The organism is Shewanella ulleungensis (assembly GCF_014648315.1).
GTDB classification, from domain to species: Bacteria; Pseudomonadota; Gammaproteobacteria; order Enterobacterales; family Shewanellaceae; genus Shewanella; species Shewanella ulleungensis.
In genome coordinates this window covers 346,029-403,699 of sequence record NZ_BMQW01000004.1, presented here as the reverse complement: position 1 = coordinate 403,699, position 57,671 = coordinate 346,029, and the positions used below count along the sequence as shown (strand labels likewise).

Here is a 57,671-nt window from a genome sequence, read left to right as displayed (position 1 = left end):
GGTGCAGTCACTCCATTTTGCTCATGTTCGAGCATTCCGGTCTTTCTCGGTTTTACCTCTGCGGGGATCCCTGTGGGGATCACCATGGCATTTCTTATTACCTCGCCATTAATTAACGAAGTGGCTATTTTGCTACTCGTCAGTCTTCTCGGTTGGAAGTTTACCGTTATTTATGTGGCAGTTGGTATGTCGGTTGGCATACTGGCAGGGGCATTTTTAGATGCGATTCATGCAGAACGTTGGCTGCAATCTTTTGCAGCTAAGGCGCTTGAAAAAGGCCAGGCACAAGCTAATCAGACTAGCAGCGACATAACGCAAACAACCATGACGTTTGCTCAGCGTCATCAATTTGCCAAAGATGAGACATTAGACATATTTGGCCGAGTGTGGAAGTGGGTTATTATTGGGGTAGGACTTGGCGCAGCCTTGCACGGCTTTGTTCCTGACGGTTGGATTGAAACCCATTTAGGCAATGGGCAATGGTGGTCAGTGCCAGCCGCTGTATTGATTGGTATACCTTTGTACTCTAATGCGACAGGCGTTATACCTGTGATGGAAAGCTTGATTATGAATGGTTTACCTATTGGGACTACATTGGCATTTTGTATGGCCACGGTTGCTGCAAGTTTCCCTGAATTCATTTTACTGAAACAAGTAATGCAATGGCGTTTACTGATCATCGTGTTTAGTATTTTACTGATTTCATTTACCTTAATTGGATGGATATTTAATTTTATCAGTCCGATGCTGTAATCTTATTTCGGTTTGTTGTGGGTGATGTGTCTCTTTTTACCGAAGCGCTTAGCTGCTATGCTTGGCGGTGAATAAAATTCTAGTAATGAGAGCCTAATGGACCAATCAGCTTTTTTAGATGCGATGAACATTACTCGCTGGCGTAGTGCTGATAAGCCTAGTAAACCTTATCTTGTGTTGCATGATCTTGATGCCGATCTTTCTGATGAGACATTAATGGTTGATGTATTGCGGTTATTGGGCGTAGAGATTGAACAATGTGAGTTTGATTGCGAGATGGTCAAAGGCCCTCAAGTTGTATGGGACATGCGTAAAGTGAAAGTTAGGCCGAGAGTTGCGTGGATTGTCAGTGCGCCGTTAAGCGACTTACCTGTAAACCCGCAAGAAAAACGCCAACTTTGGCTGCAAATTAGCCAGCACCTTGATAAGCAACAAATAGATAAGGATGAGCCTAATGCACAACACTGAAGCTTATTCTATTTCTGTGCTAAGCCTTGATGATGTTGCAGCAATGGCAAACATTGAAAACCAAGCACATAGTCATCCTTGGACTGAAGCTGGCCTAGCAGACTGTTTTAGCCCCTTATATCGTGCTATTGGGGTGATGCAGCAAGGTGAACTGCTGGGGTTTGCGATTGTTCAGCAAATTATTGATGAAGCCACTTTGCTTGATATTTGTGTGGCGCCAGCTCATCAAGGGCAAGGTCTAGGTTTATTGCTCATTCGACATATTCTTAACACGGCTAAGCACGCTGATGCAGTGGTGATGATGTTGGAGGTGCGTGAGTCTAATTTGGCAGCGAAGGGCCTATATGAAAAAGTCGGCTTTAATGAGTCTGGCAGACGCAAAAATTATTATCAAACCATTGATGGCAATGAAGATGCTATTTTGATGGATAAAACCTTATAAGCTTAACGTGTCCTGCACTGGACAATAAAAAACAGCGCATTAGCGCTGTTTTTTATTGTACTCGGTAATAGGTTATTTAACCTCTTTACCTTGAGCTTGTAAATCTGCATGGTAGCTTGAACGCACCAAAGGTCCGCAAGCTGCATGAGTAAAACCAATTTCATCAGCAAGAGCCTTTAACTCATCAAACTCAGCGGGTGGCACATACCGCTCTACCGGTAAGTGGAATTTAGATGGCTGCAAGTATTGGCCGAGTGTAAGCATTTCTACGTTGTGTGCACGTAGATCATGTAATACTTGTGCGATTTCTTCGTTAGTTTCACCCAGACCCATCATCAAGCCCGACTTAGTCGGTACATTTGGATGGCGCTCTTTAAAGCGTTTGAGTAAATCCAACGACCACTGATAGTTAGCTCCTGGACGAGCTTTGCGATAATGCGCAGGTGCGGTTTCTAAGTTGTGATTAAACACATCTGGTGGCTCAGTAGCCAATATATCTAGCGCCGCGTCAATTCGACCACGGAAATCAGGCACTAGAATTTCGATTTTTATTTCTGGGTTCAATAAGCGGATTTCGCGGATACAATCAGCAAAATGTTGCGCGCCACCATCACGTAGATCATCACGGTCAACAGAAGTGATAACCACATACTTCAGTTTCATATCTCTGATGGTTTCAGCTAACTTTACTGGTTCTTGTGCATCTGGTTTTAATGGACGGCCATGAGCAACGTCACAAAATGGACAACGACGAGTACAAATAGCACCTAAAATCATAAAGGTGGCAGTGCCATGATTAAAACATTCTGCAAGGTTAGGGCACGATGCTTCTTCACATACAGAGTGTAAGCCATTTTTACGTAAGGCTGATTTAATATCCAGAATGCGCTGATTTGAAGCAGGTAACTTTACACGTAACCAATCAGGTTTACGTAACATGGTTTCGCGCTCAGATGGCACCACTTTGACAGGGATTCGCGCGACTTTTTCAGCATCACGCAATTTAACACCTGGTTGTAATCTTTCAGGCCTATTCATTATTCTGCTAATCCTTGATGATGTACAAGTTGTTGATAGCCCATAATTTGGCTAAAGGTTTGGATTAATTTATCACCGGCTTCTAGCACGGTTTGCGGTCCACCTAAGGCTTTACATTGCACCATTTCTAAACCGGCATAACCACACGGATTAATACGTTGAAACGGGGCTAAATCCATGTCGACATTGAGTGCTAAACCATGGAATGAACAACCTTTACGAATGCGCAGCCCTAAAGAAGCGACTTTTCTTTCGTTTATATACACGCCTGGTGCGTCGGCTTTAGCATAAGCCTCGATATCGTATTGGCCTAGCATATCAACAATACTCTGCTCGATATGGTTAACCAATTGGCGTACGCCTATTTTATTACGTTTGATATCTATAAGTGGATATACCACTAGCTGGCCTGGGCCGTGATAGGTGACTTGACCGCCACGGTCTACCTGAATAACGGGGATGTCGCCTGGGTTAAGGATATGCTCGCTTTTACCTGCTTGGCCTTGAGTAAATACTGGCGAGTGTTCAACAATCCATAATTCATCTTGGCTGTTTGAGTCTCGGGTATCAGTATATTCCTGCATAGCATGCCAAATAGACTCGTAGTCTTGCATACCTAAATGGCGAACGTGCAGTGTATTTGCTTGCAAGGGCAACGTCTCCCCTAAATAAATGGTGTGATTAATTCCTGAGTATTATACTCAAGTTTTACGCAAATGCTGACTCTATTTGAGTTACAGTACGCGTTTTACACCGTCAATGGCGGCAAGATCAATATACGCTTTTTCGATATGCTCTTTACTTGTGACAGTAATACGGATTGTGACCGAATAGTAACTGCCTTTGCTTGATGCTTTTACTGTTGGAACATAATCACCAGGAGCAAGTTGTTGTGCAACTGCTACAACGCGGTCAGCAAGCGTGTCATCGGCATCACCAATCACTTTGAATGGGCATGAATTCGGAAATTCCATTACTTGGTCAAAAGTTGTATCTAACATTGGCTACTCAATTGGGTTGGCTATGACTTAAATATGGTGGCGATTATACCCGATTCAAGTCTTATCGACCTGAAAAAATTAAAGTCGCATAAATGCGACTTTAATTAGTTGATTCAAAGACGGTTTACAAAACCGATTTATTCGAACCAGCTAGAAAACATTTGCTTAAAGTAGTCCATTAGCTTGCTAAACCAGCTGCCTTCTTCAACAGCGTTTAATGTGACTAAAGGATATTGAGCAATATCTTGACCGTCCAGTTGGAAATATACACGTCCTACAGTTTCGCCTTTAGCTAGCGGAGCGGTTAATTCTTTTGTTAATTCAAAGTTAGCTTGTAAATCTTTCGCTTTGCCACGGTTGATGGTTATTGGTGTATCAGTAATTACACCTAAATCAACGGTTTCTCTGTCGCCATACCAAATCTTTTGGGTAACAAAGGTATCACCTGCTTTGTAAGGCGTAATGGTTTCAAAAAAGCGGAAACCATAATTAAGCAGCTTTTTACTTTCTGCTTTACGTGCAGACTCACTTGCTGTGCCCATTACAACAGTAATTAAACGCATACCTTCGCTGGTACCAGATGATACTAAATTATAACCTGCGCCAGATGTATGGCCGGTTTTAATCCCGTCAACATTTAAGCTTTTATCCCACAATAAGCCGTTACGGTTGTACTGTTTAATACCGTTGTAAGTAAACGATTTTTCAGAATATACACGGTACTCTTCCGGTACATCACGAATAAGTGCTGCGCCTAATAATGCCATGTCGTATGCGGTGGTTTTATGATTGTCTGAATCTAAACCGTGTGAGTTTTCAAAATAACTGTCTTTCATGCCCAATTGCTTGGCCCATGAGTTCATTAGATCAACGAACGCACCTTCGGTACCCGCGATGTGTTCTGCCATTGCCACACACGCATCGTTGCCTGATTGAATAATAATGCCGCGGTTTAAGTCGTGTACTTTGACTGTTTTACCCACTTCAATAAACATCTTCGATGAGTCAGGGAAGTTTTTTGACCAGGCATTTTTGGTGATAATGACATCATCATCTAAGGATATATTACCTTCACGTACTTCATGGCCAATAACATAGCTGGTCATCATTTTTGTTAAGCTGGCTGGATTTAAGCTTTCGTAGGCGTTTTCTTCTGCGATAACACGGCCAGAATTATAATCCATTAGCACATAAGCTTTTGCTGCAACGCTTGGCGCATCAGGGGTTACCATCGGAGCGCGATTTGGTGTTGGGCGAGGATCCGGTTGCGGGGTAGCAGCAAGAGAAGAAAAAGACACGACAGATGCAAAAAGCATTGAAGTGAGTTGAGCGGTCTTAAAAGTCATCATGAATTAGGTACGTCTCTAGTTAGTCGAAGAAAAGACAAAAAATTAATTTTAATAATTGTTAATGATTATACATGAGTAGACAACCATTTCGCATTAAGGTTCTTTCATTCTAGGTGAATCATCACCTTGTTAAGGCACGATAAAGCTTTGTGGATAACCTTCAGCTTGCAGTTTATCGAGTAACTTATTAGTTAAATGGATTTGCTTAATTGGCCCAAGTTGTAATCTGTGAATGCCATTAGACGAACTCACCCGTGAGGACACTGAATATTTATTCTCAAGCTGCCTTGCAAGCATGTTCACTCGTAATTTGTCTTTTGAGGCGGCGACTTGAATAAAATGGTTGTCGTTATCTTTTAAGTCACTGATCACTCGTTGCTCAGGCGATGGCACATAAACGGTCTCGATAGCCACTCGTGCTGTGCCTTTTGCTAGCATCCCTAGGTGATAAGCTCCAGCGTATGATAGGTCGATAACGCGACCGTGGTGAAAAGGGCCTCTATCGTTTACTCGGACAATAATTTGCTTATTGTTGTCTAAATTAGTGACTTTAACATAGCTAGGTAACGGTAAGTTTTTGTGTGCCGCCGACATGGTGTACATATCATAGGTTTCACCATTTGAAGTTAAATGGCCGTGAAATTTTGAACCATACCAAGAGGCATGGCCTTGTTCTTTAAAGCCTTTGCCTGTGTCGAGTACCTTATAACTTTTACCTAATACAGTGTAATCACGATTACCTTGGCGGCTGTAAGGTTCATATTTAGGTTGGGCATTTTTAACCAGGCTCACATCTGGTGCATCATCAGGGTAGCGGTCGTCGGCCATTTGGTAACGACTTTTACTGCCAGTTTTTTTAGTTGGGCTGCTACTGTCATTAGATGAACAGCCAAAAAGAAAGGCGCTACAACACGCAGCTAACAAAATATAGCGAAAAGAACTTAGCATGTTGATTTACCTAGCGTTGATAGTGAGCATTAAGCTGTTGGCTAAACTGATAAACTGCCATGGCATAAAGTGGGCTTCTGTTATATCGAGTTATGACATAAAAGTTTTTAAGCCCTAGCCAATATTCAACATTTTCTGGTTGGTCTAACTTTACTAATAATGCTTGTTGCGATGCATCAATATCTTGGTTATTGGCTAAACTCAGGCTTGGGCTGAGAATGTCAGACACCTTGTAATGAAGTTTCTCTTTGGTCCAGACTTTGGCTTTTGGCGCTTGGTTTGAGGTGTGGTTAAGTAATAACGCCACAGGTTGACCTTTTTGCCAGCCATGTTGATGAAAATAATTTGCCACACTGCCAATGGCATCGGCCTTGCTGGTTAATAAATCTCTTCTGCCATCACCATCAAAATCTACAGCATAATGACGGTAACTTGAAGGGATAAACTGACCGTAACCCATTGCTCCAGCATAAGAGCCTTTTAAGGTGCTATTATCGAGTTTCTCTTCTTTGATTAATGCCATTAAATTAGCGTATTCGCTACGAAAGAATGTTGCGCGAGGCGGGTAATAAAAGCCTAATGTGTACAGCGCATCTTGTACACGGTGGTTGCCCATGTAGCCGCCATAAAAGGTTTCAATTCCAATAATGGCGACAATAATTTGTGGGTCTACGTTAAACTTTTCAGCAGCTTTGCTAATGATCGCGTCGTTTTCTTTCCAAAATGCTAAGCCTTTTGCTAAGCGCTTATCGGTAAGAAAAATGGGATAATACTGATGCCAGGGTTTGGCTTCCCATGGTTTTGTCATGGCGTCTATGATGCTTTGATCAAATGTAGACGTTGCCAAAAACTGTTCTACTTCAGCTTGATTAGCACCTTTACTGACCTGTTCTTTAACAAACGCAGTTTTCAGTGTTTCCGGATTACTGTTCGTCGCAGCATTAGCATGTAAAGAAATACTGCAAAGTAATGTTAGGCTGGCGATTTGTACTGTTATTTTTGCCATGTTTACTGTAGTTCCTATCTGTCGACAAATCGTCTATGTGTTTGAATGCTCATTAAAATACCAAACCCAGTCATTAACGTTAGCATGGATGTTCCGCCATAACTAATCAATGGGAGTGGAACGCCAACTACGGGTAGAATACCCGATACCATACCAATATTAACAAAAACGTATACAAAAAATGTCAAAGTAATGCTGCCCGCTAAAAGCCGTGCAAAGCTAGTTTGTGCTTGCGAGGCAATAATCAGGCCTCGACCAATAACAAATAAATACATTGAGAGTAAAAGTAAGCTACCAATCAGGCCAAACTCTTCACCAATAACCGCAAAAATAAAGTCGGTGTGACGTTCTGGCAAGAACTCTAATTGCGACTGTGTGCCATTGAGCCAACCTTTACCCCATAGACCACCTGAGCCAATACCAATTTTAGATTGGATTATATGATAACCCGCCCCGAGGGGATCTTGCTCTGGATTAAATAAGGTTAATACCCGAGTTCGTTGGTAGTCGTGCATTAAGAAAAACCACAGTACGGGCAAAAATAACAACACCGCAGTGACAGCACCACCGACAATGAGCCAACTCATACCGGACATAAACAGTACAAAAACACCCGATGCAGCGACTAAAATTGACGTCCCTAAGTCGGGTTGTTTAGCAATAAGTAAAGTTGGGATCAGTAATATCACCACGCCGCCAGCGAGATAGCGCTTTTTAGGCGGTAATGGAAATTTACTGATATACCAAGCCATGGTGATCGGGAAGGCAAGTTTGATGAGTTCTGAAGGTTGGAACTCCATAAACCCTAGATTTAACCAGCGTTGTGCACCTTTATTGATTGTGCCAAATAATTCAACGCCGACCAATAGCACTACCCCCGCCAAATATATCGGTAAGGCCCAACGGCGTAATATTTCAGGGTTAATTTGCGCAAAACAAAACATGACCCCAAGCGATAAGGTCATACGCACTAATTGGCGTTCCATCATTGCAGGGTCTTCGCCACTGGCTGAATAAATCACAAATAAGCCGAATAGCATGAGCACTAAAATGCCACTGAGAAGCGGCACATCTATGTGTATCTTTTGCCAAAATGACTGTTGATGTGGATGATTATTCAAGGTTTGATTGCCCATTCGTCACGTAAAATATACTCATCGAGTAATGCCCTTGCTAATGGGCCCGCGTTTGCGCCACCCCAGCCAGCATTTTCTAATACCACGGCTAATACTATGCGTGGGTTTTCGTAGGGTGCATAAGCAATAATTAATGCGTTATCGCGTAAGTGTTCTGCGATGGTATCTGCATTGTATTTTTGGTCTTTGGCAACACTGAACACCTGAGCTGTACCGGTTTTCATTGCCGCGGTATAAGTGGCATCAGTAAAGCGTGATTTGTCTGCAGTTTGACGCATTGCTTCATTGATAATGTCCCAATTACGCTCATTTTTTAGTTCAATTGGTGCTTGCTCATCAATTGGAGTGTCAATTTTTACTGTATTGTTTTTAAATGACTTTAATAAGTGTGGGGTAAAACGCTTACCTTTATTAGCCATAATAGCTGCGGCGTTAGCTAATTGCAGTGGTGTGGATGTCCAGTAGCCTTGACCAATACCGACCGAAATCGTGTCGCCATTATACCAAGGCTGATTGTAACGCATGCGCTTCCAGTCCCGTGATGGCATAACACCGTCAGATTCTTCAAATATATCAATGCCGGTACTTTTACCGAAGCCAAACGGTTCCATGAACGTAGCCATTTTATCAATGCCAACTTTATAAACTAAGTCGTAGAAGAAAATATCGCATGAATCTACAATGGCGTGATACACATCGACCCAACCATGGCCCCATTTTTTCCAGTCGCGCCATTTACGCTCAACACCGGGCATTTGCCAGTAACCTGGATCCCATACTCTTGTGCGTTCGTTAATAATTTTCTCTTCTAGCCCGAGCAAAGCTACATGCGGTTTAATGGTTGATGCGGGGGAATATTGTCCTTGGGTCGAGCGGTTTATCAATGGGCGTGACTTGTCATTTAATAAGTCAGCATAGGCTTTACCGCTAATGCCATGTACAAATGGATTAGGGTCGTACGATGGGCTAGATACCATGGCTAATACACCGCCATCACGAGGATCTATTGCCACAACAGACCCACGGCGTCCGGCTAATAGTTCCATGGCTTTTTGTTGTAACTTTAAGTCCAAGGTTAAGTAAATATCTTGCCCTGGAAGTGGTGGAGTAACTTTTAATGTGCGGATCACTCGGCCACGGTTATTAACCTCTTCTTCAAGATGACCAGGGATCCCATGGAGTAAACCTTCATAGTATTTTTCAATGCCTTGTTTACCAATATCTTTGGTAGCAGCGTAGTTTTTCCATTGTTGGCTTTTTTCAAGCTGCGCTTTATCGCGGGTGTTAATTTTGCCGACGTATCCAAGCACATGAGTCATAAGCTCGTTATAAGGATAATGACGTTTTAAACCAGCCTCGACATAAAGTCCTGGAAATTTATATTGGTTAACACTGAATGTGGCAACTTGTTCTTCAGTTAATTTATTTTTTATGGTCAACGGCTTAAAACGGCGATGAAACTTTAGCGATTCGGTGATGTTTTCACGTTCATCTGGAGTTAACTCAATCAGTTTGTGCAATTCATTAAGCGTTGCATCAACGTCGGAGACTTTTTCTGGGATTAGCTCAAGAGAGTAATAAGGTTGATTTTCGGCGAGTAATACACCGTGACGATCATAAATTAAACCACGGCTGGGAGCCGTTGGCACAACACGGATTCGGTTGTCATTTGAACGTGTTTCATAGTCTTTATAAGACACTACCTGCAAATGATAAAGATTGGAAAACAACACGCAAAGCAGAGCAAAAACACAAATAAACGTAAAGAATGCTCGGCGTTTAAATAGCGCTGCTTCTGCGGCGTGATCATGCATGGTAATGCGCTTTTTTGGCGGCACTTATGCTATCCCCGTCGTTATCAAATGGAAGGTTGAATAAAAAAAGATCACTGTATCAGCTGATGTGTATGAAAAAAAGCATTGCATGATAATCATTATCGATAAGCTTAATTATCTATGCCACAGACTTATTCTCTGTGATAAGGATGGTTGTTGTTAATACTCCAAGCCCGGTAGAGACTTTCTGCCACTATAATCCGCACCAAAGGATGAGGTAGGGTGAGAGCAGATAAACACCAGCTTTGGTTGGCCGCCTCTTTACAAGCAGGTGAGAGTCCTTCTGGGCCACCAATCAGCAAGCTGACATCTCTACCATCTAATTGCCATTTTGTCATTTGCTCTGCAAGTTCTGGTGTAACCCAGTTTTTGCCGGGTAAATCTAAGCTGACAATATGGTTACCTTTGGCTACTGCCGCTAGCATTAGTTCGCCTTCTTTATGTAGAATTCGGGCGATATCTGCATTTTTTCCGCGTTTCCCCGCAGGAATTTCGATAAGTTCCAAAGCCATGTCTCTTGGAAAACGGCGTTGATATTCTTCGAAACCTCGGGTCACCCAGTCAGGCATTTTGGTGCCAACGGCAATAAGCTGTAACTTCATTAGGCGCTGTGTTCAGACCACAGTTTTTCAAGCTCGTAGTAAGCACGAGTTTGTTCTTGCATAACATGCAAAATAACTGAACCTAAATCAACCAGTACCCATTCGCTGCTGTCACGACCTTCAACACCAAGAGGCTGCTCACCAGCGTCTTTAGCTGACACAACAACATGTTCTGCAATTGAACGAACGTGAGTTTTTGATGTACCAGTACAGATAATCATTGTGTCTGTGATGGTTGACTGTTTAGACACGTCTAAAACAGTAATATTTTTTGCTTTTAAATCATCGATTTTATCGATAACGAAATCTTTTAGCTCGGTGCCTTGCACGCGATGTACCTCATTAGTAAAAATTAACGGAGTATTATACTCAAATTCACTGTGAATGCGCAATTAAGCTTATTTAATCCGCGGCAAATTAATCTTTTGAGTTATCGATAAAGCTGGTGCTGTTCAATATAGTTGCGAGTTGATGGATGCAATACGGATTGAGTGTCGGCGTGTTGCTGTAATCGTTGGCGGATCTCGGTTGATGAAATATCAATGAGCTGACTGTTTACACTGAATATTTTTCCGTGTTTAGCTTTGCTCGATCGACTTACATCGTTGATTGTCGCTTGCCGAAATAGCAGTTCTTTAGCCATTTCGCTATGGGTATCCATAGTCCATCCAGGGCGCTGACATAATGCGATGTGACACAATGAAAATAGCGATTGCCATTGATACCACAGCGGCAACTGGATAAATGAGTCCATTCCCATGATAAAAAAGAACTCATATTCTGGATACTGTTGGGTCAGTAATGTCAGGGTGGTGACACTATAGGAGGTGCTGTCTCGATTGATTTCGATATCGCACAATTTAAACTCTGGGTAGTGCTGGCACACAAGCTTGACCATTTCAAGGCGATGAAAGCTGCTGACCATAGTATTATTTTTATGCGGTGGAATATGGTTTGGCATTAACCATACTTGGTCTAAATTGAGTTGTTGTTTGACGTCTAAGGCTGGATTGATATGTCCTAGGTGAATGGGGTCGAAGGTGCCGCCCAATATACCAATTCGCATGTGTAGTCCTTTCTTGTAGGGTAAATCTAGTCAGTTAACTCGATGTGAGCCAATCGATTATGGGCGCGCGGGTCAAACAAAATACAAAAATGGCTAATACCAATCCAGTCTTCGATGCCTTTTTGTTTCAGGTTTAACTCAAGTTTTGAGGCAAAAGCTAGCATATGCTCGATATGTTCAAGGTCTAAACGTGTCAGTGCTGCTTGATATAGCGGTTTACGCTTGTCCCAAATTCGATATTTGCCCCACAATTGATTCAGTTGTTCACCATTATGTTGGGCAAGCTTAAGGGTGAGCAGCAAATTTATCTCTTTAAATAATGCCCACATTAAAATCGGCATAGCAGTGCCTTCAGCTTGTAACTGCACCAGCATGTGTTGCGCCTGTTTTTGATGATTTGCCAGTATGGCATCACACAGTTGAAACACGCTAAAACGTGATTGGTCTTCAAAGTATTCGCTGAGTTGTTCAGGAGTAATATTTTGCTTCGGGCTAAGTAGTTGAAGTAATTGCATTGCTTGTTCAGCTGCGAGTAAATTACCCTCAAATAAAGTAAACAACATGGCTTTAGCGTCGTGATGGACCGTGAGCTCATAATGGGTAATTCGCGAGTCTAACCAACGCTCAAACTGTTTACCCTCCGGTGTGGTGCAGGGTAAATAGAGTCCTTTGGCGTCGAGCGACTTAAACCATTTACTATTGGTTTGTTCTGCACTGGCTTTTGGACCTTGCACAATCAATAGCATATCTGGATTAGGATGTTGTAATAGTGTTTGAAATGCCGCGGCACCGTCGGTGCCTGGCTTACCTTGAGGTAACGTTAATTCTATTATTCGCCTGCTAGCAAATAAACTCATTGCTTGCCATTCTTGGGTTAAGTCACCCCAATTGAATCCCGTTTCTTGGCTTAGCTGTACACGCTCTTCAAAGCCTTGCTTTTTAGCGGCAGCTAAAATTTGCTGCTTACTGTTTTCAATCAACCAAGGGTCATCACCAAACAATAAAAAACAATCAGGTAAGTTTTTTAAGTGTTGTTTTAGTTGATCGGGGTACACGCGCATTATTGCGCTCCAATTGATGCCAAGGTTTGAATAATATAGTCTGCTGCTTGTACTCGCATTTCTTTTAACAACAACTCCATTTCGCGACTTTTTGCCAATGCGGTGCGTGGATCGTCTTGATAATCACGGCGAATTTCGGTGTCAAACTCTTGTGGCTCTTTTCCCGGTAGCGTGACCGAGTAATGGACTAGATAAATGAGTTCGTATTCTGCTACGTTACCGGTTGGATAAAGTGACAAGGTGGCACGTTCTAATGTGTCAGTGATTAATCGCAAGGTGGGTGTTTTTTCTGAGGCATCAACGAGGCTAATACGGTTGATACGTAATCTGTCGCGTACCAAACGGGTTAATTCACTGTATTCATCGCTGCTACTTAAATGTAACTCGGCTAATTCTGCTGGAATAGAGTAACTCCGTTGCAGTTTAAAACCGCAGCCGGTACTCGTCAGTAGTACCATTGTCATTATGGCTAAACAGATATTTTTTGCTAGCATAGTGAGGGCGGTATCCTTGTTATGAACATGATTAGCATGAGTAACTTACCGCAGTTCTGCACGATAAGTTACTGTTCTGCTATGAGATTATGTTTGCGAGAGTAATAAGCTCTCACAAGGTGTTAAGCTCGTTGTTAACGAATTTATCGTTAGCAACCGAGATCAGACACTCAGATTAATGAGTGCCTGGTTAACGACGTTGGCTAGCAATGATTAGTTAGCCACGATACTTAACAGTTTTCCTGGTACGTAAATCACTTTACGTATGCTTAAGCCTTCAGTGTGCTTTTGTACATGTTCGTCACTCATGCCTAATGCTTCAACATCTTCTTTAGATGCATCGGCAGCTACGGTGATTTTTGCACGAACCTTTCCGTTAACTTGAACCACAATCAGTTTACTATCTTCAACTAATGCAGACTCGTCAACTTCTGGCCAGCGGCTGTCTTCGATGTTGCTTTGGTTCCCGAGTTCTTTCCACACGGTAAAGGCAATATGAGGAACGATTGGGTAAAGAAGACGTGTCACAGCAGAAAGCGCTTCAGCAAGTAAGGCGCGATCTTGTGCGCTTTCTTGTGGTGCTTTTAGTAAGTGATTCATTAATTCCATTACTGACGCAACGGCGGTGTTAAACATTTGACGACGCGCAATGTCATCACTGACTTTTGCGATCGTTTTGTGTAACTCACGGCGCAGTGCTTTTTGGTCAGCGTTTAATTTGCTGGCATCAAGTGCTTCTGTTGTGCCTGCGGCAACATGGTCGCTAGCTAGTTTCCAGAAACGCTTAATAAAGCGGTGTGCCCCCTCAACGCCAGATTCTTGCCACTCGAGTGTCAGTTCTGGAGGTGATGCAAACATCATGAATAAACGGACAGTGTCAGCACCGTATTTTTCGACCATCACTTGTGGGTCAATACCGTTATTCTTTGACTTAGACATTTTGCTCATACCGGTGTAAACCAGTTCATTGCCTTTGCTGTCTACCGCTTTAAGAATGCGGCCTTTATCGTCTTTTTCTTCTACGGTCACTTCTAAAGGTGACACCCAAACGCGGGCACCTTTTTCATTGGTGTAGTAGTAAGCGTCTGCCAGTACCATGCCTTGAGTTAATAACTGTTTAGCTGGTTCGTTACTATTAACTAACCCAGCGTCACGTAATAACTTGTGGAAGAAACGGAAGTACAGCAAATGCATACACGCGTGTTCGATACCGCCTATATATTGATCTACTGGCAACCAGTAGTTCGCTTTAGCAGGATCTAACATTTCATCTGCGTGCGGGCTACAGTAGCGTGCGTAATACCAAGATGATTCCATAAAGGTATCGAAGGTATCTGTTTCGCGCAGTGCTGGTTGACCGTTAACAGTGGTTTCTGCCCATGTTTTGTCGGCTTTAATTGGACTTTGAATACCGTCCATTATCACATCTTCTGGCAGAATAACGGGCAGTTGATCTTCAGGTGTTGGAATGACGGTACCGTCGGCAAGAGTTACCATCGGGATAGGTGCACCCCAGTAACGTTGACGAGAAACACCCCAATCACGTAGGCGGTAATTGACCTGGCGTTTGCCTTTACCTTCAGCGGTCAAGCGCGCGTCAATGGCGTCAAATGCCGCTTGAAACTCTAAACCGTCTAATTCTGGGAATGTGTCACCAGAGTTAAATACCACACCTTTGTCTGTGAAGGCTTCTTTGCTAACGTCTAACTCGCCTTCAAGAGGCTTAATTACCGCTTCAATGGCTAAGTTGTATTTTTTCGCAAATTCATAATCGCGTTGATCATGTGCAGGAACCGACATCACTGCACCGGTGCCGTAGTTCATCAACACAAAGTTAGCGACCCAAATTGGTACTAGTTTACCGGTAATGGGATGAACGGCGTTTAAGCCAGTTGCAACGCCTTTTTTCTCCATTGATGCCATCGCGGCTTCAGTGGTGTCAGCGTTTTTACATTCTTCTAAAAACTCAGCTAATTGCGGATTGTTTTCAGCAGCTTGTATTGCAAGTGGGTGACCTGCTGCAATCGCAACATAGGTGACGCCCATTAATGTATCTGGACGAGTGGTATAAATATCAAAGCTTGCGTTACTGTCAGCTACGGCAAAGGTCATTTCGATACCTTCACTACGGCCAATCCAGTTACGTTGCATCGCTTTAACCTGTTCTGGCCAACCATCTAACGTATCGATATCGTTAAGCAATTCTTCAGCGTAGTCGGTGATTTTAATAAACCACTGTGGGATCTCTTTTTGCACGACTTCAGTGTCACAGCGCCAGCAGCAACCATCCTGTACTTGCTCATTAGCCAGTACAGTTTCATCGTTTGGACACCAGTTTACCGATGACGTTTTTTTGTAAACTAAACCTTTTGCATACAACTGAGTGAAAAACCATTGCTCCCAACGATAATACTCAGGCGTACAGGTGGCAATTTCACGGCTCCAATCATAACCAAAACCTAATAACTTAAGTTGGTTCTTCATGTAGTCGATGTTTTCGTAAGTCCACGGTGCTGGAGAGGTCTTATTATTGATCGCGGCATTTTCTGCTGGCAGACCAAATGAGTCCCAACCAATCGGTTGCAAAACATTTTTACCTTGCAAACGTTGATATCGTGCTACAACATCACCTATGGTGTAGTTACGAACGTGGCCCATGTGAAGACGGCCTGAAGGATACGGAAACATGGAAAGACAATAGAATTTCTCTTTGCTTTCATCTTCAGTGACTTCAAAGGTTTTATGTTCTTGCCAGTGCTTTTGCACTAAGGCTTCAATTTCTGAGGGATTATATTGCTCTTGCATCAATCTATTTCCGGCCATGCCGCCCATTGTTTGATCTAACGCTCAACAGCGCGATTTATAACTGCATAGAATAAACCAGAAGTGATCTATTAAAAAGGTGCGTATTAAGGAGTATTACTTATGAGTGGAAAAAGTTCAGCACTATTAGCCTTATATCAATCACTATTCGAACAAGTGAAAACTAAGTTTGATGAAGATAACTCATTGACTGCTAAAAGTTTGTTTAAGTCAGTAACTCAAGGAAAAGCATATCTAAAACTAAAATCAAATGCCGATGAAGAAGAGTTAGCCTTGGTAGAAGAATTTTTAAAGCGAGACATTGCAGAGTTCTTAAGTGAGAAAAATGCCGATAATTTAAGTTTTAGCCCGATGGTCATCGGGATTGAAAATACATTATGGCAATGGCTCAGTGAAATTACAGACCGAAGCCAAGTGGAATGGCATGAGTTATTGCAAGATTTTAAGCATCATGGTGTGTACAAATCAGGGGAAATCATTAATCAAGGTAAGTTGACATGCAATAAGTGTGGTCACGAAATGCAAATCGATTTTCCTGGAGTAATCCCCGATTGTCCTAAATGTGATTACGATGAGTTTTCACGTGAACCGCTCACACCGTAATAATCAATTATTAGCCTAAAACTCGACTCGGTAACGGCAATGTTGTGAGCTGTTGTTACCGATCATTTCATCATACGCCGTTTGGATTTGTATCATGGCGTAATGTATCCCTTGCTGTTTAAGCAACATTTCCGCTTGTGTAATTGAATTAAGGCTCATTAATTTACCTGTTTTATCTCGAGCACTTTTAAAGTTACCTTGCTCATCTTCTATTCCAAGTAAATAATGATTTGAATCGGCATAACTGATAATGGTTGGGTGTAGCGCTTGCTGGTTAATGGCTGACTTTATTTCTGATAGTTGCATAATAACCTCCAGTTGCTGTGTATGACCTATTACGATGTTCAGATGGATATAGTTCAATATTTAATCGGTGATTGATGAGGAGAAAAAAATTAACTGAAAAAAATAGGCTACCTCAATGAGATAACCTATTTATGGTAAATATTTATGTTGGCTACTTACGCAGGTAATTAGCCATGCCCATCAATAACATTAAGCCACATAAGATGAGCAAAGGTAATTGGCCTATTTTTCTAAACCAGGTTTCACCTTTGTAAAGCGCGACATTAGTAACCAGCACGCCGGTTTCAAATTGCGGAAGAGCGTCGGTAATTCGACCGTGGGGGTCAACAACAGCAGTGACGCCATTGTTGGTGCCTCGTAATAGTGGTTTACCCATTTCGATAGCACGCATCTGGGCTATTTCCATGTGCTGTAGTGGCCCATTTGATGCACCAAACCAGGCGTCATTCGATACTGTGAGTAGCATATCCGTTTGGTTTGTCACGCTTGCCCTAACTTGTTCAGGAAAGACAATTTCGTAGCAAATTGCCGGGGCAATATGGTAACCCACAGCAGTGAGGTTTTTTTGAGTGTAGTCACCTCGTTGAAACGATGACATCGGTAAATTAAAAAACGGGGCGATGGGGCGAAGTAAGTCACCCAAAGGCACAAATTCACCAATAGGCAGTAAATGATGTTTTTTAAACTCGTTTGTGCCGTTGCCCTGATAATCAGCACTTGGTTGCTGCTTTTGATTATGGTTACCTAACACAATTAGCGAGTTATAAAAATCTTGTTGCTGGTGGCTAATAATACCGGTAATGATCGCTGTGTTATTAATGTTGGCTACTTGGTTGGCATTAGCCAAAAAGTCTTCAACCATGGCTTCTGGTGCTGGAATCGCCGCCTCTGGCCAAATGACAATATCAACGCTTGATGTGTCATCAAACTGAGCGCGAGTGAGATCCATGTATTTCAACATCGTTGGCCACAGTGCATCGGGTTCCCATTTCATGCTTTGGGGAATATTACCTTGCACTAAGGCGACTTTAACTGTTTTACCACTGGCTGATATTGGGTTGAGTTGCGGTGCTGCCCACGCGCTTAAAACCAGGATCGGGATGATAATTAATACAGGTAATATACGCTTTTGCGTGAGTAGCATTAATGCCCCGGCGACTAGGGCAACAATAAAACTTAGCCCAAGAGCACCAATAAAGCTGGCCAGTTCACTCAACGGTCCAAGCGTTTGGCTGTAGCCAGCCCAAATCCAAGGGAAACCAGTTAGTACCCAACCTCTTAGCCACTCTGTTAATACCCATAATGCTGGGAACAAGCCTAAATAGGTTAAGTATGGGGATAGCGCGTGTTTACGGGTTTTAGATAATTTATTGAGTAAATATCCACAAACTGCAGGGTAAATTGCTAAATACACAGCCAAAATGGCCATCAATGCCATGGACACAACAATGGGCATGCCGCCAAAGGTGTCAATACTGACGTGTACCCAGCTGATACCAACGGCAAAACAGCCAAAGCCAAAGCTAAGCCAGTAATATAGGCTTTGTTTTGCATTTAAAGATTGGCTTTGCCACAGTGCAAAAGTGAGTGCTAACGGGAATGCTGCCCAGATTTCATAAGGCGCAAAAGATAATGCAGTGCTGGCGCCAGCAATAAATGCTGTCACCAGACTGATAATACTCAAGGATGAGTATATAAATTGATTTTTAAACACGATTTAGTTGTCGAATTCTTCGCTGATATTAGGGTCGGGTAGCTTAACACGAAGTTGCACTAAACGGCGGTTATCTGCGTTGATGACTTTGAATTCGATATTGTTTATCACAATACTTTCATTACGCTCAGGTAAGTGCCCAAAGGCGTGTGATACTAAACCACCAACAGTATCGAACTCTTCATCGCTAAAGTTGGTGCCACACGCTTCATTAAAGTCATCAATTTCAGTTAATGCTTTAACCATAAACACAGTGTTACTGAGCTTTTTTATTTCGGTATCTTCAACTGAATTGTGGTCAAATTCGTCTTCAATTTCGCCGACGATTTCTTCCAATATATCTTCAATAGTGACCAGGCCCGATACACCGCCGTATTCATCTACCACTATGGCCATATGATAGCGTTGTGAGCGAAATTCTTTGAGTAATACATCTACGCGCTTACTTTCTGGAACCACCACAGCAGGGCGAATAACTTGAGCAAGTGTGAAAGGTTCGTCAGATTGCTTAAAACCGTATTTGATTAAATCTTTGGCGAGTAAAATGCCTTCGATATGGTCTTTATCTTCGTTGACGACAGGAAAGCGAGAGTGACCAGATTCCATGACGATTTGGAGAAATTCATCTACTGTCGAATCTATTTGGATGGTTACTATTTGTGACCGCGGGATCATGATGTCGCGCACACGCAGGTCGGAAACCTCTAATACACCTTTAATCATTTCGCGAGTGTCTTCGGTTATCAGGTCGCGCATTTCAGCGCCTGCAATGACGTCGACTAAGTCTTCGCGATTTTGAGGTTCGCCCTGAAATAGTTGGTTGATTTTATCGAACCAGCTTCTCTTGTGGGCGCTTGTACTCGGGGGGATATCGTCACTCATAATATTTTTCTAAACAAGGGCTATCTATCTGATATACCTTGTTTATTTATGCTTCCTTATAGGGATCTGAAAAACCTAAGCCTTCAACAAGTTGGGTCTCTAATGACTCCATCTCATCGGCTTCCTCGTCGATAATATGGTCATAGCCCAGCAAATGCAAGCAGCCGTGTATGACCATGTGCGCCCAGTGGGCGTTTAAGGGTTTATTTTGCTCGCTTGCTTCTTGTTCAACCACGGCTGCGCAAATGACTAAATCACCTAAAAGTGGTAGTTCAACTTCTGGCGGCGCTTCAAATGGGAACGATAAAACGTTAGTGGGCTTGTCTTTGCCTCGATAGGTCAAATTAAGCTGCTGGCTTTCGGCAATCTCGACCACTCGGATGGTGAGTTCAACCTCACCCATGGTTTGGCCCACGGCTGTACGAACCCAGGTTTCAAACTCTGCTTGAGTTGGAGTTGCTGCGTTGTCGACGGCAATTTGTAGGTCAAGGTCTAACAATATAGCTTGCTGGCTCATTGTGCCGAATCCTGTTTTTCTTGCTGCTGACGTTTTTGCTCGCGCTCACGGTAAGCTTGTTCTTTTGCCGCCTTTTCGATTTGCTCTTGCTGCTCGAATGCTTCATAAGCTTCAACGATACGAGCCACTACTGGGTGACGCACAACATCTTGGGCAACAAAGAAATTAAAGCTGATTTCGGGCACTTCACTCAAGACTTCAATAGCGTGGCGCAAACCTGATTTTTGGCTGCGCGGTAAGTCGATTTGAGTAATGTCGCCGGTAATCACTGCACGTGAATTAAAACCAATACGGGTTAAGAACATTTTCATTTGCTCTACCGTGGTATTTTGAGCTTCATCCAAAATGATAAAAGCATCGTTAAGAGTGCGACCACGCATGTAAGCAAGCGGCGCAACTTCAATCACGCTGCGCTCAATAAGTTTTTCGACTTTTTCAAAGCCCATCATCTCAAACAGAGCATCGTAAAGAGGCCGTAAATAAGGGTCGACTTTTTGGCTTAAATCACCAGGCAAAAAGCCGAGTTTTTCACCGGCTTCAACCGCTGGGCGAGTCAGTAATATACGGCGTACTTCTTGACGCTCATAAGCATCTACCGCAGCAGCAACAGCTAAATACGTTTTACCCGTACCGGCTGGACCAATACCAAAGCTTATGTCGTGGCGAGTAATGTTATGCATGTACACGCTTTGATTTGGCGTGCGTGGTTTAATGACGCCACGTTTGGTTTTAATATGAACGCCACTGTCATCGTTGTCTTGGGCGGCTTCAAGATTAATGGCTTCTTGAATCGCTAAATGCACTACCTCTGGCTCTAAGTCAGGTGTACTGCCTTTGACTGTTTGAGTTTCGATATACAGTTGGCGTAGTAAATTATTAGCATTTAGGGCGTTACGCGGTAGACCGACAATCGTGAAGTGATTATTTTTATGAATAATCTCAACGCCTAAGCGGCGTTCCAGTTGTTTGATATTGTCGTCAAATGGGCCACATAATGAGGCTAAACGGCGTGTATCTGAAGGTTCAAGATACAAGTTCATGGTCGTGACTTTAGTGGTCAAATAATGCTCCAGTGCTTATTCGGTAACAACAAAAAAATAAAGAGACGGTGTGATGTCCACAGTTTACGAGTGTCTTTATTGAATTACCATAATATGACGAATTTTAGGCAAAATTAAAGGCGGACTAGCCGCCTTTAATATCGTACTTAAACCCATCAGATTTATGGCTTGTAGTGGGTTACACCTAAAGCGTCATCTTGTTTGTGTTTAGCTAAAATATCAGACGGACGTAAACTGCGACGTAGATCCATTTCGCTTTCGCCACGAATAAATTCGCCGCGTAATGAGTTGGTGTACACATCAACAATTTTCACATCAACAAAACTACCAATGTGGGTGTGCGGTGCTTCAAAGTTCACCACACGACTGTTTTCAGTACGACCGCGAAGCTCCATTGGATTCTTTACTGAAGGCCCTTCAACTAAAATACGTTGTACAGTGCCTAACATATGGCGGCTGTAACGCATGGCTTGTTGGGTAATGCGATCTTGTAAAATAGCTAAACGCTGTTTCTTTTCATCGTCGCTCACATCATCTGGCAAATCGGCCGCTGGCGTACCTGGACGAGCGCTATAGATAAAGCTAAAGCTATGATCAAATGCCACATCTTCAATCAGTTTCATGGTGTCAGCAAAATCATCAGCTGTTTCACCTGGGAAGCCGATAATAAAGTCAGAACTGATTTGTATATCAGGACGTGCTTTACGTAATCGACGAATGATTGACTTGTATTCGATGGCCATATGGCCACGTTTCATTTGCGTTAAAATACGGTCAGAACCAGACTGTACTGGTAAATGTAAGAAGCTGACTAACTCAGGAGTGTCTTCATACACGTCAATAATGTCTTGGGTAAATTCAATCGGGTGGCTGGTAGTAAAGCGTAAACGATCGATTCCGTCGATTGAGGCGATTAGACGCAACAATTCAGCAAAGGTACAGATTTCATCATCGTGAGTTGCACCACGATAAGCATTCACGTTTTGGCCAAGTAAATTGACTTCACGTACACCTTGAGCGGCTAATTGGGCCACTTCGAGAATGATGTCGTCTAATGGACGGCTAACTTCTTCGCCACGAGTATAAGGGACGACGCAGAAAGAACAGTATTTGCTGCAACCTTCCATAATCGATACAAATGCCGTTGGGCCGTCTGCACGAGGTTCAGGTAAACGGTCGAATTTTTCAATTTCAGGGAAACTGATATCGATAACTGCTTTTTCGCCACGCTGGATCTGTTCAATCATCTCAGGTAAGCGATGTAAGGTTTGTGGGCCAAAAATAATGTCGACGCATTGAGCGCGATCTTTAATGGCTTTACCTTCTTGTGAAGCCACACAGCCACCAACCCCAATAATTAAATTAGGATTTTTGTCTTTTAAAGTTTTCCAACGCCCTAGCTGATGGAAAACCTTCTCCTGTGCTTTTTCACGAATAGAGCAAGTATTAAGCAGCAGTACGTCTGCTTCGCTCGCGTCTTCGGTCAAGGTATAGCCTTGATAGTCGTCTAATAAATCAGCCATCTTTGATGAGTCATACTCATTCATTTGACAGCCCCAGGTTTTAATATGAAGTTTTTTACTCATCAGTGCTCGCCGGTAAACAACAGTAAAAATAGCGCGATATTTTACCTGTTGTAAGACGCTCTGGCTAGCACTAGTGCAAGTTTCGCTCGTTTAGCGGTAAAGTATTTAATAACCCTAAAACGAGTAATGCTTTAAGGCGCCGGATAAAACATTCTGTTTAGGCTCATTAAGACTATGTTTAAACGGCATATATTGGCGTTATGCTTACATGATGAAAAGCTGATTTAGTGCTAAATCACGATTAACGCAGCACACCCTTTCCGTGGTTTATGGATATAGGGCATAATCAACAGCATTACGAATGAACACCTAGTGTCCGATGATGTGGATTTCGGCCAGGATTGCGTCTTTGGATTAGTCTTGGCTACACTCTTTTGTGCTTAGTCACAGTTTTGTTATAACAGGACATAAGTTAGTTGTACTGTAAAGCATTAATCCGGTGACACTCATTCATGGCGTTATGCCAAACGGTCACTTTTTATGGATATAGACACGATGCAAGATATTCCTCACGCAATGGATACTCAACCTTCAACAGAATACGATGTCGTGATTGTGGGCGGGGGTATGGTAGGCGCCGCCGCAGCAATCGGGCTAGGACAATTAGGGTTAACTGTCGCTGTTATTGAGGCGCGCGAACCGCAAGATTATGACCCTGGACAGCCATTAGATGTGCGAGTGTCGGCGATTAGTGTAGCATCCGAGCAGTTGCTAACACGTTTAGGCGTCATGGAGCAGCTACTCACCATGCGTCATGCACCTTATGACGGCTTGGAAACCTGGGAAATGGACGGTTGCTTAACCTCTTTTACTGCTGAGCAAGTTGGTCAAACGCATTTAGGGTACTTTTTTGAAAATCGGCTGATTCAATTAAGTTTGTGGCAGCAAATTCGCACTATGGAGAAGGTTGCGCTGCTTTGCCCCCATAAAGTAAGCCAAATCACGCGTCAGGCCGAACAGCAACAAATTGAGATTATCCTTGAAGATGGCAGCCTGCTGAGTACTCGATTACTTGTTGGTGCCGATGGCGCTAATTCACAAGTGCGTCAATGGTCTGGCATTGGCGTTACTGGTTGGGATTATGCTCAATCGGCGATGCTAATCAATATTCACACTCAAACAGAGCAACAATCTGTTACCTGGCAACAGTTTACTCCCGCAGGCCCGAGAAGTTTATTACCACTGCCTGGCAATAATGCATCACTAGTGTGGTATGACGATGCCAATCGCATCAAGCAGTTATCGCAATTAACCCCCTTGCAATTAGCCGAACAAATTAAACAACACTTTCCGGCAAGGTTAGATGCTAACTTTAGCGTAGAAAATAGTGGCAGCTTTACCTTAACTCGTCGCCATGCGCAGCGTTATTACCAAGATAATCTCGTCATTCTTGGCGACGCAGCCCACACTATAAATCCACTGGCAGGTCAGGGGGTTAATATTGGCTTTAAAGATGTCGACGTGCTGGTGGCGCAAGTCGCAAATGCAATAGGCAGTGGGGAAATATGGTGGGAAGCACGAGTATTAAAGCGCTATCAACAAGCACGTTATTACGATAATCAATTAATGATGACTGCAATGGACGCCTTTTATGCCAGCTTCAGTAATGACTTATTGCCGCTTAAGTTATTGCGAAACGGTGCATTAAAACTGGCGAATATCGACTCACCTATAAAGCGTAAAGTATTAAAGTACGCACTTGGGTTAAATTAACTAAAATCGTCAGCGAAACTTGTGGTTTGTTGACAAGGCATTTGAGTGCTAAAATGCCGCGTTTTGCATCATGTGTATACTAATGACCCTTTACGCAGGGGATTTATGACGTAGACGTGAGGCACTCGCAAATATACTGACTAGGTTGTGATGAGTAACATTAAATTAATTGTTGGGTTAGCAAACCCAGGTGCCGAATACGCACAAACTCGCCATAATGCTGGCGCTTGGTACGTGCAGGAACTTGCTCGTATTTGTAATGTTCCTTTAGTCGCAGAGAGTAAATATTTTGGTGTTACTGCTCGCGCTATTTTGCACGGTAAAGATGTCCGTCTGTTGATCCCTACGACATTCATGAACTTAAGCGGTAAGTCTGTTGCTGCATTAGCCAATTTTTTCCGCATTTTGCCTGAAGAGATTTTAGTTGCCCATGATGAATTAGATATTGATCCCGGTGTGGCCAAATTTAAATTAGGCGGCGGTCATGGCGGACATAATGGTTTAAAAGACATTATTGCCTGTTTAGGTAATGACAAAAATTTCTATCGTTTGCGCATTGGCATTGGCCACCCAGGCGATAAAAATAAGGTTAGCGGTTACGTATTGGGCAGAGCTCCTGCAATTGACCAAGAGCGGATAAATGCTGCTATTGATGAAGCTGTGCGTTCAACCGAAATTTTATTTAAACAAGACATGGTGAAAGCCATGCACCGATTACATTCGTTTAAAGCAGAATAAGCTCAGTAAGTTTTGTTTTAACACCTCATTCGACATCATTATCCATTGGGATAATTCTACATATATAAAGGTAAGCATATGGGTTTTAAATGCGGCATTGTTGGTCTGCCAAACGTAGGTAAATCAACGCTGTTTAATGCGTTAACACAAGCGGGTATTGAAGCTGCAAACTTTCCGTTTTGTACTATTGAGCCAAACACTGGTGTGGTACCTGTACCCGATCCACGTCTTGACGCGTTAGCTGCAATTGTTAAGCCGCAACGTGTGTTACCGACATCTATGGAATTTGTCGATATCGCAGGGCTTGTGGCCGGAGCATCGAAAGGTGAAGGTTTAGGTAACAAATTTTTAGCTAACATTCGTGAAACCGATGCGATTGGCCATGTGGTACGTTGTTTTGAAGACCCGAATATCGTTCACGTTGCGAATAAAATTGATCCAGCTGGTGACATCGAAGTCATCAACACTGAACTGGCATTAGCTGACTTAGATGCATGCGAGCGTGCCATTTTCCGTCAAGCCAAACGCGCCAAAGGTGGTGATGGCGATGCTAAGTTTGAAGTGAGCGTGCTTGAAAAAATGCGCCCAGTGTTAGACGAAGGTAAGATGTTGCGTTCGCTTGAATTAACTAAAGAAGAGCTTGCAGCTGTTGCATACCTTAACTTCTTAACGATTAAGCCAACCATGTACATTGCCAACGTAGCAGAAGATGGGTTTGAAAATAACCCTCACCTGGATGTTGTTCGTGCTATTGCGGCGACAGAAAATGCTATCGTTGTGCCAGTATGTGCCGCCATTGAATCAGAGCTTGCAGAGATGGAAGCTGACGACCGTGCAGAATTTATGGCAGATCTTGGTCTAGAAGAGTCTGGTTTAGATCGTGTTATTCGCGCGGGTTATGAATTATTAAATTTACAAACCTATTTTACTGCTGGTGTAAAAGAAGTGCGTGCATGGACTGTGCCTGTTGGCGCTTCTGCTCCGCAAGCGGCTGGTGTAATTCATACCGATTTTGAACGTGGCTTTATTCGCGCTCAAGTGATGGCATATGATGACTTTATCACCTTCAAAGGCGAAGCTGGCGCAAAAGAGGCTGGTAAATTACGAGTAGAAGGTAAAACTTACATTGTTAAAGATGGCGATGTAATGCATTTCTTATTTAACGTATAAGCGTTATTGATATATCAGAAAGGGGCGTAAAGCGAATATCGATGTGTTAATTGGGTTTATTTTGTCGATTCGGCATCCAGTTTGGTGAAGTTATAGCCGAACAAGACGATTTGATGAAAATAGCGAAAAAAACCAGTTGACCTCGATAACCTGAATAAGCATAATACGCCCCGTTCCTCGCCAAGAGGGATTGCAAAAAGTAGTGGCAATATAGCTCAGTTGGTTAGAGCACAGCACTCATAATGCTGGGGTCGCAGGTTCAAATCCCGCTATTGCTACCATTACTTTGCTCATCTTACTCAGGATGTTAAACGAGAGTGTTGTGCGGGAATGGTGAAATTGGTAGACACGCCAGATTTAGGTTCTGGTGCCGCAAGGTGTGAGAGTTCAAGTCTCTCTTCCCGTACCATTTATTAGAAAAGCTGGCTGATGCGGGCGTTTCAAAAAGTTTGATTGGGATATCGCCAAGCGGTAAGGCACTGGGTTTTGATCTCAGCATTCCAAGGTTCGAATCCTTGTATCCCAGCCATTTATAAAGTAAGAAAAAGATTATTGGGATATCGCCAAGCGGTAAGGCACTGGGTTTTGATCTCAGCATTCCAAGGTTCGAATCCTTGTATCCCAGCCATCTTTGGCAATATAGCTCAGTTGGTTAGAGCACAGCACTCATAATGCTGGGGTCGCAGGTTCAAATCCCGCTATTGCTACCATTTTTACTCGGTAGAATAAGGGCTTTATCTAAGTACTTTATTATTGCCAGTAGAAATCAAAGTTTACTCTTAATAAAATTTGAGTATACTCTAAGTTAAAATTTGATGCGGGAATGGTGAAATTGGTAGACACGCCAGATTTAGGTTCTGGTGCCGCAAGGTGTGAGAGTTCAAGTCTCTCTTCCCGTACCATCAAATTTGTAACACCTCTGTTTTAAAATAAATTGCAATACAATTGGGGTATCGCCAAGCGGTAAGGCACCGGGTTTTGATCTCGGCATCCCCAGGTTCGAATCCTGGTACCCCAGCCAAATTCTAAAAAGCCCGTCTTTATGACGGGCTTTTTGCTTTTTGATGTGCATTTTAAAATATTCTATCGATAGCCTTTTCCTATTAACGCGATTGATTCTATCCATTATCTATCCTTGCATCAGTTCTTTAGACTTATCTTATACAGTCAATTAGCAAGCATCAGGTAAATATGAACAACCAAGCAACTACTCCAAATATCCCTATAGAGCTAACATCACAGCCAATGACGGCTTTGATTGCCGAAGGCGGTGGACAACGTGGTATTTTTACCGCAGGGGTATTAGATGCTTGGTTAGATGCTGAATTTGATCCGTTTGATCTGTTTATTGGCACCTCTGCTGGCTCGCAAAATCTCACCAGTTTTTTATCAAGACAAAAAGGCTATGCCAAACGTTTAATCCGAGGGTTATCGCGTCATAAACGTTTTTATCAGCTCGGCCGAGGTCTGGTTGGTGGTCATGTGGTGGATTTAGATTGGTACTTTGATAAGACCACTCAAGGAAGTTTTGCGTTAGACTTTTCGACCGCTGCAAAAACCTTGGGTCAAAGACAGTTATTGATCACCGCAACCAATGCTAGAGATCGTCAAGGGTATTTTTTAAGCCCAAGTAATGATAATAACCATTGGCGTGAACTGTTAAAGGCATCGAGCGCGTTACCGTTTCTTTATAAGCAAGGTGTGAAGTTAACGCCTTGGTTAGCGTCTCATGCTGCAAATCAAAGTGAAGAGTCGGCGTTGCCAATTCAGGAAGACTTCTTTCTCGATGGCGGCTTAGCAGCGCCTTTGCCTGTGCGAGAAGCATATCAACGTGGGGCACGTAAAATTGTGGTTATCCGCACAGTAAATGCTGATTTTCAAGCGCAATCGGCATGGGTGCATAAACTCAAATCTTGGATTTGTGTCTCTGGATATTGCCCTAAAACAATTGATTACTTAGCCCAGCATGAGCAAGCATATCAAGATGAGTTAGCGTTTATTGCTAATCCACCAGAAGATGTGGAGATTATCCAGATTTTCGCCAATGACATTTTACAAAGTAAATTATTGGGCAGCACTGATGCTGGCTTACTTCATGATTATCATACTGGTTTAGCCGCGGGGAAAATGTTTGTGCAACAACAAGAGGGTACTGAATTGACCTTAAGCAAGATGCCAATCCCATCGACCACCTTGGCACCTCAACGGGCTTTATCTGCCTAATTGAGAGGCAAAATGCCCTATAAACAAAAACGCACTCAATTGAGTGCGTTTTGGTGTTAACTAACCAGTTCGATTAGTGGCGGAACATCGCAGAGATTGACTCTTCGTTGCTCACGCGACGGATTGCTTCTGCAAGTACAGCTGACATGGTCAACTGAGTTACTTTAGCGACTTTAAGCATTTCAGGGCTTAAAGGTACCGTGTCGGTTACGATAACTTCATCAATAACTGAGTTAGCAATGTTTTCTGCTGCATTACCCGAAAATACTGGGTGAGTAGCATAAGCAAATACGCGGTTAGCGCCATGCTCTTTTAATGCTTCAGCTGCTTTACATAATGTGCCGCCAGTGTCGATCATGTCATCAACTATGATGCAATCACGGCCTTGAACATCACCAATAATGTGCATGACTTGGGCAACGTTAGCTTGTGGGCGACGCTTATCGATAATCGCAAGGTCTGAATCATCTAATAACTTAGCAACCGCACGAGCGCGAACTACGCCACCAATGTCTGGAGAAACTACCACTGGGTTTTCAAGCTTTTTAGCTAACATGTCTTCAAGTAACACTGGGCTACCGAATACGTTATCAACTGGTACGTCGAAGAAACCTTGAATTTGTTCAGCGTGTAAATCGCAGGTTAATACGCGGTCAACACCAACGCTAGACAAAAAGTCTGCAACTACTTTAGCGGTAATAGGTACACGGGCACTGCGAACACGACGGTCTTGACGAGCATAACCAAAATACGGGATAACGGCAGTAATACGACCAGCAGACGCACGACGAAGTGCATCAACCATAACAATAAGCTCCATGAGGTTATCGTTGGTTGGTGCGCAAGTAGATTGGATGATAAATACATCCGCACCACGTACATTCTCGTTTATTTGAACACTGATTTCACCGTCGCTGAAACGGCCTACAACTGCGTCGCCAAGTTTACAAAATAAACGGTCGGCTATCTTGGCGGCTAGATTTGGGGTAGCGTTACCAGCAAAGAGCTTGATGTCGGGCACTTTATGAACCTCAGGTGTTTGCTTAACTATTAAAGGCTAGATCAATTTTACGTGTTGTCACTCAAAACTGACCCAGAAGAAATATATGTTGTTAGAGTTGCTCAAGTCGCGTTAATAACGGTGACTTATTCATCCCTTTTGCGACAAATCCCTGCATATCAGCCGGTAATTCGGCTAAAGCGTCAAGGGCTTGCTGCGAATGTGTAAATTCCCCGAACACGCATGCACCTGTTCCGGTCATTCTCGACGGCGCATATTCTACCAGCCAGCTTAAGGCATTGGCAACTTGAGGGTACTGCGTTGTGACCAGTTTTTGACAATCATTGGTCCATTTCTGTGTCATTAGGCTGTTTAAATCTAACTTTGGGGTGTTGCGTGGTAAATCAGGATGTTGGAATATATCTTTAGTCGACACGTGTACACTAGGAACAATCACTAAATACCAAAGTTCGTCTGGTTGTACTGTTACAAGCTGTTCTCCAACACCTTCAGCAAACGCGGATAAACCATTAATAAAAACAGGCACATCGGCACCTAAAGCGAGGCCTATTTCTGCTAACTTAGATTGCGAAACATTGGTTCCCCAGAGAGCATTTAATGCAACTAGAGTAGTGGCTGCATCAGATGAACCGCCACCTAAACCACCGCCCATTGGCAATAATTTATTTAACCAAATATGCGCACCACCTTTATATTGTGTGTAACGCTTAAGAGATTTTGCGGCTTTAAGAATTAAGTTATCGCTGTCAGCGACAGAATCACCTAAATTAGAGTGCAATACTAACTCGGCAGATGCGGTGACATGGAAATCGAGATAGTCACAATGATCAACAAATTGAAATAATGTTTGTAACTCATGATAACCGTCAGGGCGTTGACCTGTTATGTGTAAAAATAAGTTAAGTTTTGCTGGGGCAGGCCAACTTTTAGATGCAACTGATTTTAGTGAGCTGGTTGATTTCATATATTCACTACCTTGTTGATAGATCAATTTACCACGTTAATTATTTGGCTTTGACCTGAACCGCTGTCCATTGGTTACTTTGAATTTTGATTTGTACATCGTCACGCTCAATCTTTAACAGCTTAGGTACAAGTGCACCGCTTTGCTGTTGCCAGCTCATGAACGTTACATGCCAATCTGATTGTGAGTCTTGGCTTATCAACTGCTTAATGGTGCCGTCCGGATTATAGCTAACAATATTATCATTGCTGCCTGTTTGTCCTGTGATCCACAGCGGTAAGCTGTCTAATGGAATTGACCAACCACTAATACCCGTTAATAAGTCTTGGGCACTGCGGTCATGATAGGTTTTTCCGTCAACTTCTAATGTCGCCATGCCTTGGTTCGTTGTCAGTGTTAACACTGTTGTACCCAATACTGTAGTAAGACGTAGATCATTAGCGGCCGGCTGATGCAACCAATAAAGGTTGGTGCTGAATTTGTCATCTGCAGTTTTAACGGCAATTTTACCTTGAAGCTCCCATGCTTTTGCTTGCGAGGCCTGGCTGACGTCTATTGGGGTAAATTGCTCGGACGGCGTAATAGTACAGCCAGTTAATAATAACAGAGCGAAGATGATAGAAGTATGAAACGCTGATACTGATAAACGCAATGGCTTGCCTAACAGTTGCTGAAGATAGGCTTATGATACTGGGCTTAGGCTATGATGTAAAAATGCTTTTCCAAAATTAATGTGATTTTAATCTAACGTATAAGACAATGACCTTATATCTAAGAAATAAAAAATTAAACATTTATTCGGTTTTGTTAAGCCAATTGTGTTTTTAGTTGGTTCAATTCAGTAGAATAGCCTAATTAACGTCACCGAAAAGAACTTGATACAGTCAAATGAGCCTAGTAGCAATCGGGATAAACCATAAAACCGCCACGGTAGATTTGCGAGAAAAAGTCGCTTTCTCTCCAGACCGCATTCATGACGCCATGAAAAGCTTGGCGAGTCGCACTCGTACGGGTGAGGCTGTGATTGTGTCTACCTGTAATCGCACTGAACTGTACTGTAATAATGCGGATAAAAACGACATTATTGAATGGTTAGAAGACTATCATCAGCTTAATCATGAAGAGCTAATGCCGTGTATTTATGCCTACGAAGAGCAAGTTGCCGTCAAGCATCTAATGCGCGTAGCATCGGGATTAGATTCTTTAGTATTAGGCGAACCACAGATTTTAGGTCAAGTTAAGCAAGCTTTTGTTAAAGCCAAGGAAGCGGGCACAACCGCCGCGACCATTGATCGCTTGTTTCAAAATACCTTCTCAGTCGCCAAAAAAGTGCGTACCGACACCGAAATCGGATCTGCTGCTGTGTCGGTAGCATTTGCTGCTGTGAGCATGGCAAAGCATATTTTCTCATCGCTGAGTACCACCAAAGTATTGTTAATTGGTGCTGGTGAGACTATCGAATTGGTCGCCAAGCATTTAAAAGACAATGGCGTTGCTTCAATGGTTGTGGCAAATCGCACAATTGAGCGCGCACAAGCTATGTGCGAAGAGTTCAATGCCACTGCAATTACTTTGCAACAAATACCAGACTTTCTCGCTAAAGCCGATATCGTGATATCCTCTACCGCAAGTCCTTTACCTATTTTAGGTAAGGGAATGGTCGAAAAAGCATTAAAACAGCGTCGTCATCAACCGATGTTGTTAGTTGATATTGCAGTTCCGAGAGATATTGAAGCAGAAGTCGGTGAGTTAGACGACGCATTCCTTTATACTGTCGACGATCTGCATAGCATTATTGAACAAAACATGGCTTCACGTAAGGAAGCCGCCGAGCAAGCAGAATTAATTACTGAAGATCAATCGCACTTATTTATGGAGTGGATCCGGTCTTTAGAGTCAGTCGACAGTATTCGCGAATATCGCAGTCAGAGCTTAGCGATTAAAGATGAGTTAGTTGAGCGAGCCTTGAACAAATTGTCTCAAGGTGGTGATAGTGAAAAAGTGATAATCGAGTTAGCCAATAGGCTAACCAATCGCTTAATTCATTCCCCAACACAATCGCTTACCTCAGCCAGTCGTCAAGGTGATTTGAATACAGTTGGCCTATTAAGAACTGCGCTTGGTTTAGATAAAAACTAAGGTTAGCGAGCTAAATGAAAGAATCGGTTATCCGCAAGCTGGAAGGCTTGCTTGAGCGTAATGAAGAAGTATTGGCATTACTAAGTGATGCAAGCGTGATTGCGGATCAAGACCGCTTCCGTGGCCTTTCAAAAGAATACTCACAACTCGAAGATGTTGTGAGTAGCTTTAAGGCATTTCAACAAGCACAAAAAGATTTTGAATACGCCAAAGAAATGCTAGAAGAAGACGATGCTGACATGCGCGAAATGGCGCAAGACGAGTACAAGTCATCTAAGCAAATACTTGAAAAACTTGAAGATGAATTACAAGTATTATTACTTCCTACCGATCCTAACGATGACACCAACGCGTTTCTTGAAATTCGTGCTGGAGCAGGTGGTGATGAAGCAGCTATTTTTGCTGGCGACTTATACCGTATGTATTCACGTTTTTGTGAAGCAAATCGCTGGCAAATGGAAGTCATGAACCTCAACGAAGGTGAGCATGGCGGCTTTAAAGAAATTATTGTTAAAGTGAGCGGTGACGGTGCCTACGGCAAATTAAAGTTTGAGTCTGGCGGACACCGAGTTCAGCGTGTTCCTGAAACTGAATCACAAGGCCGTGTACACACATCAGCGTGCACTGTAGTTGTGTTACACGAAGTGCCAGAAGCTGAAGCGATTTCAATTAATCCTGCCGATCTTAAAGTCGATACTTTCCGTGCATCAGGCGCGGGTGGTCAGCACGTAAACAAAACTGACTCAGCGATTCGTATCACTCATATTCCATCAGGCATTATTGTTGAATGTCAGGATCAACGCTCTCAGCACAAAAACCGTGCCCAAGCGATGAGTGTATTGGCTGCGCGTATTCAAGCGGTTGAAGATGAGAAGCGTCGTAGTGCTGAAGAAACAACACGTCGTAGTCTTGTTGCCAGTGGTGATCGTTCAGAGCGTATCAGAACGTATAACTACCCTCAAGGTCGTGTAAGCGATCACCGTATTAACTTAACTTTATATCGCTTAAACGAAGTGATGGAAGGTGACTTAAACGCGTTACTAGACCCTATTATGCAAGAACATCAAGCTGACATGCTTGCCGCTCTCGCCGACGATTAAGGAGTGAACTTGCCTCAGTCTTCGTATTCAACTATCGCTGAAGCTCTGCAATGGGCTTATTCACAATTAGCCGCAACCTCAGAATCTGCACACGTAGATGCTGAGGTGTTGTTATTGCATTGTTTGAATAAAAATCGTAGTTTTTTATATACTTGGCCTGAAAGGCAACTCACTAGCGAACAGTTTAAAGCGTTTAGCCTTATGGTGGCAAAACGCCAAAGTGGTTCGCCTGTAGCGCACATTATTGGCGAGCGTGAGTTTTGGTCATTACCTTTTATCGTGAACGACTCAACACTCATCCCTAGACCCGACACTGAAATTTTAGTCGAAACCGCGCTGAATTTATCATTGCGACATAACGCTAAGGTATTGGACTTAGGAACAGGGACTGGCGCTATAGCATTATCTTTAGCGTCAGAAAGGCCGAAATGGCGTATTACCGCCATCGACAATGTGCCTGGTGCTGTCGAATTAGCCAAAGCTAACCGGGCTAATTTGAACTTACCTGACGTTGAGATAATTCAATCTAATTGGTTTTCATCTGTTGAACATCGCGACTTTGACTTAATTGTGTCAAATCCGCCGTACATTGATGAAACCGATGAGCACCTCAACATGGGTGACGTTCGTTTTGAACCACAAAGTGCGCTCACTGCAGCCGATGAAGGTTATGCTGATTTATTCCACATCGCCGATATCGCGCGCTCGCACTTATTAACTGGTGGTTACTTATTGCTTGAGCATGGTTATGAACAAGCAATCAAAGTACGTGAAAAACTCATCGAGTTAGGCTATCAAAACGTAGCAACCGTCCGCGATTTTGGTAGTAACGATCGTTGTACCTTAGGCCTATGGGTCGATTAATTATCAACACTTGCGGCTAAATATCCCTAAACTCCCTTAGCACGTATGCCATTGGCATACGTTAGGCTGTTCGAGTACACTAGCCGCGATTTTATTTATTATCTTAAGAGACTTTAGTAATGGAAACATTTTACAGTTTATATCCAGCGGTAAAACACTCTCACATGCTGCTAGTCGCATTAAGTGTCACCTTCTTTATTGTGCGTTTTGTGCTGAACTTACGCCAATCTCCTATTATGGAGAAAAAGTTTGTCAAAGTGGCACCACATGTTATTGATACATTTTTACTACTGTCTGGTTTTACGCTTTGCTTTATGATCAAGCAGTATCCGTTTGTGGACCCGTGGATGACCGAAAAGATCATCTGTGTTGTTGCTTACATTGCATTAGGGATTATGGCGCTCAAATCTAACCGTAATAAGCTGTTTAAGTTTTTTGCTTTTATCGGTGCGATCGGTTGGGTAGTACTAGCGGCCAAGCTGGCTCATTTTAAACAAGTCGTATTCGTGGGTTAATTGGTTTTAATGGCAAAATATCTCCTAAACGATGCAGTTTCGATCCCTGAAACTGCATTTGAGCTTTCTGAACACCTTGGATTTTCAGTATCAAAACCTGCTATGTGGGCTTGGTATGAAATGTCTGGGGCGGTGCTCAGCCATTATGTGGTTGATCAACAAACCCGTTTGCAAGGTTTGTTTAATTGGTTTTACAAAGACTTAGGTTTTTGTGCCCGCGATAATTACTTTAGTGTTGAAGCTGCTGATTTAAGCTACTGTGTGTTAAAGCGACAGGGTAATAGTACGACCTTATCGATATTATTAATTCTATTGGCCAAACAACTTGATTTGAAACTTGAGGCGATATTACTTCCAGGTAATACCGTATTAAAAAGCCAGGTGTGTGATGTGATTAAATATCACGATCCATTAACCGGTAGAGAGCTAGACCGTCATCAGTTGCACGCTTTAGTGCGTGGTGAAATGGGCAATGCTGCGAAATTAAAACCTAGTCATTTAAAGCCTGCTACCTTAAAACGCTTAATTAGTCGCATGTTACATGAGCTAAAAGCAGGTTGTATTGTTAATCAAAAATTTGAGTCGGCTATGGAGTGTTGTAATTTGTTATTACAATGGCACCCAGATGATGTGCACTTAAACCGCGAAAGGGCTTTTATTGCCCAGCAGTTGGGATGCATTAAAGTGGCCATTTCTGACTTACAACATTTTATTGATTTAAGCCCGCACGATCCGGTGACCGAACTCGTTAAGATTCAATTAAAAGAGTTGAGCCAACATACACAGGTTTACCATTAAGTGAGACGATTTGCTAAGCGCTGTTTTATTAAGTAAAGCAGCGCAATATAATAATAGGCTGTAAAAGCCAGTTTAAATCAACGTAAAAAAGTCACCGAAAATGACTTAACGTAATAACAACTATAACTATTATAAACATTGCTTTTGCAAGGGAGAATACTGCATGACCACGTCAGCTATGGTGAGCAATGATGCCACCGCACTGGGTTTACTCGCCGTTATTTTAGGTTTTGTGTTTTATACCAGTTCATCGACACATCCATTTTGGCAAAAATTTTACAAGTACATCCCCGCGTTATTACTGTGCTATTTCTTACCTTCCTTGCTTAATACCTTTGGTGTGGTCGACGGCCATACATCACAATTATATTTTGTCGCCTCGCGTTATTTATTGCCTGCATGTTTGGTTTTGTTGATTTTAAGTGTCGATTTAAAAGCAATTTTAGGGCTTGGACCTAAAGCGGTGATCATGTTTTTAACCGGTACGCTTGGTATTGTTATCGGAGGCCCAATTGCCTTATTACTGGTGTCGATGATTGACCCAAGCTTAATTGGAAACAATGGTCCAGATGCTGTTTGGCGTGGTATGACGACGTTGGCAGGTAGCTGGATTGGTGGTGGTGCAAACCAAGCTGCCATGAAAGAAATTTATGAAGTGGGCGGCGAGATTTTCTCTGTTATGGTGACGGTTGACGTGATTGTGGCCAACATTTGGATGGCCGTATTGTTGTTTATGGCCTCAAAAGCGAAAGAGATAGATGCTAGAACCGGTGCCGACACGACAGCAATTGAAGCGTTAAAAGAAAAAGTAGAAAAATACCACGCTGAAAACTCACGTATTCCCTCACTGCGCGACATTATGATGATTGTTGCTGTCGGTTTTGGGGTAACGGGTTTTGCCCATTTTGCAGCTGACTTTTTAGGACCATTTTTTGAAGCGAATTACCCATGGACAGAAGATTATAGCTTAACGTCTAAGTTCTTCTGGTTAGTGGTTATTGTGACTACGGTTGGTTTAGGTCTTTCATTTAGTCCAGTGCGTCACCTAGAAGCAGCAGGTGCGTCTAAGATAGCTTCTGCGTTTTTATATATTTTAGTGGCAACGATTGGCTTGCATATGGATGTGTCTAAAATAATGGATACACCGATTTACTTCCTTGTCGGTATCGTGTGGATGTTAGTACACGCAAGCTTGATGTTGCTAGTGGCTAAACTCATTAAAGCGCCATTGTTTTATATGGCAGTGGGTAGCCAGGCTAACGTTGGCGGCGCGGCTTCTGCACCCGTCGTGGCCGCAGCATTCCACCCCGCACTTGCACCAGTTGGGGTATTGTTAGCGGTATTTGGTTATGCATTAGGTACCTACATGGCATGGCTGTGTGGTCAGTTATTACAAGTTGTCGCAGGTTAATGCGCAAAGAGGTTCAAATGGATCAAAAAACTATTCAGTTAGCTAACGACATTAAAGTGGCGAATGACAAGCCATTTGTATTATTCGGCGGTATGAACGTACTTGAGTCGCGAGACTTAGCTATGTCAATTGCAGAGCACTATGTTGAAGTGACCCAAAAATTGGGGATCCCATATGTGTTTAAGGCATCATTTGATAAAGCCAACCGTTCATCGGTTAATTCATACCGAGGGCCTGGTATGGAAGAAGGCTTACGTATTTTTGAAGAAATTAAATCAACCTTCAACGTGCCATTAATCACCGACGTGCATGAAGTGCATCAATGCGCGCCAGTTGCAGAAGTGGTCGATATTATTCAGCTACCTGCGTTTTTAGCTCGTCAAACTGATTTAGTTGTGGCGATGGCTAAAACGGGCGCGGTTATCAATGTGAAAAAACCACAATTTCTAGCGCCACACGAAATGCGTCATATCATTACCAAATTTAATGAAGCTGGTAACGACAACATTATTTTATGTGAACGTGGCAGCAGCTTTGGTTATAACAACCTCGTGGTAGACATGCTAGGTATGGACGAAATGAAGCAAACCGGTTATCCGGTAATCTTTGATGCGACTCATGCTCTACAGCGCCCAGGTGGAAGAGCCGATTCTGCTGGTGGCCGTCGTGCACAAGCAACTGAACTTGCACGCAGCGGTATGGCGTTAGGCTTAGCAGGCTTATTTATTGAAGCGCATCCAGATCCAGATAATGCGAAATGTGATGGTCCATGTGCACTGCCACTGCATTTGTTAGAAAAGTATCTTACCCAGATGAAAGCAGTCGATGAGTTGGTTAAATCATTTGAGTTTATTGATACCAGCAAATAAGACGCAAAGACTGACAATGAATGGATTCTATTGAATAATAACCGTTAATTGATAAACACCAATTGTCACATATTAACTTGAGTGTGCATTAAAACGATTGATTACTGTGTAAGTTGATTATTAATCAACTTACACAGTAATGTGTGTCATTTCATTGTGGTAAACAGTAATCTAGTTGCCCCTTGTATAAGCCCTGACTTTTTACAAAGTGAGGGCTTTTGTATTTCTGGATATCACGATGTGGATTTTATTTACCTTCCTTGCGGCATTTATGCAGGCATGGCGCAATGCCTTTCAAAGTAAGCTGAGTAAAGAGGTTAGCGTTGCTGGAGTAACGTTAGCTAGATTCATTTGGGCAGGACCTATAGCCGCAGTGTATTTGTATTGTCTGCATCAGTATCAACCGGTTTCATTGCCGCAATTTAATGCCGATTTTTGGGGATTTGTCCTCGGTGCTTCTTCAATGCAGATATTGGCCACCGGCTTAATGGTTAAACTGTTTAAAATGCAAAACTTTGCCATAGGTGCTGGGTTGGCAAAGAGCGAAGCGCTAGTCGCCGCGATCCTTGGAGTGTTTTTCTTCGGTACCCAATTGTCACTTCTTGGTTGGACTGGTGTTGTTGTGGGCGGCATTGCGATTATGTTGCTCAGTAGCAAACAAGGTTTTAAACAGCTATCCCTTAAAACAGTCTTGCTAGGCTTAGCCTGTGGCAGTGCGTTTGCCTTAACATCCCTTTGGGTGCGCGAAGCTAGTTTAACTCTGCAAGGGCCGTTTACTCATCGTGCTGCATGGGTTTTGTTGTGGGTTATTAGTATTCAAACTATTGTGCTGATTGTTTATTTACTGGCAAAAGATAAACGAACACTGACCGCGCTTTGGCAAAGGCCAACTCTTACGTTATCGATCAGTGTCACCAGCTGTATTGGCTCAATTGGTTGGTTTAGTGCTATGTCGTTACAAGCTGTACCCTATGTTAAAACCCTTGGGCAAGTCGAAGTTTTTTTCACGCTAATTATTGCGACATTTTGGCTTAAAGATAAAGTGAAAATAAATGATGTCGCTGGCCTAGTCCTCATTGCAATCGCTGCTATTTTGGTGATGTGGAGTTAATTGCGACACCAGATAAATGACTATAAACCAGACTTGTTAGTATGGGGATGACAATCAAGACAGGCTGAGTTGTAAAACTTGCTCGAGTAGATGTTGATTATGCGGTACTGCTAATCTGTGCAGTTGAGCTTGCTGGCAAATATACCCATTAATGAAGTTTATTTCAGTTGCTCGATGATGAGCTACATCTTGATACATAGATGAGTAGTTAGCCGCTGTTAGCTTAATCACCTGATACACTCTTGCGCTTAAGAGTGCTCTATCTAACACAATACCATCCCATTTAGCGACGTGTACTAACTCTTCAATAATTGCAGCAATTTGGTGTTGATATTCATCATTAGCTAATTGGCCATTGGCACAATGATGCAACGCCGTTAACGGGTTAATCACCGCATTAATTGCCAGCTTTTGCCACAATATTGTTAATACGGGTTGATGCCATTCAACAGCTTGATTGCCGCAGTGTAATTCATCAATACGTTCTTTTAGTTTCGCGCTTAACTCGCTACCATAATAATAACCAAGCTGAGTAACGCCAAATCCAGTGTGCTTAATGTGCCACTGGCTGTTTTTTAATGCTGCCTGTGATGTTGTGCCCAGCGTTAAGCCTTGGTTTGGATATTGCGCTAGCGCCTCAGAAACCACTAAATGTGGTCCTAAGCCATTGTGTAATAATACAATATGGCATTGTGGTGATAATTTGCTAAGCAGTGGAAGTAGGGCGGTTGCAACTTGATATGCTTTAACGCACACCAGTAATAAATGAACCTCAGCAAGACGTGTATCATTTGTGCCTAATATCAAAGCATCGGTGCTATAAGTGTACCCGCTATGATCGGTAAACTGTAATTGTTGTTGCTTAGACTGCGGTTGGCGACTTATTAGCGCTATGTCGTTACTTGGCTGTTTACTGTTTGTATGGCAAAGCTGGTGATACATTAATTGCCCAATTGCGCCTGCGCCCAGTATGGCGATATTGGGCGAGCAGGATGGTGTTTTTAATGTATTTGCCATCGGTATAAGGCCTAATTGTGATGCGTTTTTAAGGCTTACTTCTTAATTTACGATACTGTAATATCGAAAAGTTAAGTAGATAAAATAAAGCAATCCCAGCAAAGTCGGCGGCAACATCGGCAGTAGATGCACTGCGATAAGGTAAGCGAGATTGCACAAGCTCAATCAAAATCGCGTAGCTGCCTAATGCGGCGCATAAATAATACCACTTTGGTTTGAAGGCATAATGTGCAAGATACGATAGCGCGAAAAAGCTGCCTAAGTGGCCCACTTTATCCATATGAGAAAAGGTTTGTGGGTAGTTCGGTTTAGAGAAAACTAAATAGCTGGTCACAAGTACGGCGACAACTAACGCAAGTTTAAACATGTTTTTGTAAGTGATCACGAGCGTTACATCAGCCTTGTGAAACGAGAATATGCTTAATAATAAGAAACCTGTTTGATATTGTCACGAATAAACCACTAAGCTCGTTCATAATTGTTCAATTACCGTGTTTTTCAGTCTTAAGAATGGCTATCTGATATTGATAAAAACCAATGGTAATGGGTATTGATGATAGTTTTGTGGCAAAAACACTCACTTAGTTATTTTTTGTTAATCAAGCAAATCTTTGCCACAGTTTTGTAATCGTAAACCGGTTAGATTTGCACTTTACTATCCCGTTAAATCTACCTAGTGTAAAATAAACTAAATCATGAGCGTTTGGGTGAATAACCCGAAAAAGTATCGAAGAGGAATGTAACATGCCATCTATGGATGTAATATCAGAAATTGATGAAGAAGAACTACGTAACGCGGTAGAGAACTCCCGTCGTGAAGTATCTAGCCGATTTGATTTACGTGGCAAAGAAATTGAAATTGATTTAAAAGATAATGTTGTCACTTTAAAAGCAGAAGATGACTTTATTTGTAAGCAGTTAGTCGACATATTGCGCATGCAGCTCAGTAAACGTAATGTTGATCCATCTGCAATGGAAGTTGACGACAAGGCAATACACAGTGGTAAAACCTTCAGTTTAAAAGTTAACTTCAAGCAAGGTATTGATACATTAGTCGCTAAAAAACTGGTTAAAGCGATTAAAGACAGCAAACTTAAAGTGCAGTCTGCTATTCAAGGCGAAAAAGTACGAGTAACCGGTAAAAAGCGTGATGATTTACAAGCCGTAATGAGATTGGCCAAAGAGTCTGAGTTAGGCCAGCCGTTTCAGTTTGATAATTTTAAAGATTAACCCTAAAGCGACTCATGCAATAGCGTTAAATGCGCAAAAGCCGAATAGAGAAGTCTTTTCGGCTTTTGCATTTTTAGCGTATAGACTATGGCACTAAATTCGTGGCGCTTCGTTCACATCAGACCAAGAGGAGCCAACTGCTGTTCACCCCTCATTTTTATCAAAGAATTGGCCAACTGTCTCATCAAAATTATCTGCTTTGATTCAAATAATAAAAGCGATATTTTTGCGACGAAGACCAAACAAATACCCTCTTTATGTATTATCCCATTGATGGCAAAAAGCGATAAAGGTTTTTAGCAAAGGGCTATGGTATTTGTCTTTGTGCATCACCAACCACAGTGATCGTTGTGGGGCAAAATGACCTAAGTCTAATCGTGTAACCCGTCCATCTTTTAGCGCATATTGAGCGGCCAGTGTGGATAAGCAGCCCAAACCAATACCTGCCGCCACACTGTTAATTAACGCTTCTGTGGTGTTTAGCTCAAATACTTCGTGCCAAGTTTCAATATGTGGTGCAACTGTGCGCAAAAAGAATTCTCGAGAGCCAGAGCCAGCTTCGCGTAATACCCAGTTGCTCGGTGATAAGTCGGTAATATCAAGCTTATTCATCTTGCTAAAAGAGTGAGTAGGCGCAGCAATAATGCACATGTCATCATGACTAAAGGGTGTTGAGATAAGGTCGGGGTGGGGCGTATTGCCTTCAATTAAACCTATATCTAACTCGTAGTCATGCAGCTTTTGACAAATAAGCCGCGAATTAGAAATAACTACACTTTGAGCAAAATGTTGATGCTGTTGCCTAAACTGGCTCAGCAACCCCGGAACCACATGATTACCGACAGTATCGCTGGCACCAATTTTTAATTGACCTGCAAAAGCGTGGTCTGCATCAAACAATCGGCTGATGTTATTTGCTCTACTAAGCAGCTCGTCTGCTAGCGGTAATAACTTATGACCTTCTTGATTGAGAATTAATCGGTTATTTACCCGGTCAAATAGAGGATGGCCTAGCTGTTTTTCTAATTCTGCGAGCGCCATACTCACAGCTGCCTTAGACAAATACAAAGCCTCTGCTGCGGCCGTTAAGGTGTTGTGCTGGGTGATGCAACTAAACACATTAAGTTGTTTCAGTGAGATATTCATAATAGTGACTTAAGTTAATGATGAGTGAGATGTGCGTTTAGTTTTTATGAACGTATGTTTTATATAATTGGATATATGTAAACAAAGTGCAAGCGTAATATGACTGCATGACTCGAATAGAGCTGCTGAGGTTGTCATGGTAAACAGAGTAAAACAAAAAGTTGGTGGTGTGCCTACGCCAATGGCAGGATTAGCATTAGGCATAGCCAGTTTAGGTTGGAGTTGGGAAAACGCTGTTGATTTACAGCATTATGGTCAGTGGATTAGTGCCGCCATTGCCAGTGTACTTTTATTAATATTAACCAGTAAGTTTGTATTGCATCATAATCTGCTGCGCCAAGATATTGCCCATCCGGTTGTCGGCAGTGTGGTACCCACTTTTGCTATGACATTGATGGTGGTCTCTAATTCGCTAGGTTACTTTTCTGCGTTCGCCGGTGATTTATTGTGGTGCTTTGCGGTCATACTGCACATCAGCTTTTTAGTCGGGTTTATTTATCATCGCAGCAAGCAGTTTAGCTTATCTCAAATGGTGCCTAGCTGGTTTATTCCGCCGATTGGTATTGTGGTCGCGGATGTGTCTTTTTCTGGTAATGAACATTTATTGTGGGCGGCCAATATTGCGTTGATTTTTGGTATGCTCAGCTATGCTGTTATGTTGCCTATGATGATTTATCGACTTATTTTTACTGAACAAATCCCCGATGCTGCTAAGCCAACTTTGGCCATTTTAGCCGCTCCTGCAAGCTTATCGTTAGCAGGCTACTTAACCATTAGTTCACAGCCCTCACCAGTGATTATTGGTTTGTTATTTGGCATTGGGATATTAATGACAAGTATTATTTACTTAGCATTTTTTAATTTGATGCGTTTACCTTTTAGCCCAGGCTATGCAGCATTTACTTTCCCTATGGTGATTGGGGCTACGGCGTTATTTAAAGTGGCGGCTTGGATGCAAAGCATGGATTTCGGCGCTGAATATATTGCTCAGGTGCGAGGTTTAGCTGAGTTTGAATTAGTTGTTGCGACTGTGGTTGTCAGCTATGTTTGTGTACGTTATTTACACTTTTATCAGCCCAGAAAATTAGTATCAGCATAAGTGAGCGGTGATGACTCCTGCAATTGATATAGCCAAAAAGCACAAAATTGATTTTAAGGTGCACGAGTATCAACATGATGCCAGCAGTGAGTCTTATGGCTTAGAAGCTGCGCAAAAATTAGCGTTGCCTGCCGAGCAAGTATTTAAAACCTTGGTCGTGAGCCTTGATAATCAAAAATTGGCAGTGGCTGTTGTACCAGTATCATCGATGTTAAGCATGAAGTTGATGGCTAAAGCCGTTGGAGCCAAAAAAGCCTATATGGCAGAGGCATCAGCGGTTGAGCGTTCCAGCGGTTATGTGCTTGGCGGCGTCAGTCCGTTAGGGCAAAAAAGACGCTTGCCTACTGTTATTGACGTTTCGGCGCAACAGTTTGACCAAATCTATGTGAGTGCCGGTAAAAGAGGCCTCGATATTTCGCTTAAGCCTGATGATTTGCAACGCTTACTCAATGCAAATTTTGCAGAGATTTGCGCCTAGCACAAAAGCCGAAGGCCACAGCTGTTTTATCGAGATTCAATTGGTTAACGCTACTTTCAACTTTCGTTTACTTCTAATGTGAGCGTGACTCCCTCCTATTGATTTATCCTGGCTTTAAAGTCTGCTTGAGTTTGCGGGCTGGCTTTTTGGTACCAATAATCAAGCATGGTAGATACTTCAACTTGGTTTGGCTGTTGAGTATTGTCTATCATTGTTGGATGCATATTTTCTGCTTGAGCATACTCCGATTGTGCTTTTAGAGGAGGGGCTGTTGATGCTGGAGCTGTTGCCACTGCCGCTTCAGGTGCAATAACATTTACTTTAGTCCATCTAGCTGGGTTGGCGGAGGTATTGTATTTAGCGATTTCTTGTTCAAAATCGCGCCCAAGTTGTAAGCCTTTTTTCATTAGCTTGTCTTGTGTGAATGCAACCGCATTACCTGCCTGGTCGGTTAATGTCAGTTTGGGTGAGTCATTAAACTGTTGGGCACTGCTTTGTGAACGAATGCTAGGTAGTGATAGCTGGTAGGTTTGCTCGACCGCGGCAAAACGCAAAATAATCACATCTGAACTGAAACTATGCTGGCTGCCCTGGTCTCTAAAACGGGCTTGATAGCGAAAGGCGATTTGTTGTAAACCCTGCGGGGTAGAGATGTCTAACGCAACCTGTTGCTGTTCAATGGCAATACCATTGACTAATACCGTATTGGCATTGTCGGGTAACAGTAAACTGGCTGCGACACTGTTTTGGCTGAGTATTAATGCGCTTAAACTGAGCGCGAATCGAATGAATAAACGCATGAGTGTGTCCTAATAATCTTTTGATGCAGTATTTAATCTTGCTATCACGGCAGTTTTTCAGCAAATTTAGGTCGATAGTCCTCAGGTAATTCAAAGGTTTTTTGTTTGCCGCTTAACGGACAAATAAAGCTGAAATAGCATGAGGTTAATTTAAGATCTGGCGCAGTATCCTCTGCAACGCCATGTAATCGGTCGCCAACTACCGGATGACCTAAACTGGCCATATGAATGCGAATTTGATGCTTACGACCGGTATCAATTTTGACTTGCACTTTAGATTGATTCAATGCCGAATTGTAAGTAATTAACGTGGCATGAGACAGCGCAGGCTTGTTGTCGACCAATGTGTCAATTTGCACTGTTTCACTTGAAAATTTGCCGTGTACAATCACCTCGTAGTGTTTGTCTAATGTGCGAGTTTCAAATAGTTTAGCAATAGCTGCAGTGGCCTTTTTACTGTGGCCGAGGATTAATAATCCTGTTGCTGCGCGGTCGAGCCGATGAATAATAAATGCATTTCGTTGTGGCTGCATATTTAACTCGGCAAAACGATTCATGGTAGTGTGATCGCTCCACTTTGAGCCCTGACAACGCATACCGTAAGGTTTGTACCATACACTATAGTCTGCCTCATCAAACAACAACTCTGCAGGTGCCACATGTTCATTCAGAATATGTTGATTGTAATAAAGGTGAAGTTTATCTCCGGGCAGTAAGGGCTTTTTCGCACGCCTAATACGATTGGTTTGTTTACCATGAGAATGCCAAATTGCGCCTTTTTGCATGGCATCTTTTAATACTTGTTTACCTAAACCACTTGCTTGTGCCAGCAGATTAATTGCATCAGTACTGTGCTCAAGCACATCAATATGGTATTCGGCTTTATTGGCTATCATTTAGGTTAACTCTAACAATGCGATGTATCTGTAATCATTAAGAGTAAATGTTACCTTATTTAGTCGTCCAATGTTAATTAACCTGCTTTGAGGTCGATGAAACTTTCTTTTAGATGAAGTATCTCTGTATCATCTGTCGTAAAGTTGTTTTAGCATAATGCGATAAAACATAGCATTAATTTGGAGTAGTTAACTTGGAACACATCGTCTGGGATTTTAACCCTATCTTAGTCTCTTTTATGGGCTTAACCGTACATTGGTATGGTGCACTTTTTGCTTTAGCGATTGCCACAGGTTTTCAAGTATTAAAGCACATGTTTAAGAAGGAAGGATTAGATGTTGAGTCTCTTGATAACTTTCTAGTTTATTGTGTTGTGGGCATTATTGTCGGCGCGCGTCTAGCCCACTGTATTTTTTATGATCCCGCTTACTACTTTGCTAATCCACTGAAAATATTGGCTATATGGGAAGGTGGTTTAGCCAGTCATGGCGGTGGTTTGGGTGCTATTTTGGCGTTGTATTATTACCAACGTCAGGTGAAGTTGCCGTTTTTGTTTTTGCTTGATCGCTTAGCTATTTCTACGGCAATCTTTGGCTTCTTTGTACGCATGGCCAACTTTGCTAACTCAGAGATTTTAGGTGAGCCCACCACGCAGCCTTGGGGGATTATTTTTAAACGAATTGATATGCTCCCGCGCCACCCTGCACAGTTGTATGAGTCACTAGCGTATTTATTGATTTTCATTGGCTTATACGCCATTTATAAATACACCAACATGAAACAAAAACACGGTGCGATTTTTGGGGTATTTTTAGTCGCGGTATTTAGTGCTCGTATTGCGATTGAAAGCGTCAAAGTTAGTCAAGCCGCTTACCATGAGTCTATGCTCAGTGCAGGGCAATGGTTAAGTTTGCCATTTTTACTTACTGGTATTGTGTTGCTGATTATGGCTTACCGTAAACGAGGCTGATCAATAATTGAACCAGGAGCAACGTCCTATTGCAGTGGCAATAGGACGTTTTTTATTGTTTTTATGGCCGGATTTGAGGGCGGACTACATCCCAGCGGGTAAATATTTAAAGCGTTTCATTTGTTCATAATGAGTATCAACAATGCTTTTTACCTGCTCAGGTGTGAGTTTTGCTTGCCATTGATGTTTACCACCCTGCCTGAAGAAGGCATTAGCATTTTCATGTTTTTCAACAAATCCACGTTTGCTTTCTTGGGCTTTTAATTGCGCAAATGATGAATGCTTAATGGCATTTTTGAGTCGTGCGGGATCTTTTTTCAAGCCTAAAAATGACTCAACTTTGCGGAAAACTTTTTTAGGGTCATCTAACATGTCCTCATAACGCAAAATGAGCTTTGAGGTATCATCGCTTGTCCAGCTCGATACGTGCATCGACCACGAGGTAATAATTTGTGGAACATGTGGTGCTTCGTTTGGTGTGCCAGTCATTTCTTCTGCCATATAGGCGATGGCTTCATCAATGGTGTAATCAAAGTAATTGGCCATTGAAATAACCACATCAAGCGGATTGCGTACAACGTAAATAGCGCCAGAAGTGACCGATGAATTATGCAAAGGTTGACCGTTGTATTCACCTAAATAATTATGCGTTTTAACAAAGGTTGTGCCTTGAGCTTGATGGGCTATATCAGCTTGCACTTGAGGGCGAAGTACACTGACCTCTTCTAAGGTTAGCTCGGTTGTCGCAGTTTTATCTTTAGGCAAATAAGCTTGATAGCGATGCGCTGCTGATTCAGCTGTAGAAATAGTGTGCATCGTATTTATATCGATAGGCTGATCTTGATTTTGAATGTAGTTCTCTAAAAAAGCGCGAACCCAAGTGTTACCCGATTTAGGGTAAGAGGCCACCCAAAGTATGTTTCCCATCCGTAATCCTTTGTTGTTATTTTTACGTCTTACAATGAGGTTAAAACTACCTATAATTCAGCAAAATGGCAAGTTTAGCGCATAATCGATGGGAGTATACGCGGCAGATAGCATTGATTATTTAGCGAAGCATAATACTCCACTTTACAGGGACTAACGCAAAGATGTAACATTGTTGTTAAATGCGTTCAAATGCTGAACGTTAAAGTGTTATAACGTATTATTGATTAGGAGAAGGTAAATGGATTTTAATGCTACGTTGGTCGGTCAATTGATTATTGTTTTTGCTTTAGTTATGGGCGGCATTTGTTATTACCTTGGACGCCGTAAAACACAATCTCCAGTTTTAGCAGGTGTGTTAGGTGCTGGATTATCGATAGTGCCTATTTTAGGTTTGGTTTACCTTGTTGTTCTTGTGCTTAAAAAAGACATTAATAACCCTATAGACGCAGTGAATGCTTAAACTTCATAAGACTATTCATCTATACAGATAGTGTGCATTATTCTTAATTAAGCTGTATACGCTATTTATTATTAGCCTCGTCATAGTGATATGACGAGGCTTTTTTCGCTCAATAGTGTTTATTTTCTCTGTTTCGAGTTGTTCTACACCATTGATGCAAGTTGAGATGCTTTTTCTGCCTTAACTGAACAAACCTTATATTCTGGGATTTTTGCTATTGGGTCGAGTGCATTAATGGTTAATTTGTTAGCTGCAGACTCAGCAAAGTGGAAGGGTAAAAACAATACGCCAACTTGTGCCCGTTTAGTGACAAATGCGGCGATATTTATGGTACCTCTTCGTGTTGTAAGGGTTAGCATATCACCATTTTTTACATCGAGTTGCTCGGCGTCATATACCGAAATCATTACTCTGGGTGACCCTTTAATATCAAGTTCAGGTGTTTTACGAGTCATGGTACCGGTATGGAATTGCTCTAGTAAACGCCCCGTTGACAGTATTAATGGATACTCACTGTCTGGTATTTCGGCGGGTAAGCGATAACTCACGGGTATCATTCTGCCCTGGCCACGTAAAAAACTGTCGGTATGTAATACGGATGTGCCTGGATGAGTCTCATCGAAACAGGGCCATTGTAGTCCATCAACTTTTTGCTCAAGCCGTTGCCAGGTTAAGCCTTGATATTGCGGCGTGACTTGGGTAATTTCCTGCCAAATATCCTTCGCATTTTGGTAATGCCAGTTAGCGCCTAACTTGTTGGCTATCATTTGGATTATTTTCCAATCCACCATTGCTTCGCCAGGAGGTGCTAAGGCTACGCGAAGCTGTTGTACTCGGCGTTCGGTATTAGTGAAGTGCCCATCTTTTTCAGCAAAGGCGGTTGCGGGCAGTACCACGTGTGCCATTTGCGCGGTTTCGGTTAAAAAGATGTCTTGAACGATCATAAATTTGATTTTAGACAGCGCCGCAATAACATGAGCTTGATCTGGATCGCTCAGTACAGGGTTTTCGCCTAATACATACAATGCATCGAGTTTGTCTTCGACAATCGCATGCATGATTTCTGTCGCTGTAAATCCAGGTTCGCAAGACAGTGAAGTGTTACCCCAAGCAGTAGCAAATTTAGCGCTATTATCTGGATTATCAACTTTTTGATAACCCGGGTAATAATTAGGTAGCGCGCCCATATCACATGCGCCTTGAACGTTACTTTGGCCACGAAGTGGATTTAATCCAGCACCGACCACGCCAATGTTGCCACATAATAATTGCAGATTAGACGTGGACACTACGTTGTCATAACCTGACGTATGTTGGGTGATACCCATTGCGTAATACAAGGCGGTTTTGTTTGCTGTGCCAATCATTTCTGCCATTGCGACAATATTTTCAGCACTGATGCCGGTGATTAATGCCGCATTGCTTAGGTTGTAATCTTGCTTAAGCACTTCTTGTTTGAGTAACTCATAATCTTCAACCCTTTGATTAATATAGTGGGTGTCTTGCCAGTCATTAAGGATGATTTGCTGCATGATGGCATTAAGAAGCATCACGTCTGTACCAGGACGATGAGAGACATAAAGTGTGGCACTGTCAGCAATGGCGGTTTTTTTAGGGTCGGCCACGATTAAACGTGCGCCATGTTGGCTAACTGCGCGTTTGATATGAGAGGCAATAATAGGGTGGGCGCTGGTGGTATCTGAGCCGATAATAAAAATAACATCGGATTCTTTAATACTAGGAATATCATTGGTCATTGCACCGCCGCCAATGGTATCGGATAAGCCTGCAACAGATGATGAATGACATAATCTTGCACAGTGGTCGATGCTGTTAGTCCCCATAATGCTGCGGGTAAATCTTTGCATTAAATAGTTTTCTTCATTAGTGCATTTAGCTGAAGATAATGCCGCAAATTTACTTGGCCCAGCGGCATCTTTAATAGACTTAAGTTGCTCGGCTATATAGTTAATTGCTTCGCTCCAGCTTGCCGGTTGTAACTGACCATTTTTACGGATTAACGGTGTGGTAAGACGCTTCGGGCTGTTTAAAAAGTCAAAACCAGAGCGACCCTTTACGCATAACATACCTTCATTAACGAGTGAGTTGCTGTCGCCACTGACGCGCACGACATGATTGTCACTTGGGTCAACATGTAACTCCACGCGGCAACCTACGCCACAATAAGTGCAAACAGTTGATGTTTTTATCAACTCCCGATGTGTGCCTTGAGTTTTATCTCTGGCATCTACTAGAGCGCCTGTTGGGCAAACTTGTACGCAATTACCGCATTGTACGCAATCGCTATCGTTCATTGATGCACTAAAGCCGACGCGCGGTGCATTTCGGTTGCTACCGGTTACGCCAGCAGTATCGGGTAGTGCTTGATAGCTATTAGGGGCAAAGCTAATGACATTATGGCCACTTTGTTGGTGGCAGGCTTCAACACAAGCACCACAGCTAATACAACGATTAGCATCAAAAGTAATAAAAGGTGCACTGTTGTCGACTTTAAATTTACTTGCATGAGTTTGATCAAGGGTCGCACCATCGACTTTATATTCGGTGGCGTAATCACGTAGCTTACAATCTGTATTGGCTTGGCAGGCACATTCTAAACACCGCATAGCTTCTTGCATTGCTTCATCAGGAATAAACCCTAGCTCTACCTCGGCAAAATTAAGAGTGCGGTTTAATTGGTGTAGCTCAGGCATTTTCAATCGCGGGCGTTTAGGGGGATCGGGATACAGCGCTGGATAAGTGTCAGTGGCTAATGCTGCTGTATGATTAGCTTTGCGAGAGTTAAATAAGCCTGGTTCTAAATGACAAGTTAAGCCTTCTTTGAGTAAGCCTTCAATGGCTTCGGCGGCTTTTCGTCCATCAGCGACGGCACCAACAGCAGTTCCTGGACCTGTACGGGAGTCACCGATAACAAACAATTTCTCAACTCCAGCAGACATGGTTTGCTCACATCCCAAGAACGTGTGCCAGCGTGTAAGGGCAAGGTGGCCTGTGTCAATTTGGTTTTCAGGTTGATCTAAAAAGTCCAAATCAACTTGTTGAGATACCGCAGGGATTACGGTGTCGAATGCTTCTTTAAAGGTTTCTCCGGTCGCTTTGGGTGATCGTCTGCCTGATGCATCTGGTTCGCCCAGTGCCATTTTTTCAAAAGTGACAGCCTCGACACGGCCTTGGTCGTCACTGTGGTTTTCAATCGGGTTAGTCAGAAAATGAAAGTTAACCCCCTCGACTTCTGCCTCGTGAATTTCGTAAGGTTCTGCGGGCATTTCATCACGGCTGCGACGATAGATTAAGGTAACATCTGCGCCATCTCTAAGTGCTGTGCGTGCACAATCGATTGCGGTATTTCCGCCACCAATAACCGCGACTTTTTTACCCGTAATCATCTTTTTTTGGGTGCAATAATCACGTAAATAATCGACGCCTAAATAACAGCCCGCTAAATCACTGCCTGGATAAGTCATAGGTACCGCTTTTTGTGCCCCGATGGCGAGACAAACCGCATCATAACTAGCCACTAACTCGGTTAAGTTGGTATCGCGGCCCAATGCACAATCGGTTTTAATCTTAAGTCCGTTACGGGTGAGAAGTTCAATTTCTTTATCTAGAATAGCTTTAGGTAAACGGTACTCAGGAATACCATAACGTAACCAACCGCCAGCTTTTGGAGCAGATTCCATGATGGTGACATCGTGGCCATTGTTTGACAAATAATAGCCAGCGGTTAAGCCTGCTGGACCACTGCCAATGATGGCAATGCGTTTATTGGTAGCTGGCGCTTTTGGCGGTACATAAGACTCTAGATCGTGTAAGTCTAAGTCTGCTGCGTGACGTTTAAGCTGGCGGATTGCGACGGGTTCATCAACCAACCCTCTGCGGCACTGGGCTTCACAAAATGCAGGGCAAACACGTCCAATAGAGAGTGGTAGTGGCAGAGTTTGTTTAATCACTTTTACCGCTTCTTTATGATCGCCTCTACCAATATGATAAAGATAAGACTGCACATCAACCCCAGCAGGACAGGCTGTTTGGCAGGGTGCCTCACAGTCGGCAAAGTGGTCGCTGAGAATATCTTTCAGCGCTTGTTGGCGTATTTTACTCAAGTAACTTGATTGGGTAATCACGTCTAAACCTGTTTCGAGTGGTGTTTCACAGGCTCGAGCACAGCGTAAACTGCCATCATTATTTTTGATTTGGACTTGGCACAAATTACAGTGTTGCTTTGCTTGATTGTGGGAGAAGTCACACAGACTGGGTATGTTAATGCCGACGCTAGTGGCGGCTTTGAGTAAGCTCTCAGCTTTAGGCAGGGAAAGATGTATGCCGTCTATGGTGATGTCAATCATTACAAGGCCTTTTAAATTTTTGAGTTATTGGCTAAGTCTTCATGCCTTTTGGGTCGAACGAGAAGGACTTTATTAAGGTACAGCTGCAAAACCGAGAGTGAAGCGAGGGGATGTTTATTTTTGAACATTTATTACAGTTACATCTCTCGTCTTCAATAATTTCAGTGTAGTGCGCGCGCTGCCTTGCAGATGTGATTTAGATCATTTTTGTGGTGATTAAATGTCGAGTATTAATTTTATTTATACTAAACATGATGTTGCGAGGTTGAACTGCTTGAGTGGTAAGACTTGTATGTGTTTTTTTTGCATGATTGTTTTTGATTACACACAACAAAGTAGGCCTGATTACAATAATCATATGTGCAGTTGTTGAGCTGACTCATTTTATTCATCAGCCCAACTTGCCTTAACTTATTTAAGTCTAAATATCACCTCAACTCGGTCACTGACTGTGACCTGACCTTGCTGATAAGTTTGTGCTACGTCAGCATTCATTTTCATACTAGCGCGGTACATTTCTGGTGGATTTGACTGGGTTGGAAAGTATCTCACTTCCCATACTCCGGCCACTTCCTCATCAAAGCCTTTGGCTAACGAGTTTGCTTTTTGTTTGGCATCTTTAATGGCGGCCTGACGAGCTTGGTTAATCATCTCAGCTTCTTTACTTGATTTAAGCTCAATATTATTAACCTGATTAATTCCATCTACTAGGGCACTGTCTAACAGCTCATTGAGCATATTTAATTTCATCACTGTGACGGTGATTTGTCTATTTGCGCTATAGCCGGTGAGTATTCTCGGCTCATTTTGCACATATCGATATTGTGGGTTGATCTGTAAATTGGCTGTTTGAATATGCTTTTTATCAATGCCGGCCTTGATTAATCGTTGCATAAATTGGCTGACCGCTTCGTCAGCTTCATCTTTTGCCGACTTTGCGTTGGCAGCTTCAATGGATACTGCGACACTAATTATGGCCATGTCTGCGTTGGCTTCAATCGTACTGGTGCCTATCGTTTCAATATGGGCAAAACTGAGGTCAGCGGCATGCACTGTCGCTACAAAGCTGGTGGCAGTTAAGGCGAATAGTGTGCTTGAAATTAAACTGCTTAGTAATATTTTATTCATTGATAACTCCACGGTTTCTTATCGCTAGCTCAGGTGAGTTAGCTTTATGCTGGTTAACATTGTTCTGTTAATCAGTGTAAACGTAGCAATATGTAAAAAGGGTTTTATTTTTTATGTTTAATTGGTGTATGAAAAAGTTGTGCTGAAATATCAAGTAGTTTTGTTCTTATCCATTGGTTGACTGGATCGTCTTCAGCTTGTTTATGCCAGTACATATGCACTGCAAGCTCGGGTACTTCAAACGGTAAAGGCGATACCACAATAGGCATGGTTTGCTGCAGCAGCGTGGCGTAACTGCTGGGCATGGTCATTATCATGTCAGATTGGCTCACCACATTTATGGCAGCAAAGTAGTGTTCGCAGCGTAAGACTATGTTGCGGGTAATACCTTGAGTGGCTAGCGCCATGTCTACCGTGTCGATGGTAAAATCTTTTAAACTGACAAGCGCATGTGATGCTTTGGCGTAATTGGTCAGTGTTAATTGTTGCAATATTGGATGTTCTTTACGGCAAATTAACGAAAATGACTCGTGGCAAATTAAGCTACTACGAATGTCTTTATGGGTTGGCATAAGTACATCGATGACTATGTCTAAGGTTTGCTGCGCTAGAGAGGGTTCGAGTTCGGTACGTTTTATTTGACGGCTGTTTAAGGTGAGATTTGGCGTGTTGTTAAGCAAATCTGGTACCAATACAGGGAAAAACATCGATTCTAATATGTCGCGCAATCCTAGTTTTATTTCTCGCTTATGCTGTTGTATATCAAAATTGGCGGGAGTTGATATGGTGTGTTCGAGTAAATCCATTGCTTGTAACACATCGGGAATGATTTTTTGACACAAAGGTGTAGGCACCATTTTGCGACCTTGGCGAACAAATAATGGGTCGTTAAACTTGCTGCGTAAACGGGCGATGGCGTGACTTACTGCAGGTTGCGTTAAATGTAGTTTAGCTGCGGCGCCGGTAATACTGCCTTGTTGATAAACAGTCGTCATAATGAGGAATAAGTTAAGATCTATCTTACTATGCAGCATATTAATAGTTATCTATGATTTAGTATCATTTGAATTTATTTTAGGCTTGGTTAAATTAAAGTCAAACTAAACCAATAAAAAGTAGACTCAACATGACAACATCACAAGAAGAATTACAGATTAAACAAATGACCATAGGTACTGACAAATACCCAATGCCATTACCGCCTAAATTTGACTCTAAGCAACAGCAGCAACAATATGAGAAACAACGTTTAGCGGCTGCGTTTAGGGTATTTGCTCATTATCGGTTTGATGAAGGTTTAGCTGGCCATATTACCTTACGAGATTGTATTGACCCTGGCACTTTTTGGGTTAACCCATTAGCGGTGCATTTTTCCAAAGTTAGAGCGTCAGATCTTGTCCGTGTAGACCATAAAGGCAATATTATGGAGGGGAAGCACCCAATCAATAATGCGGCGTTTGCGATTCACTCGCGTATTCATCATGCTCGTCCTGATGTGAATGCCGTTGCCCACGCGCATACCACTTATGGCCGTGCATTTTCATCATTAGGCGTGTTACTCAAACCCATTTCACAAGATGCTTGCATGTTTTATGAAAACCACAGCGTGTTTGACACCTTTACCGGTGTGGTGGCTGACTTGTCTGAAGGCGATATGATTGCGGAGGCACTGCAAGGAAATGCTGCAGTTATCTTACAAAATCATGGCTTACTCACTGTCGGTAAGTCAGTCGATGCAGCTACCGCTAATTTTGTGATGTTAGACAGTTGCTGCCATAGCCAGTTACTGGCTCAAGCTGCTGGTGAACTTAAACTTATTGGCCATGATATTGCGACAAAAACCCGCCAAATGAATGGTTCAGATCTCGTGACCTGGGGCAATTTCCAACCTATGTATCAAGTGGTACTAGCGCAAGACAACAGCTTTTTAGATTAGCCTCTAGCTTAACCACACTCGCTAAGCCGCTTTGCTTGGCGAGCAAGGATGCATCTATGACAGGTTCGATGATTACCGAAATACTGCTACCGCTTGCGCTTGCCTTTATCATGTTCGGCATGGGGTTAAGCTTAACGCGGTTTGATTTTTTACGCCTTTGGCAAACTCCAGCTCCTATCGTTACGGGCTTTTTCGGGCAAATTATTGCACTGCCTTTATTGGCTTTTGGGATTTGTGTGGCAATGGACTTGTCTACGCCGATGGCCATTGGGTTAATGATTTTAGCGGCATGTCCTGGAGGGACTACATCGAATGTGGTGAGTCATTTGGCTAAAGCCAATTTAGCCTTGTCAGTGAGTTTAACGGCGATTAGCAGCATAGTGTGCGTACTCAGCGCGCCTTTTGTGATTCAATTTGCATTGGGTTACTTTGCAAATGAAGCACCAATAGCTGTGTCGCTGAGCAGCATTTCGTTAGGGTTATTAGTGATAACTTTATTGCCGATTGTATTTGGCATGCTGGTTCGCAGTTATTACAGAGAGTGGGCGATTAAGGTTGAAGTGTACTTTAGGCGCTTTGCGTTAGTGTTTTTGTTGTTGATGATCACCGGTGTGGTTATTCAGGAACATGCCATTATTGTTGATGCTTTTAATGAGGTGTTTATTGCCTGTTTATTATTAAACTTTGGCGCGATGTTGATAGGTATAGTGAGTGCTAAAGTATTATCACTCTCGCATAAAGATGGATTAACACTGGCGATTGAAATTGGCTTGCAAAATTCGACGATGGCAATGCTCATCTGCATCAGTTTATTGCAAATGCCGAGTTATGCAGTGGTTGCTGGCGTGTACAGTTTAACCATGTATTTGGGGGCAGGGCTGCTTATTGCCTATGCCCGATATTTTCCCTCTTCTACATCAGTAAGCAAAATGGTTTAGGTTATGTTGATCTTTTAAGGGCGTTTTTGTAGATAACTGTTGTTCATTTAGACAAGGTAGAGGTTTCGTTGAGTGAATTTTGCTTAGACTGCTCGGCGGTAATTCACTCGCCGCGTTTAGTCCGTTTTTATTTCAAACAACATTTAACCCACGCCCTAGATCGTTAACTGCTCATATTAATGCGGTTTCTACCTGTTGATTTTGCACGGTAAAGTGCTGTGTCTGCTGCGCAAACCAGTGCGGTTGGCGTGCGGTATTGGCCACTGCGTTCACAGGCAATGCCCTGGCTAACACTGATTTTGGTTTGTGCTGGTAACCCTATGTCGGTAAAGGTTAATTGGTTAATACGACGTTGAATATTTTTGGCAATGTATTCTGCCGTTAACGGGTTGCTGTTGGGTAAAATGACCACAAACTCTTCACCACCATAACGGGCTGCCATCGCATTGTTAGACGGGAGCACCTCTGCCAGTACTTGAGCAATTTTTTGCAAACATTTATCACCGTTAACATGACCATACTGGTCATTAAACATTTTAAAATAATCGACATCGATAATGATTAAACACAGCGGTTGGTCGTGGTTAATGCTGTCGTTCCAGTTGGTTTGCAAGGCATCATCAAAAGCGTGACGGTTGGCAAGGCCGGTTAATTTGTCGGTATGGGCTAAGTGGCGCAGTTTATTGTATTCGGCTTTATGCGTAGTGAGATTATGCATGATGCCTATAAATAACGGCTCAGATCCTATCTTCATCGACGGTAAACATGACAATGATAAGTCAGCTTCGAGCAACGTGCTGTCGGCGCGATTAATAATAATTTCTTTAGGACCATGATTAAACTGAGTGACTTTATTGGCTTCATCGCTGGCGCTATTCCACAAGGAAAATAAAGATTGATACTCATCTTTAAAAGGGCTTTGTAAATAATCGGTCCAGGTTTGACCGA

Annotated in this window: 56 protein-coding genes and 7 tRNA genes (2 of these 63 cut by a window edge); 30 read left to right on the top strand and 33 right to left on the bottom strand. The window is 42.6% G+C overall.

Going from position 1 to position 57,671, the window contains the following annotated elements; all coding sequences use genetic code 11:
* From IEY40_RS10770 to rimI, 3 genes are all read left to right on the top strand, one after another.
* On the top strand, positions 1-753 hold the 3' portion of the coding sequence (locus IEY40_RS10770) for a permease (RefSeq protein ID WP_188955987.1). 243 nt of this gene lie to the left of the window's left edge; the window shows 753 of its 996 coding nt (coding positions 244-996); the start codon falls outside the window, past its left edge; it ends in the stop codon at positions 751-753.
* Between the two features lie 96 nt (positions 754-849).
* Positions 850-1,221, top strand: coding sequence for a hypothetical protein (locus tag IEY40_RS10765; RefSeq protein WP_188955985.1), 372 nt, complete (start codon positions 850-852; stop codon positions 1,219-1,221).
* Positions 1,208-1,663: a ribosomal protein S18-alanine N-acetyltransferase gene (rimI, locus tag IEY40_RS10760; protein WP_188955983.1), complete on the top strand. Its 456-nt coding sequence runs from the start codon at positions 1,208-1,210 to the stop codon at positions 1,661-1,663. The genes IEY40_RS10765 and rimI overlap by 14 nt, the downstream gene beginning before the upstream one ends.
* A gap of 72 nt (positions 1,664-1,735) precedes the next feature.
* On the opposite strand, the gene lipA is transcribed toward rimI, so the two are convergent.
* The 14 genes from lipA to leuS form a co-directional block, all read right to left on the bottom strand.
* Positions 1,736-2,701: a lipoyl synthase gene (gene lipA, locus IEY40_RS10755; protein WP_188955981.1), complete on the bottom strand. Its 966-nt coding sequence runs from the start codon at positions 2,699-2,701 to the stop codon at positions 1,736-1,738.
* A complete protein-coding gene (gene lipB, locus IEY40_RS10750) occupies positions 2,701-3,351 on the bottom strand; it encodes a lipoyl(octanoyl) transferase LipB (protein WP_188955979.1) in 651 nt (216 codons plus the stop codon). Before lipB ends, lipA begins: the two co-directional genes overlap by 1 nt.
* Positions 3,352-3,435: 84 nt before the next feature.
* Positions 3,436-3,702 (bottom strand): DUF493 family protein YbeD, encoded by a 267-nt coding sequence (gene ybeD, locus IEY40_RS10745; RefSeq protein ID WP_160054041.1) that lies wholly within the window; start codon positions 3,700-3,702, stop codon positions 3,436-3,438.
* Positions 3,703-3,839: 137 nt separating this feature from the next.
* The gene (locus tag IEY40_RS10740; protein WP_188955977.1) at positions 3,840-5,051 is read right to left on the bottom strand and encodes a serine hydrolase; all 1,212 of its coding nucleotides are present in this window, start codon (positions 5,049-5,051) and stop codon (positions 3,840-3,842) included.
* Positions 5,052-5,180: 129 nt separating this feature from the next.
* Positions 5,181-5,999, bottom strand: a complete 819-nt coding sequence (locus IEY40_RS10735) for a septal ring lytic transglycosylase RlpA family protein (protein WP_188955975.1) — start codon at positions 5,997-5,999, stop codon at positions 5,181-5,183.
* 10 nt (positions 6,000-6,009) lie between these two features.
* Positions 6,010-7,005 carry a lytic murein transglycosylase B gene (mltB, locus tag IEY40_RS10730; RefSeq protein WP_188955973.1) on the bottom strand — a complete coding sequence of 332 codons (996 nt, stop codon included), beginning with the start codon at positions 7,003-7,005 and terminating at the stop codon, positions 6,010-6,012.
* A gap of 14 nt (positions 7,006-7,019) precedes the next feature.
* Positions 7,020-8,141, bottom strand: a complete 1,122-nt coding sequence (rodA, locus tag IEY40_RS10725) for a rod shape-determining protein RodA (RefSeq protein ID WP_428848150.1) — start codon at positions 8,139-8,141, stop codon at positions 7,020-7,022.
* Complete coding sequence (mrdA, locus tag IEY40_RS10720) at positions 8,123-9,979, bottom strand: penicillin-binding protein 2 (RefSeq protein ID WP_188955971.1); 1,857 nt, start codon at positions 9,977-9,979, stop codon at positions 8,123-8,125. The genes rodA and mrdA overlap by 19 nt, the downstream gene beginning before the upstream one ends.
* Positions 9,980-10,107: 128 nt before the next feature.
* The gene (gene rlmH / locus IEY40_RS10715) at positions 10,108-10,578 is read right to left on the bottom strand and encodes a 23S rRNA (pseudouridine(1915)-N(3))-methyltransferase RlmH (RefSeq protein WP_188955969.1); all 471 of its coding nucleotides are present in this window, start codon (positions 10,576-10,578) and stop codon (positions 10,108-10,110) included.
* Positions 10,578-10,907, bottom strand: a complete 330-nt coding sequence (rsfS, locus tag IEY40_RS10710; protein ID WP_188955967.1) for a ribosome silencing factor — start codon at positions 10,905-10,907, stop codon at positions 10,578-10,580. The genes rlmH and rsfS overlap by 1 nt, the downstream gene beginning before the upstream one ends.
* A 101-nt stretch (positions 10,908-11,008) precedes the next feature.
* Positions 11,009-11,644, bottom strand: a complete 636-nt coding sequence (nadD, locus tag IEY40_RS10705) for a nicotinate-nucleotide adenylyltransferase (RefSeq protein WP_188955965.1) — start codon at positions 11,642-11,644, stop codon at positions 11,009-11,011.
* 26 nt (positions 11,645-11,670) lie between these two features.
* On the bottom strand, positions 11,671-12,705 hold the full coding sequence (gene holA / locus IEY40_RS10700; protein WP_188955963.1) for a DNA polymerase III subunit delta: 1,035 nt from the start codon (positions 12,703-12,705) through the stop codon (positions 11,671-11,673).
* Entirely contained in the window at positions 12,705-13,199 is a 495-nt protein-coding gene (locus IEY40_RS10695; protein ID WP_188955961.1) for an LPS-assembly lipoprotein LptE, read from the bottom strand. Before IEY40_RS10695 ends, holA begins: the two co-directional genes overlap by 1 nt.
* A 213-nt stretch (positions 13,200-13,412) precedes the next feature.
* Entirely contained in the window at positions 13,413-16,004 is a 2,592-nt protein-coding gene (leuS, locus tag IEY40_RS10690; RefSeq protein ID WP_188956028.1) for a leucine--tRNA ligase, read from the bottom strand.
* A 120-nt stretch (positions 16,005-16,124) separates the two neighbouring features.
* On the opposite strand from leuS, the gene IEY40_RS10685 reads away from it, so the two are divergent.
* Complete coding sequence (locus IEY40_RS10685) at positions 16,125-16,625, top strand: zinc ribbon-containing protein (RefSeq protein WP_188955959.1); 501 nt, start codon at positions 16,125-16,127, stop codon at positions 16,623-16,625.
* A gap of 15 nt (positions 16,626-16,640) precedes the next feature.
* On the opposite strand, the gene IEY40_RS10680 is transcribed toward IEY40_RS10685, so the two are convergent.
* From IEY40_RS10680 to miaB, 6 genes are all read right to left on the bottom strand, one after another.
* Positions 16,641-16,931 (bottom strand): DUF6482 family protein, encoded by a 291-nt coding sequence (locus IEY40_RS10680; RefSeq protein ID WP_188955957.1) that lies wholly within the window; start codon positions 16,929-16,931, stop codon positions 16,641-16,643.
* Between the two features lie 151 nt (positions 16,932-17,082).
* A complete protein-coding gene (gene lnt / locus IEY40_RS10675) occupies positions 17,083-18,615 on the bottom strand; it encodes an apolipoprotein N-acyltransferase (protein WP_283107988.1) in 1,533 nt (510 codons plus the stop codon).
* Positions 18,616-18,648: 33 nt separating this feature from the next.
* Positions 18,649-19,527 carry a CNNM family magnesium/cobalt transport protein CorC gene (gene corC / locus IEY40_RS10670; RefSeq protein WP_188955953.1) on the bottom strand — a complete coding sequence of 293 codons (879 nt, stop codon included), beginning with the start codon at positions 19,525-19,527 and terminating at the stop codon, positions 18,649-18,651.
* Between the two features lie 46 nt (positions 19,528-19,573).
* A complete protein-coding gene (ybeY, locus tag IEY40_RS10665) occupies positions 19,574-20,044 on the bottom strand; it encodes an rRNA maturation RNase YbeY (RefSeq protein ID WP_188955951.1) in 471 nt (156 codons plus the stop codon).
* Positions 20,041-21,105 (bottom strand): PhoH family protein, encoded by a 1,065-nt coding sequence (locus IEY40_RS10660; protein WP_188955949.1) that lies wholly within the window; start codon positions 21,103-21,105, stop codon positions 20,041-20,043. Before IEY40_RS10660 ends, ybeY begins: the two co-directional genes overlap by 4 nt.
* Before the next feature lie 161 nt (positions 21,106-21,266).
* Positions 21,267-22,691 (bottom strand): tRNA (N6-isopentenyl adenosine(37)-C2)-methylthiotransferase MiaB, encoded by a 1,425-nt coding sequence (miaB, locus tag IEY40_RS10655; protein WP_188955947.1) that lies wholly within the window; start codon positions 22,689-22,691, stop codon positions 21,267-21,269.
* Positions 22,692-23,171: 480 nt separating this feature from the next.
* On the opposite strand from miaB, the gene IEY40_RS10650 reads away from it, so the two are divergent.
* The 11 genes from IEY40_RS10650 (at position 23,172) to IEY40_RS10600 (ending at position 28,535) form a co-directional block, all read left to right on the top strand.
* Complete coding sequence (locus IEY40_RS10650) at positions 23,172-24,404, top strand: FAD-dependent monooxygenase (protein ID WP_188955945.1); 1,233 nt, start codon at positions 23,172-23,174, stop codon at positions 24,402-24,404.
* A 150-nt stretch (positions 24,405-24,554) separates the two neighbouring features.
* A complete protein-coding gene (pth, locus tag IEY40_RS10645; protein WP_188955943.1) occupies positions 24,555-25,142 on the top strand; it encodes an aminoacyl-tRNA hydrolase in 588 nt (195 codons plus the stop codon).
* A gap of 78 nt (positions 25,143-25,220) precedes the next feature.
* Entirely contained in the window at positions 25,221-26,312 is a 1,092-nt protein-coding gene (gene ychF / locus IEY40_RS10640; protein ID WP_188955941.1) for a redox-regulated ATPase YchF, read from the top strand.
* A gap of 204 nt (positions 26,313-26,516) precedes the next feature.
* Positions 26,517-26,593: transfer RNA gene (locus IEY40_RS10635), tRNA-Met, on the top strand.
* Between the two features lie 43 nt (positions 26,594-26,636).
* Positions 26,637-26,721: transfer RNA gene (locus IEY40_RS10630), tRNA-Leu, on the top strand.
* Between the two features lie 45 nt (positions 26,722-26,766).
* Positions 26,767-26,841, top strand: a tRNA-Gln gene (locus IEY40_RS10625).
* Positions 26,842-26,865: 24 nt separating this feature from the next.
* Positions 26,866-26,940, top strand: a tRNA-Gln gene (locus IEY40_RS10620).
* 5 nt (positions 26,941-26,945) lie between these two features.
* Positions 26,946-27,022 (top strand) — tRNA-Met (locus IEY40_RS10615).
* 107 nt (positions 27,023-27,129) lie between these two features.
* Positions 27,130-27,214 (top strand) — tRNA-Leu (locus IEY40_RS10610).
* Between the two features lie 44 nt (positions 27,215-27,258).
* Positions 27,259-27,333, top strand: a tRNA-Gln gene (locus IEY40_RS10605).
* A 170-nt stretch (positions 27,334-27,503) separates the two neighbouring features.
* Positions 27,504-28,535, top strand: a complete 1,032-nt coding sequence (locus IEY40_RS10600) for a patatin-like phospholipase family protein (protein WP_188955939.1) — start codon at positions 27,504-27,506, stop codon at positions 28,533-28,535.
* 73 nt (positions 28,536-28,608) lie between these two features.
* Here IEY40_RS10600 and IEY40_RS10595 read toward each other — a convergent pair whose 3' ends face one another.
* The 3 genes from IEY40_RS10595 to lolB form a co-directional block, all read right to left on the bottom strand.
* Positions 28,609-29,556, bottom strand: coding sequence for a ribose-phosphate pyrophosphokinase (locus IEY40_RS10595; RefSeq protein WP_011636202.1), 948 nt, complete (start codon positions 29,554-29,556; stop codon positions 28,609-28,611).
* Positions 29,557-29,647: 91 nt separating this feature from the next.
* Positions 29,648-30,520 carry a 4-(cytidine 5'-diphospho)-2-C-methyl-D-erythritol kinase gene (gene ispE / locus IEY40_RS10590; RefSeq protein ID WP_188955937.1) on the bottom strand — a complete coding sequence of 291 codons (873 nt, stop codon included), beginning with the start codon at positions 30,518-30,520 and terminating at the stop codon, positions 29,648-29,650.
* A 40-nt stretch (positions 30,521-30,560) separates the two neighbouring features.
* Positions 30,561-31,172 (bottom strand): lipoprotein insertase outer membrane protein LolB, encoded by a 612-nt coding sequence (gene lolB / locus IEY40_RS10585; protein ID WP_188955935.1) that lies wholly within the window; start codon positions 31,170-31,172, stop codon positions 30,561-30,563.
* Positions 31,173-31,408: 236 nt separating this feature from the next.
* On the opposite strand from lolB, the gene hemA reads away from it, so the two are divergent.
* The 8 genes from hemA to IEY40_RS10545 all read left to right on the top strand — a co-directional run bounded on the left by hemA (position 31,409) and on the right by IEY40_RS10545 (position 39,327).
* Complete coding sequence (gene hemA / locus IEY40_RS10580; protein ID WP_188955932.1) at positions 31,409-32,659, top strand: glutamyl-tRNA reductase; 1,251 nt, start codon at positions 31,409-31,411, stop codon at positions 32,657-32,659.
* 14 nt (positions 32,660-32,673) lie between these two features.
* A complete protein-coding gene (prfA, locus tag IEY40_RS10575) occupies positions 32,674-33,759 on the top strand; it encodes a peptide chain release factor 1 (protein WP_188955931.1) in 1,086 nt (361 codons plus the stop codon).
* Positions 33,760-33,768: 9 nt separating this feature from the next.
* On the top strand, positions 33,769-34,623 hold the full coding sequence (gene prmC, locus IEY40_RS10570) for a peptide chain release factor N(5)-glutamine methyltransferase (RefSeq protein ID WP_188955929.1): 855 nt from the start codon (positions 33,769-33,771) through the stop codon (positions 34,621-34,623).
* A 119-nt stretch (positions 34,624-34,742) separates the two neighbouring features.
* On the top strand, positions 34,743-35,138 hold the full coding sequence (locus IEY40_RS10565; protein WP_188955927.1) for a SirB2 family protein: 396 nt from the start codon (positions 34,743-34,745) through the stop codon (positions 35,136-35,138).
* Positions 35,139-35,147: 9 nt separating this feature from the next.
* Positions 35,148-35,936, top strand: a complete 789-nt coding sequence (locus IEY40_RS10560) for a transglutaminase family protein (RefSeq protein ID WP_188955925.1) — start codon at positions 35,148-35,150, stop codon at positions 35,934-35,936.
* Positions 35,937-36,099: 163 nt separating this feature from the next.
* Positions 36,100-37,347, top strand: a complete 1,248-nt coding sequence (locus tag IEY40_RS10555; protein ID WP_188955923.1) for a DUF819 family protein — start codon at positions 36,100-36,102, stop codon at positions 37,345-37,347.
* A 17-nt stretch (positions 37,348-37,364) separates the two neighbouring features.
* On the top strand, positions 37,365-38,216 hold the full coding sequence (gene kdsA, locus IEY40_RS10550; protein WP_188955921.1) for a 3-deoxy-8-phosphooctulonate synthase: 852 nt from the start codon (positions 37,365-37,367) through the stop codon (positions 38,214-38,216).
* Between the two features lie 238 nt (positions 38,217-38,454).
* Entirely contained in the window at positions 38,455-39,327 is an 873-nt protein-coding gene (locus tag IEY40_RS10545) for an EamA family transporter (RefSeq protein ID WP_188955919.1), read from the top strand.
* Between the two features lie 54 nt (positions 39,328-39,381).
* Here IEY40_RS10545 and IEY40_RS10540 read toward each other — a convergent pair whose 3' ends face one another.
* Together IEY40_RS10540 and IEY40_RS10535 are read right to left on the bottom strand one after the other, a co-directional pair.
* Entirely contained in the window at positions 39,382-40,344 is a 963-nt protein-coding gene (locus tag IEY40_RS10540) for a ketopantoate reductase family protein (RefSeq protein WP_188955917.1), read from the bottom strand.
* Positions 40,345-40,372: 28 nt separating this feature from the next.
* On the bottom strand, positions 40,373-40,729 hold the full coding sequence (locus tag IEY40_RS10535) for a VanZ family protein (protein ID WP_188955915.1): 357 nt from the start codon (positions 40,727-40,729) through the stop codon (positions 40,373-40,375).
* 359 nt (positions 40,730-41,088) lie between these two features.
* Between IEY40_RS10535 and IEY40_RS10530 the strand changes: the two genes are divergently transcribed.
* Positions 41,089-41,574: a YajQ family cyclic di-GMP-binding protein gene (locus IEY40_RS10530; protein ID WP_188955913.1), complete on the top strand. Its 486-nt coding sequence runs from the start codon at positions 41,089-41,091 to the stop codon at positions 41,572-41,574.
* Positions 41,575-41,829: 255 nt separating this feature from the next.
* On the opposite strand, the gene IEY40_RS10525 is transcribed toward IEY40_RS10530, so the two are convergent.
* Positions 41,830-42,720, bottom strand: coding sequence for a LysR family transcriptional regulator (locus tag IEY40_RS10525; protein WP_188955911.1), 891 nt, complete (start codon positions 42,718-42,720; stop codon positions 41,830-41,832).
* Positions 42,721-42,856: 136 nt separating this feature from the next.
* On the opposite strand from IEY40_RS10525, the gene IEY40_RS10520 reads away from it, so the two are divergent.
* Both IEY40_RS10520 and ybaK read left to right on the top strand, forming a co-directional pair.
* Positions 42,857-43,819 (top strand): TDT family transporter, encoded by a 963-nt coding sequence (locus IEY40_RS10520; protein ID WP_188955909.1) that lies wholly within the window; start codon positions 42,857-42,859, stop codon positions 43,817-43,819.
* A 10-nt stretch (positions 43,820-43,829) separates the two neighbouring features.
* On the top strand, positions 43,830-44,297 hold the full coding sequence (ybaK, locus tag IEY40_RS10515; RefSeq protein WP_188955906.1) for a Cys-tRNA(Pro) deacylase: 468 nt from the start codon (positions 43,830-43,832) through the stop codon (positions 44,295-44,297).
* Positions 44,298-44,392: 95 nt separating this feature from the next.
* On the opposite strand, the gene IEY40_RS10510 is transcribed toward ybaK, so the two are convergent.
* A complete protein-coding gene (locus IEY40_RS10510; protein WP_188955903.1) occupies positions 44,393-45,097 on the bottom strand; it encodes a YccT family protein in 705 nt (234 codons plus the stop codon).
* A 44-nt stretch (positions 45,098-45,141) separates the two neighbouring features.
* Positions 45,142-45,993: a pseudouridine synthase family protein gene (locus tag IEY40_RS10505; protein ID WP_188955901.1), complete on the bottom strand. Its 852-nt coding sequence runs from the start codon at positions 45,991-45,993 to the stop codon at positions 45,142-45,144.
* 194 nt (positions 45,994-46,187) lie between these two features.
* Here IEY40_RS10505 and lgt point away from each other — a divergent pair, with 194 nt between their 5' ends.
* Positions 46,188-46,964 carry a prolipoprotein diacylglyceryl transferase gene (gene lgt / locus IEY40_RS10500; RefSeq protein WP_188955899.1) on the top strand — a complete coding sequence of 259 codons (777 nt, stop codon included), beginning with the start codon at positions 46,188-46,190 and terminating at the stop codon, positions 46,962-46,964.
* 84 nt (positions 46,965-47,048) lie between these two features.
* Here the strand turns inward: lgt and IEY40_RS10495 are convergent, their stop codons facing one another.
* Positions 47,049-47,891, bottom strand: coding sequence for a sulfotransferase domain-containing protein (locus IEY40_RS10495; protein ID WP_188955897.1), 843 nt, complete (start codon positions 47,889-47,891; stop codon positions 47,049-47,051).
* Positions 47,892-48,132: 241 nt separating this feature from the next.
* Between IEY40_RS10495 and IEY40_RS10490 the strand changes: the two genes are divergently transcribed.
* Complete coding sequence (locus IEY40_RS10490; protein ID WP_188955895.1) at positions 48,133-48,354, top strand: hypothetical protein; 222 nt, start codon at positions 48,133-48,135, stop codon at positions 48,352-48,354.
* A gap of 143 nt (positions 48,355-48,497) precedes the next feature.
* Here the strand turns inward: IEY40_RS10490 and fdhF are convergent, their stop codons facing one another.
* The 3 genes from fdhF to IEY40_RS10475 all read right to left on the bottom strand — a co-directional run bounded on the left by fdhF (position 48,498) and on the right by IEY40_RS10475 (position 54,883).
* The gene (gene fdhF, locus IEY40_RS10485; protein ID WP_188955894.1) at positions 48,498-52,721 is read right to left on the bottom strand and encodes a formate dehydrogenase subunit alpha; all 4,224 of its coding nucleotides are present in this window, start codon (positions 52,719-52,721) and stop codon (positions 48,498-48,500) included.
* A 411-nt stretch (positions 52,722-53,132) separates the two neighbouring features.
* A complete protein-coding gene (locus IEY40_RS10480) occupies positions 53,133-53,849 on the bottom strand; it encodes an oxidative stress defense protein (RefSeq protein ID WP_188955892.1) in 717 nt (238 codons plus the stop codon).
* 104 nt (positions 53,850-53,953) lie between these two features.
* Positions 53,954-54,883, bottom strand: coding sequence for a LysR family transcriptional regulator (locus IEY40_RS10475; protein ID WP_188955890.1), 930 nt, complete (start codon positions 54,881-54,883; stop codon positions 53,954-53,956).
* 92 nt (positions 54,884-54,975) lie between these two features.
* Here IEY40_RS10475 and IEY40_RS10470 point away from each other — a divergent pair, with 92 nt between their 5' ends.
* Together IEY40_RS10470 and IEY40_RS10465 are read left to right on the top strand one after the other, a co-directional pair.
* Positions 54,976-55,785 (top strand): class II aldolase/adducin family protein, encoded by an 810-nt coding sequence (locus IEY40_RS10470; protein ID WP_188955888.1) that lies wholly within the window; start codon positions 54,976-54,978, stop codon positions 55,783-55,785.
* A 56-nt stretch (positions 55,786-55,841) separates the two neighbouring features.
* Complete coding sequence (locus IEY40_RS10465) at positions 55,842-56,723, top strand: bile acid:sodium symporter family protein (RefSeq protein WP_188955886.1); 882 nt, start codon at positions 55,842-55,844, stop codon at positions 56,721-56,723.
* A gap of 163 nt (positions 56,724-56,886) precedes the next feature.
* Here IEY40_RS10465 and IEY40_RS10460 read toward each other — a convergent pair whose 3' ends face one another.
* A protein-coding gene (locus IEY40_RS10460) for a sensor domain-containing diguanylate cyclase (RefSeq protein WP_188955885.1) crosses the window boundary here: on the bottom strand, positions 56,887-57,671 show its 3' portion. 361 nt of this gene lie beyond the right edge of the window; the window shows 785 of its 1,146 coding nt (coding positions 362-1,146); its start codon lies off the right edge, out of view; it ends in the stop codon at positions 56,887-56,889.

Bases quoted from the DNA above. Each gene is read 5' to 3' on its own strand.
- IEY40_RS10765 (WP_188955985.1), top strand. From the start codon at position 850: ATGGACCAATCAGCTTTTTTAGATGCGATGAACATTACTCGCTGGCGT.
- rimI (WP_188955983.1), top strand. From the start codon at position 1,208: ATGCACAACACTGAAGCTTATTCTATTTCTGTGCTAAGCCTTGATGAT.
- lipA (WP_188955981.1), bottom strand. From the start codon at position 2,701: ATGAATAGGCCTGAAAGATTACAACCAGGTGTTAAATTGCGTGATGCT.
- ybeD (WP_160054041.1), bottom strand. From the start codon at position 3,702: ATGTTAGATACAACTTTTGACCAAGTAATGGAATTTCCGAATTCATGC.
- IEY40_RS10740 (WP_188955977.1), bottom strand. From the start codon at position 5,051: ATGATGACTTTTAAGACCGCTCAACTCACTTCAATGCTTTTTGCATCT.
- IEY40_RS10735 (WP_188955975.1), bottom strand. From the start codon at position 5,999: ATGCTAAGTTCTTTTCGCTATATTTTGTTAGCTGCGTGTTGTAGCGCC.
- mltB (WP_188955973.1), bottom strand. From the start codon at position 7,005: ATGGCAAAAATAACAGTACAAATCGCCAGCCTAACATTACTTTGCAGT.
- rodA (WP_428848150.1), bottom strand. From the start codon at position 8,141: ATGGGCAATCAAACCTTGAATAATCATCCACATCAACAGTCATTTTGG.
- rlmH (WP_188955969.1), bottom strand. From the start codon at position 10,578: ATGAAGTTACAGCTTATTGCCGTTGGCACCAAAATGCCTGACTGGGTG.
- nadD (WP_188955965.1), bottom strand. From the start codon at position 11,644: ATGCGAATTGGTATATTGGGCGGCACCTTCGACCCCATTCACCTAGGA.
- holA (WP_188955963.1), bottom strand. From the start codon at position 12,705: ATGCGCGTGTACCCCGATCAACTAAAACAACACTTAAAAAACTTACCT.
- IEY40_RS10695 (WP_188955961.1), bottom strand. From the start codon at position 13,199: ATGCTAGCAAAAAATATCTGTTTAGCCATAATGACAATGGTACTACTG.
- leuS (WP_188956028.1), bottom strand. From the start codon at position 16,004: ATGCAAGAGCAATATAATCCCTCAGAAATTGAAGCCTTAGTGCAAAAG.
- IEY40_RS10685 (WP_188955959.1), top strand. From the start codon at position 16,125: ATGAGTGGAAAAAGTTCAGCACTATTAGCCTTATATCAATCACTATTC.
- IEY40_RS10680 (WP_188955957.1), bottom strand. From the start codon at position 16,931: ATGCAACTATCAGAAATAAAGTCAGCCATTAACCAGCAAGCGCTACAC.
- corC (WP_188955953.1), bottom strand. From the start codon at position 19,527: ATGAGTGACGATATCCCCCCGAGTACAAGCGCCCACAAGAGAAGCTGG.
- ybeY (WP_188955951.1), bottom strand. From the start codon at position 20,044: ATGAGCCAGCAAGCTATATTGTTAGACCTTGACCTACAAATTGCCGTC.
- miaB (WP_188955947.1), bottom strand. From the start codon at position 22,691: ATGAGTAAAAAACTTCATATTAAAACCTGGGGCTGTCAAATGAATGAG.
- IEY40_RS10650 (WP_188955945.1), top strand. From the start codon at position 23,172: ATGGATATAGACACGATGCAAGATATTCCTCACGCAATGGATACTCAA.
- pth (WP_188955943.1), top strand. From the start codon at position 24,555: ATGAGTAACATTAAATTAATTGTTGGGTTAGCAAACCCAGGTGCCGAA.
- ychF (WP_188955941.1), top strand. From the start codon at position 25,221: ATGGGTTTTAAATGCGGCATTGTTGGTCTGCCAAACGTAGGTAAATCA.
- IEY40_RS10600 (WP_188955939.1), top strand. From the start codon at position 27,504: ATGAACAACCAAGCAACTACTCCAAATATCCCTATAGAGCTAACATCA.
- ispE (WP_188955937.1), bottom strand. From the start codon at position 30,520: ATGAAATCAACCAGCTCACTAAAATCAGTTGCATCTAAAAGTTGGCCT.
- hemA (WP_188955932.1), top strand. From the start codon at position 31,409: ATGAGCCTAGTAGCAATCGGGATAAACCATAAAACCGCCACGGTAGAT.
- prfA (WP_188955931.1), top strand. From the start codon at position 32,674: ATGAAAGAATCGGTTATCCGCAAGCTGGAAGGCTTGCTTGAGCGTAAT.
- IEY40_RS10565 (WP_188955927.1), top strand. From the start codon at position 34,743: ATGGAAACATTTTACAGTTTATATCCAGCGGTAAAACACTCTCACATG.
- IEY40_RS10560 (WP_188955925.1), top strand. From the start codon at position 35,148: ATGGCAAAATATCTCCTAAACGATGCAGTTTCGATCCCTGAAACTGCA.
- IEY40_RS10555 (WP_188955923.1), top strand. From the start codon at position 36,100: ATGACCACGTCAGCTATGGTGAGCAATGATGCCACCGCACTGGGTTTA.
- kdsA (WP_188955921.1), top strand. From the start codon at position 37,365: ATGGATCAAAAAACTATTCAGTTAGCTAACGACATTAAAGTGGCGAAT.
- IEY40_RS10545 (WP_188955919.1), top strand. From the start codon at position 38,455: ATGTGGATTTTATTTACCTTCCTTGCGGCATTTATGCAGGCATGGCGC.
- IEY40_RS10540 (WP_188955917.1), bottom strand. From the start codon at position 40,344: ATGGCAAATACATTAAAAACACCATCCTGCTCGCCCAATATCGCCATA.
- IEY40_RS10530 (WP_188955913.1), top strand. From the start codon at position 41,089: ATGCCATCTATGGATGTAATATCAGAAATTGATGAAGAAGAACTACGT.
- IEY40_RS10525 (WP_188955911.1), bottom strand. From the start codon at position 42,720: ATGAATATCTCACTGAAACAACTTAATGTGTTTAGTTGCATCACCCAG.
- IEY40_RS10520 (WP_188955909.1), top strand. From the start codon at position 42,857: ATGGTAAACAGAGTAAAACAAAAAGTTGGTGGTGTGCCTACGCCAATG.
- ybaK (WP_188955906.1), top strand. From the start codon at position 43,830: ATGACTCCTGCAATTGATATAGCCAAAAAGCACAAAATTGATTTTAAG.
- IEY40_RS10510 (WP_188955903.1), bottom strand. From the start codon at position 45,097: ATGCGTTTATTCATTCGATTCGCGCTCAGTTTAAGCGCATTAATACTC.
- IEY40_RS10505 (WP_188955901.1), bottom strand. From the start codon at position 45,993: ATGATAGCCAATAAAGCCGAATACCATATTGATGTGCTTGAGCACAGT.
- IEY40_RS10495 (WP_188955897.1), bottom strand. From the start codon at position 47,891: ATGGGAAACATACTTTGGGTGGCCTCTTACCCTAAATCGGGTAACACT.
- IEY40_RS10490 (WP_188955895.1), top strand. From the start codon at position 48,133: ATGGATTTTAATGCTACGTTGGTCGGTCAATTGATTATTGTTTTTGCT.
- fdhF (WP_188955894.1), bottom strand. From the start codon at position 52,721: ATGATTGACATCACCATAGACGGCATACATCTTTCCCTGCCTAAAGCT.
- IEY40_RS10480 (WP_188955892.1), bottom strand. From the start codon at position 53,849: ATGAATAAAATATTACTAAGCAGTTTAATTTCAAGCACACTATTCGCC.
- IEY40_RS10475 (WP_188955890.1), bottom strand. From the start codon at position 54,883: ATGCTGCATAGTAAGATAGATCTTAACTTATTCCTCATTATGACGACT.
- IEY40_RS10470 (WP_188955888.1), top strand. From the start codon at position 54,976: ATGACAACATCACAAGAAGAATTACAGATTAAACAAATGACCATAGGT.
- IEY40_RS10465 (WP_188955886.1), top strand. From the start codon at position 55,842: ATGACAGGTTCGATGATTACCGAAATACTGCTACCGCTTGCGCTTGCC.